Origin of the sequence: Marinobacter sp. DSM 26671, from assembly GCF_900112835.1 — a bacterium.
Taxonomy (GTDB): Bacteria; Pseudomonadota; Gammaproteobacteria; order Pseudomonadales; family Oleiphilaceae; genus Marinobacter; species Marinobacter flavimaris.
In genome coordinates, this window is record NZ_FONF01000022.1 from 1 (window position 1) to 57,111 (window position 57,111).

Here is a 57,111-nt window from a genome sequence, read left to right on the forward strand (position 1 = left end):
GCATCTGAAAAACACGCCCTTCGAACGTATGAGTGCCGGCACCTTGCGCTTGAAGCTGATCAAGGTTGGCGCAGTCATCATCCGCAACACCCGCCGAATACGGGTGTTGATGAGTGATAGCTATCCACACAAGAACGATCTCTCAGCACTGGTTCAGCGCTTGGTGCCCCAGTAGATAATCGGGCTCCCCCGGCCCGATACCAATGGGGGAAAGGGGGAGTTGTGCCTGAATGCCGGAAACTGGCTAAATAATCGCCAACTTCGACCATGACCACTCGGATCTGGCACTACCAGGCTTGGTCTGCGAAGGTTGTTGGAGCACTATGAGAAATCCGGGCTAATGCCAGCAATTGATCGACATTCAGGTCGCGGCCTTCGAGCCAGGGTGTCAGATACAGTCGCAATAGCGATCGGGAGAAATGATCAAAGCCGGACGCCACCGAGGTGTGCGTGGTAAACAGATTGGTCGCCCTGGTTGCGGTTCGAGCCGTCTGGAAATCACTTTCATGGCAATCCTGCCAGCTGAAAGCCCTCTCTATCAGCGCCAGGGCGCAGTGGCCCTCATTCAGATGGCAGAGTGACGGCGATCTCCCCAGTTGTTCCAGCAGACGCCAGCCACCGATGCCCAATACCATTTCCTGTTGCAGGCGCTTTTCCGGGTCACCGGTATAGAGTTCGCTGGTGATACCCCGGTCGCCCGGTTCGTTTCGGGGGTCGTTGCTATCGAGCAGCAACAGCTCGCAGCGGCCCACCTGGGCCTTCCAGGCCCGAAGGCGCACGTGTCGTCCCGGAAAAGGCACAATCACCCTCACCCACTGGTCGTCAGCGTCCCGCAGGGGCGAGACGGGCAGCATGGTGGGGTCGTTGTAAGGATAGAACTCCAGCTGTTCGCCATCGGTGCTGATGGCCTGGCGAAAGTAGCCCTGCTGGTACAGCAGACCCACCGCCATGACTGGTGCACCCAGATCGCTGGACGCCTTCAGAAAATCGCCGGCCAGTACGCCCAGACCACCGCTGTACAGCGGCAGCGATTCGCTCAGACCATATTCCATGCAGAAATAGGCAACGCCCTCGCCCAGATCGCCAGGACAATCGGTCGAATACCAGGTGTCAGCCTCTGTAAAAGCATGGTGAGCATGTATCTGCTCACGGTAGTGTTGCTGAAAGTCGGGGTCTGCGGCCAGCTCTTCCAGCCGCTCCCCGGACACGCTGTTCAACACCAGCCACGCGTTCCGGGTGGTGTCCCAGATGTCCGAATCAAGAGCGCGCCAGAGCTCATCGGTACCGTGATGCCAGGTCCACCGAAGGTCCAGCGCCAACTGGAACAATCCGTTCAGGGATTCCGGCAAGGACCGCGGGGTATAGGCTGCCAGGGTCAAATTTGAACTCCGCTCAGGTTGGTCGGGACATCATCGAGCGGTATAACCGCCATCAATCACCAGTTCACTCCCGGTCACAAACTTGGATTCGTCGGAGGCGAGATAGACAGCGCCCCAGGCAATATCATCCGGCTCGCCCATGTGACCGACAGGATGCATTGCCGCTGTGGCCTTTTTAGCTTCCTCCGGGTCCTGCCCAGTCGTTTTGAGGTGGGCCTCAACCAGCGGAGTCCAGATAAACCCGGGGTGAATGGAATTGCAGCGAATGTTTTCAGTGGCATACAACAGGGCGTCGGTTTTGGACATCAAACGCACGGCGCCCTTGGAGGCATGATAAGGCGGAATATCCGGCGCACTCACCAGCCCATAAATGGATGACAGGTTGATAATGCTGCCAACGCCCGCTTTTTTCATATGGGGAATGGCGTGCTTGGTGCAGAAAAACACGCCCTTGACGTTCACATCCTGAACATGGTCCCACTCTTCTTCCGTGAGTTCATGGGTCGGCTTGTTCGCCCCGGCAATGCCGGCGTTGTTCACCAGTACAGTCGGACTACCGAAGGTATTGGCAACGGCGTCCAGAACCTGTTTGACCTCTTGTTCCTTGCTTACGTCACAGTGCCAGTAACCCGCCTTCAGACCGCGGCCTTCAAGTTGTTTAGCCAGGGCCTCTCCCTCGGAATCCTGGCAGTCGAGAATGGCGACAGCAGCGCCCTCCTCTGCCATTCGGAGCGCTGTTGCGGCTCCGATGCCAACGGAGCCACCGGTGATCACGGCCACTTTACCTTTAAGTCGTTCCATGAACAGATCCTCTCCCTTGGGTGTTCTTCAGGCTTGTTTCCTGCGGGCAGGAAAATAATTGACTGGCATGTGGTGGTTTTTAAGCCAGTTGATCAGTGAAGAAATTGTAAAACTGTCGTTCTCGACGCCTTCAAAATCGACACCAAGGCCGCGGTCTGACTTCCGCACAACATGGGCCTTCAGCCGACGGAACCGCTTTTCCTGGGTATCCGGAAAACGGAACTCCAGTTCCACAGTCTGGTTTAACTGAACGTCAGTGTAGTCCGTGGCAATGAACAGACCACGTTTGGAGGCGTCGCGAATCTGACCGGTCGCAACCGGCATCCCGCGCTTGTATACCAACAGCCCAAGCTTTCCCTGTACGCGTTTACTGAGTCTGTGTTCCATGTTCCCCCCTCGTGACTCATCTTGAACGCCAATTGTTGATACTGCTTGTGTGTTATATCGAAGGTTGGGGCCCGCCTCTTTGATACTGATCAAAAAATGCTCAGACCGGAGGGAGGCGCCCATGTCGTTTTACCGATTCAGCGATTATTTTCGACAAGTCTTTCTCGGGAAAATTCCAGTCCAGTTGCCATGTCCAGTTATTTGTAATGGTGCCCGGCGTATTGAACCTTGCCTCGGTTCCAAGACCGAGGAAATCCTGCATAGGCACCACGGCCACTGAGCAGACCGAACGGAACGCCGCTTCAATTACCGGCCATGGCATCCCATCACCACTGGTGGCCAGATAATCGTTCACATAGTGCCGGGTACGGTCATCCAGGCTGCGGTACCACCCCAGTGTTGTATCGTTATCGTGGGTGCCGGTGTAGACAAGATCCCGGGGCTGGTGGTTGTGAAGCAGATGCGGATTGTTTGGGCTGCCGTCGAAGCCAAATTGCATCACCGTCATCCCTGGCAGTCGGAAGCGATGACGAAGTTCTTCCACATCGTCGCTGATGATGCCGAGATTTTCGGCCACCAGGGGTAAATCCGGGAAGCGGTCGAAGCAGGCCTGTAGAAAATGGTCAGAGGGGCCGGGAACCCAATAGCCGTTTCGTGGTTGAGGGGCCTCAGCCGGGATCTCCCAATAGGCCTGAAGCCCCCGAAAATGGTCTATCCGGATCAGATCGAACAGATGGCGCTGGCTTTCGAGCCGTTGAAGCCACCACTGGTAGCCATCTTCCGCCATGATCTGCCAGTTGTAGAGTGGATTACCCCAGTGCTGACCTTCCTCGGAAAAATAGTCCGGCGGCACACCGGCAACCACAGTGGGTTCGCCCCGGGCGTCCAGTTTGAAGAACTGTCGGTTGGCCCAGACATCGGCGCTGTCTTGAGCGACAAAAATGGGGATATCACCAAACAGCAAAACATTGCGGCTTCGTGCATAGTCCCTGAGTGCCTGCCACTGGTGGTGGAACAGGAACTGCTCAAACCTGATGCGAGCCAGTCTGGCCTGGTTTTGGTCGACAAAGGCCTGCAAGGCAGCCGGCTCCCGATCCCTCAAGTGCTCTGGCCACTGGAGCCAGCCTGGCGACTCCTGAACCTCCCGGATTGCGCAGAACAGACAGAAATCATCCAGCCAGTAATCATTTCTTGCCCGGAAAGCTTCAAATCCGGCCAGATCAAGGCCCTTCCGGCCTGTGGCATGGCCCTCGTAAAACCGTTGGGCGGCGATGGCCAGCAGCTGCTGGCGGGATTCGGCGATAGGCTGGGCCAGTTCAGCGTCGGCCAGCAGTCCGGTCTGCAGCAGTTCAGCGAGGTCAATAAAATCCTGGTTGCCCGCGTGGGCACTCAGGGATTGGTACGGTGAAAGATCCTGGTGTGTCGGTCCAATAGGCAGTGTCTGCCAGATGGTGATTCCACTGTCGGCCAGAAATTCGACGAACCGGCGGGCGCCGGCGCCCAGAACACCCAGACTTCCGGGCAGACAGGTCGGGTGAAGCAGTACACCGGCCCGTCGAGCACTGAACAGATCCTTGTCGTTCGCTGAAGTCATGCAGGATGATCCGCCTCATGACCCGGCCGCATGGTACCGCCGCGAGCCGGTTCTCCACTGCCCTGGCTGAGCTTCTGGAACACGGATGGCGGCGCCGGGTAGCCGATCATTTCATAGAGATTGACTAGGTGGCGGCGATACAGATGCTCAAAGTCGCTGACGATCTGGGCTGGGTTATAGTCACCAAACCACCAGAACCAGTCGGACCCTTCGCAGATAGCCAGTTGCTGCATGGCGGCTGCTTTCTGCTCCGAATTGAGGCTGCCATTGTCCATCACCCGGTCGAAATGGGTTTTGGCTTCACAGAGCAGATCCCAGGCCCGGTTCTTGTCCGGGTCACCGATCCAGGTGGAGAACGTACCGTAAATCCAGCTGCCGGCTACAAGATGTGGCAAATGAACCGGTGCGGCTACCGGGTTCGCCACCAGATCGGCATAAGTGGTCAATCTGAGCCGGGGGTGGTTTGCCAGTACCCGATAAAGTTCGTCGAGGAAGTGAAAACCGTTCTCGGGGTAATACTCCCAGGCATTTTCGCCATCCATGATCACGGAAATCACCGGCTTCGTCTTGCCCTTGGCCTGCCCCGCAATGTTTTCCATGTGATGCACCAGGTCGCCAACGGCATCCCTGGCATGCCAGTCTGCGTAAGTAAAACCGATCAGATCCGACAGTCCGTCGTCACGGAAGAAGACGGCGGTATCCGATTCGCCGAACGTATACGGCTGGTGAATCCCGGCATCGGGCAAATCCGGGTTGTCCTGCCGGGCCAGATTGAGGCTGTTGTGCGCCACAGAATCTCCGCTGGCAGTCCATCGGAATTGATGTTGATCCAGCAGGCCCAGTGTGGCCTGGCTAAGGCCACCCTCGGAAGCCCAGCAGCCGGAGGGATCAACACCGAAGAAACGCTGAAAAACGGTCCTTGCCTGTTGGAGCTGCCATACGGCGCGCGCTTCACCCTCCGGATAATGGCTGTGTGCTGGCAAAGCGATATCCGGCATGGCCTCGCGGGCAGCACCCAGGTCGATCAACAGAGGGAGCATTGCATGGGTGTAGGGGCTGACAGACAGCTCCACCTGCCCTTTTTGCGCAAGATGCCGGTACCTTGGGCCGATGCCGGATAACACATCAAAAATCACGTCGAGAAGAGCCTTCCGGTCATCCATCGAAAAATTGTGGCCCTTCTCCTGAAGGCTCTGGATGCAATGGCTGCTTCTGCGGATGGTTTCTCCCATCCAGCCAAGGTGGTACCAAACCAGCAAGTCGGAAAGAAACCGACTTGAAATGTATCTCTGCAGCTCGGGCTTTTTGCGGTAAACCTCTGCAAGCTCCGCCAACTGCGCGTAGGCCGGATACCGATTGATGATCCGTTCCCGGTTGGCCCGCAGAGACTTTTCGATCAATCCCAGAAACGCAGGCGTTCCGGTTTCCGGCAACTGTTCCGCAACCAGAGCTGCGAGCAAAGGATCGCCGATCTCGCCAGCGCCATGGCGCCATTTTTCAATCTGGATAAGGTAGGTCTCGATCTGCTCAAGCAGAACCGGGGCAAAATTGACTACCGCCCTGGCGTCCGGATTCGCTTCCAGATGCGCCGCCATGTCGCTGTAATCCTTGATGGTATGAAGGTACACCCAGGGAAACAGGAACTGATCAGTGCGCATATCCTGATAAGACGGCTGGTGCATGTGCCAGCAGAGTACAACCGGTGTTTTGGTGTCAGAGACCATGGGGATAATCCTGCCCGAGCATCTCGGGCGTGATCAGCACAATACCTTTGGGCGATACATGAAACCGCTTCCGGTCATCGGCCTCGTCGAAACCTATCCTCGTCCCTTCGGGGATGCGGCAGCCACGATCAATCAAGGCATTGCGGATGTGGCAGTGACGGCCAATCTCGACATCCGGGTAGATGACCGAATCCGAGATTTCACTATAAGAATGAATCTTAACTTGCGAAAACAACAAGGAATGCCTCACCAGAGCGCCAGAGACAATACAGCCGCCGGCCACCATGGAGTCCACAGCCATGCCCCGTCGATTGTCATCATCAAAAACAAACTTTGCCGGTGGCAGCTGTTCCTGATAGGTCCATATCGGCCAGTGGGAATCATAGAGATTGAGCTCCGGGCTGATTCCGATCAGCTCCAGGTTTGCCTGCCAGAGTGCGTCAACGGTGCCCACATCGCGCCAATAGGCCGGCTTGTTCTCAACCGGATTACGAAACGGGAAGGCGACCACCCGCAGACGCTTGATGACGGAGGGAATAATGTCCTTGCCGAAATCGTGGGATGATTCGCCATCCATTTGCTGGTCGCGCATGAGTTCGTCGAAGAGCACCTGGGTACTGAACACATAGATGCCCATGGATGCCAGCGCCTTTCCGGGCTGGCCCGGCATTGGCTTGGGCTGTTCGGGCTTCTCGACGAACTCGGTGACCCTCAACTCGTCATCTACCGACATCACCCCGAATGCCGAGGCTTCATCGAGAGGTACTTCGATACAGCCCACGGTAATATCGGCATCATTCTCCACGTGATGGGCCAGCATGGTACCGTAGTCCATCTTGTACACGTGATCACCCGCAAGAATCAGCACATACTCTGGCTGGTGGCTGCGAATGATGTCGAGGTTCTGAAGCACAGCGTCTGCCGTTCCCTCATACCAGGAGGTCTCGATCCGCTGTTGTGCAGGTAAAAGCTCTACGAACTCATCCAGTTCTCCCCGGAGAAACCCCCAACCCCGCTGGATATGGCGGATCAGGGAATGGGATTTGTACTGGGTGATCACACCAACCTGCCCGATGCCGGAGTTGATGCAGTTCGAGAGTGGAAAATCGATAATCCGGAACTTGCCTCCAAAGGGCACCGCCGGTTTGGCCCGCCATTTGGTGAGATCGTGGAGGCGGGATCCCCGCCCTCCGGCAAGTACCAGAGCAAGAGTCTGACGAGTGAGACGACTGACGAAACGCTTGGCCGTTTGCATAGCTGCTTCCCTGAAGAAAACCTTCCCTGTAACCGGTCGTTTAACCGCAAGGGTTTGCCACGTTTTTGACGCCCTAAACTATAGTAGAACACTAGCACGGAATTATGACGTAAACTTGTTTTGGGTCATTTTTTAAACAGGCCCTTTCGCGTCCAATGAAGGGACGCTCAAAGCGCCTCATCTGGTCAGGAACAGCACGGTCTATGGACAGTCCAACGCTCAGCGAATTCGACCTCCACCTTTTTGCCGAGGGTCGCCACTGGCACATTTACAACGTGCTCGGTGCCCATGTCTGCAGGAACCGAGGTGTGGAAGGTGTCCGGTTTGCAGTCTGGGCGCCCCACGCCAGCGCCGTCAGTGTTGCCGGTGACTTTAACGAATGGAACGCGGGCATCCATCCCATGTCGTTGCATGAAGGCACGGGGGTTTGGTCCTGCTTTATCCCGGGCATCGGTAACGGCGCTCTCTATAAATTCGCCATCACGACGGACAAAGGCCGGCAGATCCTGAAAACCGATCCCTACGGACAGGCTTTCGAGCTCAGGCCCTCCACCGCTGCTGTAGTCACCGAGCGCGGCCACTTTGGCTGGGGCGATGGCGACTGGCTGGCCCGGCGGGGTCGCTGGAGCTGGCAGGATTCGCCCATCTCCATCTACGAGGTTCATGCCGCCTCCTGGCGCCACCACGGTTCGGGTCGATGGCTGACCTATCGGGAACTGGCCGACCAACTCATTCCCTATGTGCTCGAACTGGGCTTCACCCACATTGAACTGTTGCCGGTCACCGAACACCCCCTGGATGAATCCTGGGGATACCAGACCACCGGCTACTACGCGCCCACCAGTCGGTTCGGCACGCCGGACGATCTTCGTTATCTGGTGGACCAATGCCACCGGCACAACATCGGCGTGATTCTGGACTGGGTACCGGGACATTTCCCGACCGATGAACACGCCCTTGCCCGCTTTGATGGCAGCGCGCTTTACGAACATGAAGATCCGCGCAAAGGGCGCCATCAGGACTGGGGCACACTCATCTACAACTATGGCCGGCATGAGGTGCGGAACTTCCTGATCGGCAGTGCCTTGTTCTGGCTGGACGCCTTTCATATCGACGGGCTCAGGGTGGATGCGGTGGCTTCCATGCTGTACCTCAACTACTCCCGCAAGGAAGGCGAATGGGAGCCCAACGTGCATGGAGGCCATGAAAACCTCGAAGCCATTGAGTTCCTGCGGGAATTGAACCAGGTCTGCCAGAGCCGCTTCCCCGGAACGCTGGTCTGTGCGGAAGAATCGACCTCCTGGCCGCGTGTAACCCGGCCACCGGAAATTGGCGGACTCGGGTTCAACCTGAAATGGAACATGGGCTGGATGCACGACACCCTGGACTATCTGGCGCAGGACCCGGTGTATCGTCAGTATCATCACGACAAGCTGACCTTTGGGCTGCTCTATGCCTTCTCGGAGAATTTCCTGCTGCCGCTTTCCCACGACGAAGTGGTTCATGGCAAAGGTAGCCTGATCAACAAAATGACGGGCGACGAATGGCAACAGAGGGCTACCTTGAGGGTGCTTTTTACCTACATGTTCAGTTACCCGGGCGCCAAACTTCTTTTCATGGGCGGTGAATTCGGGCAGCGACGCGAATGGAGTGAATCCCGGGAACTGGACTGGTCTCTACTGGCCTACCCGGAGCATCAGGGAATTAAAAAGCTGGTTCAGGACCTGAACGGTATCTACCGGCGGGAGGTGTCGTTACATGGCGCCTGCTTCAAGCCGGATGGTTTCGAGTGGATCGACTGCCATGATTCCCCCCAGTCAGTGATCAGTTTCCTGCGCACCGCCAAGGGCGAAACCTCGGTGATTGTCGTTAATTTCACACCCATGCCCAGACACCACTATCGGATCGGCCTGCCTGAAGGTGGCAATTGGCGGGAAATTTTTAATTCCGATTCAGAGTATTACGGTGGCAGTAATCTGGGAAATCCCTACCCCATGCCTGCGGATGCCCAGCCCTGGATGAACCGTGAGTGGTCCGTGGAACTAACCCTGCCACCACTGGGCGCGATCATTCTGAGGCCGGCTTTATGATCCGGGTGCTGTTTTCAACCAGTGAGGTTTATCCCTTGATGAAAACCGGCGGTCTTGCCGACGTTTCAGCAAGTTTGCCGGAAGCGCTCTGCCGCCTGGAATACGACGTACAGATACTTTTACCGGGCTATCCCGATGCTTTGAAAGCGGCAAGAAAAGCAGGCTCCCGAAGGAAGGCGCGGTTTCAGCTGGGGCAATACAATGTGAGCCTCTGGCAGACCCGACTGCCCGGCACCGCTGTCACGCTATGGCTGGTGGACTGTCCGCCATTGTTTGATCGCCCCGGCAACCCCTACAAGAACGAGGAAGGCAAAGACTGGTGGGACAATGCCCATCGCTTTGAGCTGTTCGGAAAGGTTGGCGCCATGATCGCCATGGGAGAGGCTGGCCTGTCCTGGAGACCGGATCTGGTGCACTGCAACGACTGGCAAACCGGGCTGATACCGGTATTTCTCGAGGCCTACCACGACAGGCCCGGCACTGTGTTTACCATCCATAACCTCGCCTACCAGGGACTCTTCTCCCACGAGACTTTCCGTGCCCTGGGTCTGCCTGATTCGCTCTGGAACCTCGAGCAGCTTGAATTCTACGGGCAGCTTTCGTTCATCAAGGGCGGCCTCGTTTTCAGTGACCGAATCACCACCGTCAGCCCGACCTATGCGCTCGAGATCCAGACCCCGGAATTCGGTAATGGACTTGATGGTTTGCTTCGACACCGCCAGGACGCGCTCACCGGCATTCTCAACGGCATCGATAACCGGGTCTGGAATCCCGAGGAGGACCCTGAACTGTCCTTTCACTATGGCCGGGATCACTTGAAGAACAAGACACAGTGCCAGGCCGGCCTGCAGCAAGAGCTCGGGCTGGAGGTAAACGGCGGTCCACTACTGGGCTTCATCGGGCGACTGGTTGAACAGAAAGGCGTGGACTGGCTGGTTTCGGTGATGCCGCACTTGCTGGAACAGGGTTGCCAGTTTGTCGTTCTTGGCTCCGGTGAAGCCAGTTACGAGGAGCCCCTGAAACGCCTTGCCCGGCAATGGCCGGGGCAAATGTCTCTCACGTTGGGCTACAACGAGGGGCTTTCCCATCGCATCACGGCCGGATGTGACCTGTTCCTGATGCCATCGAGATTCGAGCCCTGTGGGCTCAACCAGATGTACAGCCTCAGGTACGGCACGATTCCGGTGGTGCACGGTGTTGGCGGACTGGCAGATACCGTCCAGGACCCTCAGGAAGTTGGCATCGACAAGGCCACCGGATTCGTTTTTACCGGCGCCAATGCCGATTCGTTACTGGCTGCCGTAAACCGCGCGCTACAGTTTTTTGAAAAACGTAAGCAATGGCGGCGATTGCAGGACAATGGCATGGCGATCGACTATTCCTGGAAGCAGCGGGCTCGCACCTATGGCGATCTGTATCAACGTATTCTCAAAGAACGTGACCAACAACAGCTGGATTAGTGCGAGCGCTTGCCCGCCTGGAGGCAACCAACATGCATAAAGCAACGGAATTCCGACTTGAAGCTCATCCCCTGCTTCCCGAACCCCTGGAACGACTGGAAGAGCTTGCCAATGACCTGTTCTACAGCTGGGACCACGGCGTTCGAAGCCTTTTTGTCCGTATTGACCTACCGCTATGGCAGAAAGTCGAGCACAACCCGAAGCTTTTCCTGCGGCGGGTTGCCCAGGATCGACTCGATGAAGCCTCTGAAGACCGGGCGTTTCTGGCCGAGTATCGTCGGGTCCTGAGCAGCTACGATGCCTATCTCGAGGCTGGCCCCGGCCCGGAAGTGACGGAGAAGCTCGATCCGGAACAGGCACTGGTGGCTTACTTCTGTGCCGAATTCGGCTTCCACGAAAGTTTTCCGATCTATTCCGGTGGCCTGGGCATCCTTGCCGGCGACCATTGCAAGGCCGCCAGTGACCTGGCCCTGCCCTTTGTCGCTGTGGGTCTGTTGTATCGGCAGGGTTACTTTATCCAGAGTATCGACGCCCACGGTCAGCAGATTGCGCGCTACCAGTCCCATTCCAGCGATGAATTGCCTATTTCACCGGTGGAGATAGACGGCAAGTGGCTCAAGGTCTCCGTCCCCTTCCCCGGGCGTGATGTTGTGGCGCGTGTGTGGGAAGCCCGCGTAGGCCATATCCGCTTATACCTGCTGGACAGCAATACCGAAGAAAACGGCCCGGAAGACCGGGATCTGACGCTCCAGCTTTACGGTGGCGACGAGTCCACGCGGATCAGCCAGGAAATGCTGCTTGGCATTGGTGGAACCCGGGTTGTGGAGTCGCTGAACCTCAAGCCGACGGTCTGGCATATCAACGAGGGCCATGCCGCATTCCAGATTCTGGAACGCTGCAGGCACACCATGGTCTCCGGGTTGAGTTTCGAGGCCGCGCTTGAAGCCGTTGCCGGTGCAACGCTGTTCACAACGCATACACCGGTACCGGCCGGCCACGACATCTTCCCCCGCTCCCTCGTTCATCATGCCCTGGGGCGATATATCGAGGAATCTGCCCTGGATTTTGATCAGGTGTTTGCCCTCGGCTCGAAGGACGGTGGGGACAGTTTCAACATGACCAGTCTGGGCCTGCGCGGCTCTCGTTTCCACAACGGGGTGAGCCGGATTCACGGTGGTGTCGCCTCGTTGATGGAGGGCGATATCTGGCCCCAGGTGCCGCCTGCAGAAAACCCTATCGGGTACATTACCAACGGTGTGCACGTACCGACGTTTCTGGCGCCGGAATGGTCCAGCCTGTTCGATATACAGGCTCCCACGTGGAAAAGTGAACTCCGGAACCCGGATTTCTGGAAGTTCATCGACCAGATCCCGGACTATCACTACTGGAGCGTTCACAAGGCCCTGAAACAGCAAATGGGCGAATACATTGTCCAGCGGCTCAAGCGCCAGCATAAACGCAACGGCACCGGCCATTCCGTCACTGACAGGATGACCCGGCAGCTTGTTTCCTCGGAAAAAGACACGCTGGTTATCGGGTTTGCAAGGCGGTTCGCCACCTACAAACGCGCGACGCTGATCTTCTCGGACCTGGAACGCCTCGAAAGCATCCTGACCGATCCGGACCGCCCGGTGGTGCTGGTATTTGCCGGCAAGGCCCATCCCAAGGACAAACCCGGTCAGCAACTGATCAAGGTAATCCACGACCTTTCCATGCACCCTTCGTTGATGGGGCACCTGATTCTCCTGGAGGACTATGACCAGGCCATGGCCCGCAGGCTGCTCAGTGGCGTCGATGTGTGGCTGAACACACCGGAATACCCGAAAGAGGCCAGTGGCACCTCCGGAGAGAAAGCAGCCCTCAATGGCGCTCTTAATCTCAGCGTGCTCGACGGCTGGTGGGGCGAAGGCTATGACGGCAAAAATGGCTGGGGCATCCCTCCCAGGGATACCGAACTGGACCCTGAATTCCGGAATGAGGAAGAGGCCCGGGACCTGATCGATCTGCTCGAATTCGAAGTGGTTCCCCTCTACTACGAGCGCGCCTCCCAGGGCTTTTCGAAAGGCTGGGTCCAGCGATCCAAGGCTTCGATGAAGTCGATCACACCAAGGTTTAACGCCCGGCGTATGGTGATGGATTACGTCTATAACTATTACCAGCCGGCGTCAACCCAGGGTGCTTTGCTGATGGCCGACAACGGCGAGGTTGCCAAAGAACTGGCAGACTGGAAGGCAAGGGTCAGGCATGCCTGGCCGGGAGTGGAATTAAACGTGGTTGGCTGCGTCGAAGCTGCCTGCCCCCATGATGGCGGCGTAGAACTCAGAGTCGAGGCAAGGCTCAATGGCCTGTCAGCGGAGGATGTGCGGGTGGAGTGCCTGGTCAGCCCAGAATGCACCGGCACCCATAACAGCCCGGGGCCCGACAGTTTCTTGCTGGATAAGGAAAGCGAAGCGGAGGGGCGAACCGTGTTCTCTACACGCGTGCACCCCCCCTATCCCGGCTTGCAGACTCTCAGGCTCAGGATGTACCCCTATCACGAATCACTGACGCATCCGTTGGAGATGGGCGCCATGCTCTGGGTCTGACCCAGGGCATGGCGGTGCCTCAAAGCAGGTGCCGGCGAATGAATCGGCCGATGTCCTGTATTTCTTCAAGGCACACACTGTGTTCCATGGGGAATGTCTGATACGAAGGGTCGTAGCCCATCTCCTTCAGGGTTTCGACACTGCGCACACCCAGTGATTCCGGTACCATCGGATCGAAGGTTCCGTGATACACGCTGATCGGCACATCAGCATTGGCCTCAGAGCGCTCAACCGTGTCCGCGGTGGCGAAGTAAGTTGAAAGCGCCAGAACACCGCCAAAACGTTCCGGGTAGCTGAGCCCCAGTTCATAGGCAACGGCGCCTCCCTGGGAGAATCCGGCGATGATAATACGCTCCGGCGGGATGCCTTTGTGTTTTTGCTGCTCGACCAGTTTGGCGACCGCATCGGCAGACGCCCGCAACTGTTCCGTATCCACCACACGGTCGATATCCATGGCCTTGATGTCATACCAGGCAGGCATGGACATGCCACCGTTGATGGTGACAGGCAGATTGGGCGCATGGGGAAAGATGAAGCGTACCGCTGTATCTTCCGGCAGGCCCAGTTCCGGCACTACGGGCTCGAAATCGTGGCCGCTCGCACCAAGGCCATGAAGCCAGATGACGGCTGCGGTCGGGTTTTCCCCGGTTTCAATCTCAATGTACTGAAGATCCTGCACGGTTTACCTCATGTCTGAAAATTATGTACCGGTTTATTCGGAATGGCCGGATTTCTCGGCATTGGCTTCGAGCGCGGTAACCACTGGATTAGCATACATATCCAGCAGATAAGGCCGGATGGCCGGATCGCAGGCTTCCAGTCTCCGCTCCATCTCGGCTTCAGCAGCTTCCATTTCCGCCGGTGACCAGGTTTCGGCAGTGACCACTGAATCGCTGACGGTATCCGGCGTATCGTGGGCCTGGGGATGAAGACCACGCTGCTGATAAGCCACCAGGTTGGAGGCATGCAGGTGATAGTTTGCATGCATCTCCCGATCTATACGGGCGGCCAGATCTTTCGGGTTATCCGGTGAATCATGGATGGGCGCACCAAAGTGCACATGCACGTGCCCTTTGAAACCGGTCAGTCCCTTCATGATCTGTTCGGTATCTTCACCCTCTCGCTTGATGTACTGGCCGGTCCGGGCCCGGGTTTCCAGCTCCTGGGCTTTGTCGGCATCGCACGGATCGTACTCGTAGGCAATGGAAACTGGCACCACATGCAGCCGATTCATGGCTTCGTCAAAACCGAGCCCGCTTTTCTTACGGCTCATATAGAACATCTTGATGATGGCGGGATCGGTAAAGTCCAGCCCGTCCTTCGCCCGGCCCTCGCGTTGGGCAATCCATATGCTGTGATTGGTATCGATGCTGTGGTTGATAAAGCCGGAGAGTGTGATGTAGGCATCACGCATCTCGCGGGGGCTTGTCATGCTGCGTCGCACTACAAAGCTCTTGTTCAGTCGCATCATTTCAGCGAACACCCGGTTGGCAAGCAGGTTGTCGCCAATGGCAATCCGGGTGGTGTGGAAACCATTCTGGAACAGCTGGTAGTTCACCACCATGGGGTCGAAAACAATGTCCCGATGGTTTGAAATAAACAGATAGGCGCCGCGTTTGTCGAGGTTCTCCAGCCCGCTGGTCGTTACTCGTGTGGTTGTGCTCTCAACCAGCTCACCCACGTAGCTGGAAAGCCCGGCCTGGAGATCATCGACTCGTGTGTAGTGACCAAAATGGCTGTTTAACCAGCGACGGGTAAATACACGCAACATGGCCGGCGCCCAGCGGGCCAGAGTCGGTGACTTGAAGCGACCGACCATATCCAGAAATTCCTGATCGTTGACCAAGCGGTTGATAGCAGCGCCGGTTTCTTCGTCCGAATAGGGACGGATGGCATCAAATTCCTGCATGGAAGCCCTGTTGTTATCAGTGTCTGTCACAGTATGGCGTGAAACGGTGGTTCAAAAACGCGGTATTGTAGCGTTTCTTAGATTAGTTTGCCTCCACCCGGCCCGTGGGTTTGCTGGCCAATCCTCAGGGTTAATCTGGTATCATTCGCCATTGCGCCGAACCCGGCACTCCACCCGAATCAATACAGCGGCTCCAGGCCGAGCAACCGGTTATTCTATGTATCTTGATCAGGATTTCGAACAGCTTTCCACCGAGCGCCCAACCACCTCGGGCCGTGATCCGGAACAGGTGCTGCACGAAGTCTTTGGTTATGAATCCTTCCGTCCGCTTCAGGGTGACATCATCCGGGAAGTATCGGAAGGCCGCGATGCGCTTGTGCTCATGCCGACAGGGGGCGGTAAATCTCTTTGCTACCAGGTACCGGCGCTGGTTCGCTCGGGCACTGCGATCGTAATTTCACCTCTGATTGCCTTGATGCAGGACCAGGTTGCGGCCTTGAAAGAGTTAGGGGTCCGGGCTGCGTTCCTGAATTCAACCATGGATTTCGAGCAGGCCCGGGCGACCGAATACGCGCTCATGACCGGTGAGCTTGACCTTCTGTACTGCGCCCCTGAACGACTGATACAGCCGCGCACCATCGAATTGCTTCATGACGCCTCCATCTCGCTGTTCGCTATCGACGAGGCCCATTGTGTGTCCCAATGGGGTCACGATTTCCGATCCGATTACCTTCAGCTCAGCATGCTGGCAGAACAGTTTCCAGGCGTACCCCGCATCGCGTTGACCGCAACCGCGGATGAGCGAACCAGAAAGGAGATTGCGGAACGACTGTCACTGACAGAGGCAAGACACTTCGTCAGTGGCTTCGATCGCCCCAACATTCAGTACCGTATAGCGCCAAAAATAAACGCGAACAAACAGTTACTGGATTTTATTAAAGCGGAACATGAGGGCGATTGTGGCATCGTTTACTGCCTGTCCCGGAACAAGGTCGACGCCACCGCGAAAACCCTGGCCCAGAAAGGCTATACCGCTCTGCCCTATCATGCAGGCCTGTCCGCGGAACAGCGTGCCCATCACCAGGAGCGGTTCCTGCGTGAAGACGGGGTGATTATTGTTGCCACCATCGCCTTCGGCATGGGTATCGATAAACCGGACGTACGCTTTGTCGCCCATCTGGATCTGCCGAAGAGCCTTGAAGCCTACTACCAGGAAACCGGTCGGGCCGGGCGGGACGGCAAGCCATCTACGGCCTGGATGGTTTATGGCCTGCAGGATGTCATCAAACTGCGCCAGATGCTGGAAAGCTCACAGGGTAACGATCATTTCAAGCGCGTGGAACGGCAGAAGCTGGATGCGATGCTGGGTCTTTGTGAGGTCACCAGTTGCCGGCGTCAGGTGCTGCTGCGTTATTTCGGGGACGAGCTTGAGCAACCCTGCGGCAATTGCGACACCTGCCTGAATCCACCGGACACCTGGGATGGAACTGTCGCCGTCCAGAAAGCCCTTTCCTGCGTTTTCCGCACGGGCCAGCGTTTCGGCGTTACCTATCTGATTGATGTTCTGCGAGGCTCGGAAAACGAGCGGATTCTCCAATCCGGGCACCACCAGGTGTCAACCTACGGCATTGGAAACGAACTGAGTGCCAACGAGTGGAAATCGGTCTACCGGCAACTGGTGGCCAATGGTTACCTCCGTGCAGATCCGGAGGGCTATGGTGCGCTCCAGTTGACCGAGCAGTGTCGGCCACTGCTGAAAGGAAGGCAGACCATTGAGCTGCGCAAGGATCCGGAAATCAAGAAGACAACCGGCCGGGCAAACGGCGGCCGGTCGGGTTCGCCGGTCTCAGAACAGATTACCGACAAGGCCGGCTGGGAGGCGCTTCGAGCCTGCCGCAAGGAGCTGGCTGACAAACAGGGCGTGCCGCCCTACGTCATTTTCCATGACACTACCCTGTTTGGAATGCTGGAACGCAAACCGCGCACCCTGGATGAGCTGGCGGAAGTCAGCGGCGTGGGCGCCGCCAAGCTTGAGAAATACGGCGAGATTTTCCTGCAAACCATCGCTGGCCTCGAACAGGCCTGAATTATTCAGGCCTCTGCTTTAAACCCTTTCTTCCGCACGCGGTAATGGGCGATGGAGGTTGCTACATGGTTGCCCTCTTCGTCCACCAGTTTGCCTTCCAGGGAGAATTTCGCCCGCCCGGTCTCGTCAGCGTCAGCAAGAATTGCTGCCACGGTTTCGGGATCCAGGGTGAATTCTACAGTGACATCGCTGTTGGCTGGCTGGAGAAACTGCAACGTCATTTCCTTGAGAATCGGCGTGTACGAAGGCCCCAGATCAAATAGGGTCAGCACGCCACCGGGAATTTCGGCTACCAGGAAGTACGCGCCCGCATAAAGGCTGCCGAAGTGGTTTTTGTTGCCTTTCAAGCGGATTTTCGCTCTTACATATCCTGGCCTGACCTCCTCAACGCTGAAGTTGTTCCGTGGTGCAAAAGGAATCGACAGACCGATGATCTTGTTCACCGCTGCGTACCCGCCCGTTTTCTTCAGCCAGGCCAGAGGGCTGGCCAGTGTAGCCTTGGGGTCGGTACTGGCCACCCATTGACCGGTCGCTCCGATGAGATTATCGATAATTGCCATTGCCAAGCTCCGAAATTGATTGGGAACTGATGATTACAACGGACTTCAGTGCTCGCAAGAAGGTTTTACAATTTTTTTGGATGTTGTCTGATTTATTTTTGAGTTTCTGTTCTAAAGTGAGGATGCGTGCCTGAATCATGACTGCTTGATAGCCGGTTTTTCCAGTAGTAAGAAAGGATCTCTGATTTGGAATATTCTCTGCCCGCTTCCCTGGTCTTCCACCGGTTTCGAAAACTGGTTCTTTGCCTGATGCCATTGGCTTTCTGCCTTGCGGCAGGACCACTCTCAGCCACAACGTCATCGACCACTGCGTCGCAGGCAGCCGCCGTGCGCGGTTACGTACTCTGGTACCGGAATTACGACAGCCCTGCCATCCGGGCCCTGGTGGAGCTTGCTTTGAAGAAGACGCCAGAGTACGGAGAATTTCAGATAATCAGAAGTGAAGAGCTGAGCCAGGGCCGCGTACTGAGGGAACTGACAGACGGCCAGTCACGATTAGTCGACATCGCCAATGTCGCTACCTCCGCAGAACGGGAGAAGTCCCTGACCGCCATACCGTTTCCGGTCGATGGCGGGTTGCTCGGTTTTCGGGTTTGCGTGGTCATGCCGGAATCCTTGCCCCGGTTTGCGGGAATCAAGACTCTGGATGACTTGAGAGACAGTCAGATTCGGATTGGCCAGGGCGCCCACTGGCCAGACACACCGGTACTTGAAGCCAACGGTATTCCGGTGGTCACTCACTCCCGATACGAAATACTGTTCGGAATGTTGCGTAATGAACGCTTCGAGTGTTTTGCCAGGGGCGTAAGCGAAGTGCTTTACGACCTGGAATTGGAGCAGGATCCTAATCTGGTAATTGAGCCTGATCTGTTGATCGCCTACCCGATGCCGTCCTATCTCTTTGTCGGTCCCGAAGACCAGGAAACCGCCCATCGCCTTCAGCTGGGAATCGAACGCGCCATCCACGATGGCAGCTTCAATGATTTCCTCAGGCACTACTACGCCCGCGCTGTGAAAGAGCTTGATCTCGACGAGCGTACGGTCCTTACCCTCGAAAACCCGTACCTGAGCGAAGAATCCCGTTACGTTGGTCGCAAAACCTTCGAGAACCTGCGCCGTCGGCTAGAAGTCCTAAGCCGCTAGCGGGCGCTCTGCGCTTACACCCGGAACCTCGACACGTTCTGGTTCAGTGCGGTGCCGATGCGTTCAATCTGCCCGCTGTAAACATCGTTTTCTGTGGCCGCGGCCGCCGCTTCCTGGCCCTGATCCGCAATCCGGGTAATCGACGAGTTCAACTCCTCGGTAACCGACGTCTGTTCTTCGGATGCTGTGGCAATCTGCGACGTCATCTGGCTGATGGACGTGATTGCCTCGGCGATCCGGTTGAGGGCATCCATGGCATCCTGCGCTTTTTCCATGCTGACATTGGATACCGCCGTTGAGGCATTCATGACATCGACCGCATCATTTGCGCCCTTCTGCAGACGCTCAATCATGTCGTTGATTTCCTCCGTGCTGGACTGGGTGCGCTGGGCAAGGTTACGTACCTCGTCTGCCACAACTGCGAAGCCCCGCCCTGCTTCACCGGCCCGAGCCGCTTCAATGGCGGCATTCAATGCCAGCAGGTTGGTTTGCTCTGCAATACCCTGAATCACTTCAAGCACTGTTGTGATTGACGTAACGTCCTTTCCAAGCGTGTGGATGACCTCTGCGGCCGCATTAATCTCCTTCGAGAGCTTCTGCACCGCGTCCCGGGAGGCAGCGACGGTCTCCAGCGAAGCACGGCTGTCTGCATCCGCAGTGTTGGCGGCGTCTGCGGTTTGCTGTGCGTTCTGGGCGATCTCGCCGGCAGCGGCCGACATCTCGTTGATCGCGGTCGCCACCATGTCGATCTCGGCCTGCTGGCTCTCCACGCTCGAACGACTGGTACTGGCGGTATCTCTCAGCGAGCTGACATTTTCCCCGAGTTCGGCGCTACCCTTCTGGACATCCCGAACAACCGTCTGGATATTCTCGACAAACTGGTTAAAGCTCCGGGCCAACTCACCGAATTCATCTTTTGCACTGTCGTCCAGGCGCTGGGTCAGGTCGGCATCGCCGCTGCCAATGTCCGCCATGGCCTTGTTCAAACGGCGAACCGGCGCCATCAGAACCTTGATGCCCAGGTGCAGAATCACCAGAGAAACGATCAGGCCGATCACGGCCATGATCAATCCAGTCATTCTGGCGCTCTGGACCGGTGCGTTAATCTTGTCCGCGTTGACAAAGGTTCCCAGATACCATTGCACGCCGCGCGCTTCACTGATCGGATGGAAGCTGGCCTCCCAGTTGCCGTCATCATTACTGTATTCGTGAGCATCCCCGCCAAGATCCGGCTTGCCGCCAATGAGCTCACTGATGTTCTTGCCGACAAGGTTTTGCCTTGGGTGGAACAGTATGGTGCCTCGCTCATTGATCAAAGCGGCGTAACCGGTGTCCGCAAGGGTGACTGTGCTCAGGGTTTTTGCTATCGCGCCCAGGCCGATATCAGCACCGGCCACGCCTTCGTATTCACCGCGCTTCACGGGCGCAAGTGTGGAGATGATCATGTCGTTGGTGCTGGCATCCTGATACGGCTCGGTGAACGAGGCGCTTCCGAGGCTCATGGCCTTCTTGTACCAGGGGCGCTGGCGGGGATCGTAATCCGCTGGCAGCGTGGCATTCGCCTCCGGCGATTTCATCAGCATGTAGCCGTCGGTACGCCCGACATAGACATCCCGGAAGCCGCCGCCGGTGGTAATAGCCTGAAGAATGACCCGCGCCTCTTCGTCGTTCTCGGCATTCTCCAGGGCTTTGGCGGCGGCTTCAGTCATCACCAGCCGGGTATTGAGCCACTCTGCGATGCTCGACGTGCTCTGCTGCACGGTGTCGTCGATCAGCGCGTTCACATAGGTTTCGGTGGTGCTTTGTAATCGTAAATCGCCAGAGAGCGTAAAAGCCCCCATAACCAACAGCAACAGAATACCGAAAGCAGTCAGGAGCTTTTGCCCGAATGTCAGCTGCACGGTCGAATCCTCAGCAATAAAATTGATATTCGTTAATGTGTGTTTCGGCCCATGGTGCGAAGTCTTTAGCGGCTTCTGTTAAACTTTCCAATTATTGACGCAGACGCTGACATTGTCCTCATTCCATAACGAACGGGAGCCGAACTGAATGGCCCATGAAGAACTGCACCTCAACCTCCGGAACCTGAGGCTTGATGACTACGATCAGCTTCAGAAGCTTATGGATCGGGTATACGACGACATCGGAGGCTCCTGGCCGAAGGACACCATCAAGGCATTGGTGGAGCAGTTCCCCGACGGCCAGATCTGCATTGAGGAAAGTGGCCAGCTTATTGCGGTTGCACTGACGGTCTGCGTTAAGTACGAGCGTTTCAGCAACCCGCACACCTACGACGATCTGATCCTCCGTAACGAGAAGATCTGGCACAACGCCAATGGTGACTCCCTTTATGGGCTGGATGTCTTTATCCACCCCGACTATCGGGGCTACCGACTTGGTCGTCGACTCTACGAAGCGCGAAAAGAACTCTGCCGCTCCATGAACCTGCGTGCCATCCTGGCGGGCGGGCGCATACCGAGCTACTTTAAATACGCCGAACAGTATTCACCCGAAGAGTACATTCAGCGGGTCGATCGCAAGGAAATCTACGATCCGATTCTGAGTTTCCAGCTCTCGAACGATTTCCAGGTTACGCGGTTGATGCACAAATACCTGCCCGAGGATGAGAAATCCCAGGGCTACGCGACGTTGCTGGAATGGCGGAACATTCTCTATACCCCACCTTCCCCGGTTCTGAGCGTCAAGAAAACTCAGATAAGGCTGGGCGCCGTGCAGTGGCAGATGCGTGAATTCACCTCGGTTGAAGAGGTGCTCGAGCAGGTCGAGTACTTCGTGGATGCCTTATCTGATTACAAAAGTGACTTCGCCATCTTCCCGGAGTTTTTCAACGCGCCGCTAATGGGACTGACCGATCAGATGGACCAGACCCGGGCCATCCGTTTCCTCGCCGGATTTACCCAGCAGTTCCGGGAAGAGATGTCTGAAATGGCGGTGAGCTACAACATCAACATTATCACCGGCTCCATGCCACTGATCGAAAACGATCGGGTGTATAACGTGTCCTATCTCTGCCACCGGGACGGTCGTGTTGATGAGCAACGCAAGATTCACATCACGCCCCATGAACGCCGCGACTGGGTGATCGAGGGCGGCAACCAGTTTGAGGTCTTCGAGACCGATGCCGGCCGGGTCGCCATCATGATCTGCTATGACATCGAATTCCCTGAACTGGGCCGTATTGCTGCCAGCCAGGAGGTTGATATCATCATGGTGCCGTTCTGGACCGACACCAAAAACGGCTACCTCAGGGTTCGTCAGTGCGCCCAGGCCCGCGCAATCGAAAACGAATGCTATGTGGTCGTCACTGGTAGCGTTGGCAACCTGCCGAAAGTCGAGAACCTGGACGTCCAGTACGCCCAGTCTGCCGTATTCTCACCCTCGGATTTTGCCTTCCCGCACGATGCAGTTATGGCGGAAACCACTCCGAATACGGAGATGATCATGTTCTCCGATATGGACCTGGAAAAGCTGAAACTGGTGCGTAACGAGGGGTCTGTCACTAACCTGAAAGATCGTCGCGTTGATATGTATGAATTGAAGACCAAGTAAACTGGCCCGATCAGCCAGGTGAAATTGTTAAATAACTGCGTTAGCGGTCGATCGTATGGCACTGATGGCGTTGCAAAACTAGAATTCAGTGTCTATTGTTTAACCAATATCCAGCCTGTCTCCCAATGAGACAGGTTGCTGTGGATACGGAAATCACCAGAGAACCCGATTCATGAACGAAGCATTGCCGGACCTTGTCGCACGATTCCGAGTCAGACAAGGCCTTTTTCGGAAGGAACTTGTCGAAGCCGCCCTTTATGAGCTGGACGGCTACGGTTGTGTTATGAAAACCGACAAAGTGTTCAACCCCGGTGATACCGTGGTGCTCGATCTCGTTATGGACATGCCGTTCGACAAGATCCGCGCAGAAGGACTCGCCGGCCTGGTGACCGAACGCAGAAAACACTGCAGCAATTTCTTCTATTCAATCGATTTTGTAGAGCTCGACTCCAACGGCAGCTCATCGCTGGCGGAAAAGCTCCGCAGAATCCGGGAAGTGCTATCCAAGAAACAGTCGCTCAAATCACGTCGTTCCCCAGGCTCCATGTCCGGTTTCCGGCAGATGGCCTGATATTGATTTTCGTTGAAACCTGCCCGTAAGGAGACATTCCATGGCGAAGAAAGCCAAACAGAACGTTGATAAAATCGTGAAAAAGGTCAACAAGGAGTTCGAAAAGACTTCTTCCCAGATCGAAGGCCTGGTGAACGATGCGCTGAAGCAGTTCGACAGCCTGCAGAACCAGGTTCAGGAGCCTGTTCGCAAGCTACTCAAGGAAATCGACGAGCTTCGCGACCGCGAGATGAAGCGTTTCCACGAAGAGTTTGAGCGCCGCCTGGAAGAGTTCCATGAACTGCAAAGCAGCATTCTCGAGCGGCTTGGCGTGGCTTCCAAGGAAGCAGGTGAAGAGGTCAAGAAGCTCACAGATGAAGTGAGTAAAGAGGCCAGCACGGCAGCCAAGAAATCAGCGCCTAAGAAAACCGCCAAAACAGCTTCCAAAGCCAAAGGCGCGACCAGCAAGCCTGCGGCGAAAAAGCCGGCTGCGAAGAAGCCTTCAGCCAAGAAAGCACCAGCTGCCAAGGCTGCAAAGCCGGTCGACAAGAGTGACCTGACACTGGTTAAAGGTATCGGCCCGGCCACCGCGAAGAAGATGAAGGATGCTGGCATTACCTCCATCGACCAGATCGCCAATCCGTCTGCCGAAGATCAGGAAAAGCTGAAGGCCTTCTCAAACGTCAAGGGATACAGCCAATTCAGCGCTGAAGCCAAGAAAATCAGCTGATGCGAACGCCTGACCAGCCTGTTTTACGGGACATTGTCCTGATTGGCGGCGGGCACAGCCACGTCGGGGTACTCAAGCGGTTCGCCATGAACCCTGTCCCCGGCGTGCGCCTGACCCTGATCTGCCGCGACACCCACACCCCCTATTCCGGCATGCTGCCTGGCTACGTGGCCGGCCACTATAGCTACGACGATGTCCACATCGATCTGAGCCGCCTGGCGGAGTACGCCGGTGCGCGCTTTTACCGGGCCGAAGCCATGGGCATCGACCGGGATCAGAAGCGGGTTATCTGCCGCGGTCGCCCGGATGTGCCCTACGACATACTGTCCATCAATATTGGCTCGTCTCCGCGGGTCAATGAAGTGGAAGGCGCTTCCGACCACGCGGTTCCGGTTAAGCCGATCACCGGCTTCAACAACCGCTGGCTTGCACTGCTTTCCCGTATCGAGAATCACGACGGGCCGCTGGCGGTTGCGGTGGTTGGCGCCGGAGCCGGTGGCGTTGAGCTGACCCTCGCCATGCAGTTTCGACTGAAGAATGAACTGAAACAGCGTGGTAAAGATCCCGATCAGCTGCATTTCCACCTCTTCGACGCCGCCGACCAAATTCTAACGACCCACAACCCCAAGGTGCGTGAGGTTTTCCGAAAAACCTTGTCGAATCGTGGTGTGAAGGTCCATCTGGGATCGCCAGTCAGCAAGGTTCAGGAAGGGTTATTGATTACCGAATCCGGCGAAACCCTGCAAACGGACGAAGTGCTCTGGGTAACCCGGGCTGGTGGCCCGGAATGGCTCAAGGAAACAGGCCTGGCGCTGGACGATGGTCTGTTCCTGAGAGTACGCGATACCCTGCAAGTGGAGAATGACGACAGCATTTTTGCTGCTGGCGATATTGCCAACGTCTTGAATCACCCCCGAGAAAAAGCGGGGGTATTTGCGGTAAGACAGGGACCTCCCCTCGCCGACAACCTCAAGCGGCTTGCAACCGGCAAGGATCCGAAGGATTTTCATCCTCAGAAGAAGTGGTTAGCGCTAATCAGCACCGGGGACAAGTACGCTGTGGCCTCCCGGGGAGATTTGCAGTTCGACGGCGCCTGGGTCTGGCGCTGGAAAGACTGGATCGATCGCCGCTTCATGAAGAAGTTCAATGATCTGCCTCCAATGGAGGAAGAATCCAAACTGCCGGATACGGCTGCCGCACAGAATGCCGAGGAAGCCTCCCAGGCCATTTCGGCGGTTGCCATGCGTTGTGGTGGTTGTGGCGCCAAGGTGGGCAGCACCGTTCTTTCGCGTGCCCTGGGAGAGCTGAAACCCATCGAGCGGGACGATATCCTGATCGGCCTTCACGCCCCGGACGACGCCGCCGTTTTGACGGTGCCGCCCGGCAAAGCCGTGGTTCACACCGTGGATTTCTTCCGTGCGTTCATTGACGACCCCTACATCTTTGGCAAGGTGGCGGCCAATCATAGCCTCGGTGACGTCTTTGCCATGGGCGCCGAAGCCCAGAGTGCCACGGCCGTTGCCACGGTGCCTTACGGCATCGAGTCCAAGGTTGAGGATGTCGTCTATCAGATGATGTCTGGTGCTGTTGAAGTGCTGAACGAGGCAGGATGCGCGCTGGTTGGCGGGCACACCGGCGAGGGCAAGGAACTGGCCCTGGGCTTTGCAGTCAACGGCCTGATCGACCCGGAAGAAGTCATGAGCAAAGGTGGCCTGAAAGCCGGCGATGCCCTGATTCTCACCAAGCCCATCGGCACAGGCACCCTGTTTGCCGCACACGCGAAGCTGGCGGCTAAAGGTCGATGGATTGATTCTGCACTCGCCTCCATGGTTCAGTCCAATAAGGCGGCAGCAGACTGTCTCCGGAAGTTCGGTTCCAAAGCCTGTACAGACGTTACTGGCTTCGGCCTCCTCGGGCATCTGGTTGAAATGACCAAGCCCTCGGGTGTGGATGCCGAACTGGATCTTTCTGCCATCCCGATACTTCCGGGCGCGGAGGAAACAGCGGCAGCAGGGATCCTTAGTTCCCTGCAACCAGCAAACATCCGCTTGCGCCGGGGTATCCGGGATCAGGAAAAATGGGTAAATCATGCTCGATATCCCCTGATTTTTGACCCTCAAACGGCGGGTGGTCTGCTGGCAAGCGTTGCGGCGGACAAGGCAGAGGAGTGTGTAAGGGAACTGAAAGCCCTGGGCTATCCGCACACAGCCATCATCGGCCGGATTACCGCCCAGGATGAATCGGGGCCCATCGAACCTATTTCCTTGCGGGATTAACGTCCCTCTGAGCAGCGCTGCATTGCAAGGTGTAGCGCCTGCTCCAGGGATGCCTGTTCTTTTTCGGACAGGAAACGCTCGGCCAGATTACCAAACTGCGCTTTTAGGCTTTCGAGAAACGCAGGTTCGGTCTCTGCGTGTTGGAGCAATCCGGCCAGCGCCTGTTCGTCGCCAACGGGAAAATATCCGGCATAATCACGCCCCAGCAAACCAACATTGCCCGGAATGTCGGATGCCAACACCGGCAAGCCAGCCCGGCAGGCCTCGGAGACCACGTTTGCGCCACCCTCCATTACCGAGCTGATCACCATTAACTGGCTGTTCGCCATCAACTGCCGGGTGCAGGTTTTATCCAGCTCGCCGAGCCAGTGGAAGCGTGGGTTTTCAGCCATTTCCCGCTCTGCTTTGTTGTGCCACGCGTCGTTGTGGGCCTTGCCGGCACAAAAAACCTGTACCTTCGAGTCCTTCGGAAGCAATCGCGCGGCATAAGCCGCCCGCAGAGAATCCTTTTCGTCCCGAAGATGACCAATCACACAAACGCCAAAACTCTCCTTCGTGAGATCCGCTTGCGCCGCCGGAAAGGCCTCCGGCCCCTCAGCCGATTGGTATAGCGTGACCAGTTTGCTGGCAAAGCCGGCGGGTATGTCTTGGGCTACCAGGTCGTGCAGACCAATAAGCGCATCGGCCGCGGCCATGGAATACCGGGTGTCTTCCGGGTATTCGTGCTGGTGGTGATAGATATCCGTGCCGGTGAGAGCCACGATGAGCGGCTTCTCAGGCCAGGTTTCGCGGAAATGTCGTATGGCATCGACACTACGCCAGGCATGCAGGGCTATGAACGCATCGCAGGGTTCCCCGTGGTATTCAGTAACCACATCGACCGAGTGCCCGGCATTTTCCAGCAAGGTCTCCCACCGTTCCGCCGTTGCCCGGTTTCCTGCTTTCGAACCCGGCTGCGCCGGCGTGATCATTATGAGATGCATTGTCTTTGATTGAACCCAGCTTACTGAAAAATGAAGTGTTCGGCCCTGAGCCAATTAAACCCGCAAACCGTATAGCTGTTCAGAGTTAACCCAAATCAAGGTATCCTTCTGAAGCAGGAGTCGTTCGCTTTATCTCTGCACTGTAAATATCCATTCCAAAAAGGAAAAACCATGGCCCACAATCTTATACGGAAATTGCTGATTATTGGTCTCTGTTCTCTTTTCTCAGCCGCCGCGACCGCGCAGACATTCATTTTTACGGCAATACCGGACGAAGATGAAACCAAGCTCGTCGAGCGTTTTCGCGGCATTGCGGACTACCTTTCCGAGGAACTGGATGCCGATGTGAAGTACATCCCCGTGAAATCCTATGCGGCTGCCGTTTCCGCCTTCCGGAATAACCAGGTGCAGCTGGCGTGGTTCGGCGGCCTGTCGGGTGTTCAGGCGAGATCACTTGTACCCGGTTCGCAGGCAATCGCACAGGGCACTGAAGACCAGGCCTTCTACGTCTACTTTATTGCTCATGAGAGCACCGGCCTGGATCGTCAGGATAGCCTGCCAGAAGACGTACGTGGTAAGACCTTTACCTTCGGATCAAAGGGCTCAACGTCGGGACGATTGATTCCGGAGTACCACATCCGCGAAACGTTTGGCGAAGCACCTGAAGATGTCTTTTCTCGGGTCGGCTACAGCGGCAACCACACTCGCACCCTCCGTCTGGTCGAGTCCGGCACCTACGAAGTGGGCGCGATGAACTTCGCGGTCTGGGAAAAAGAACTGGAAAACGGAAACATTGATACCGACGCCGTGAAGGTCATCTGGAAAACACCCGGGTTCCCGAATTACCAATGGAGCATCCGTGGCGACGTGGATGAAAACTACGGCGAAGGCTTTACCGATCGCGTTCGCGAAGCCCTGCTCTCGCTTGATGATCCCGAGCTGCTTGAGAGCTTCCCGCGTTCTGATTTTATTCCCGCTTCAAACGACGATTATGAGCCGATTCGCAAAGTAGCGAAAGAAATCGGAATCATTGATTGATGGCAGGCTTTGATCTCTCAGGCCTGACGGCCTCTTTTGGGGGTGAGCGGGTAATCGGGCCCCTCGCCCTCAAGGTAAAAGAAGGAGATCAGGTTGCCCTGGTCGGCAAGAGTGGTGCAGGTAAATCCACTCTTATCCGGCTTATTCACCAGCAAGTGGATGGCCAGTCATCCCTTGTGCCTCAGGAGCTTGGTCTGGTAAACGCCCTTCCGGTGTTTCACAACGTTTTCATGGGCCAGCTCGACAAGCATGCCACCTGGTACAACACCGTTACCCTTGTGCGGCCATTCAAACAGGACAGAAAACAGGTCCTGGAGCTTCTGGACGCATTGAAAATGTCTGAAAAACTCTGGATTCCCACAGCTTCGCTCTCGGGCGGGCAGCGTCAAAGGGTGGCCATTGCCAGAGCCCTTTATCGCAACGCCCCGGTCTTATTGGCAGATGAACCCATCTCCGCACTGGACGGCCCCATGGCGCATCACGTTATGCAATTGCTGCGAGATCGCTTCAAAACCAGTGTTATCGCTCTTCACGATGTGGAAATGGCGATGAAGTACTGTAACCGCATTGTTGGCATACAGAATGGGCAGGTCGCCCTTGATGAGCCTACTGACCAATTGGCGGCCGCAGACATCATGTCGCTGTATTAGGATCTGTCGAGCGATGCTCTCCTACCCAACTGTTCGCACCAGCCTGATCTTTCTTGCTATTGCGCTTGTGGGGCTCTTGTTTGCCGATATTGCGATCACCGCAAACAATCCCTGGCGGGATCTGGGCAACTTTTTCCTGGGTGTACTCACTCCGAACTTTTTCAGCAGCGAAGGTCTTCTTACCGCCTTATTGCGAACAGTGGCCTTCGCCTTTGTTGGGGTGACCGTTGGCGGGGTTTGCGGATTTTTTCTGGCTCTGGTGTACCGATTCCTCCCGGTGCGGGTGTTTTGTGCTTTCATCAGGGCGATTCATGAGCTCTTTTGGGCTCTTATTTTTTTGCAGTTTTTCGGTTTCCACCCCCTGACGGGCGTGTTGGCGATTGCGATACCTTATTCCGGCATCTTCGCCAAGGTTTACTCCGAGATTCTCGAGGAAGCTGACCCGGAGCCGGGCAGGCTCTTGCCACCGGGAACAGGAACTATCGCGGCGTTTCTGTATACCAGGATTCCTGATTGCTGGGTCCAGTTGAGAACCTACACCGCCTATCGCCTTGAATGCGGGCTGCGTTCGAGTGCCATACTCGGATTTGTGGGCCTGCCAACTCTGGGGTTTTATTTGGAAACCTCTTTTTCCCAGGGGATGTACTCCGACGCCGGCGCAATGCTGATCCTGTTTTACGTGCTCATTGCCACCATTCCCCTCTGGGTAAAACCCAAGTTGTTGCCCGTGTACATCGTGGGTGCTCCGTTTTTCCTCGGAGATGGCCTGCCCATCGTCTGGGGTAATGTTGAGCGGTTTTTCACCGAGGATATTGTCCCCAGCCCACTGAGGGATGGAGAGGGCCTGGCCGGCCTTCTGCCGTGGCTGAATGAACTGATGATCGAACAGGCATTGCCTGGCATCTGGAATACCGTGATTCTCACCCAGATCGCGCTGGTGGCCACGGGTATTCTCACGCTGCTCGCGTTCCCGCTGATCTCCAATCACTTTGGCGGTCCGATACGTCGAACCTCCGGCCATATTTTCCTGGTGATTGCCCGATCCACCCCTGAGTACATCCTGGCCTACATACTCCTGCAGCTCTGGGGGCCCTCCATGCTCCCTGCCGTGGTTGCACTGGCGCTTCATAATGGCGGCATCATCGGCCACCTGATTGGCCGGCAAACCAACACCATCCGCCTGAGATCCGATGCCCCCAAGGGGCTTAATCGCTATGGTTGGGAACTCGTGCCCAGGATCTATCGATCGTTTCTGGCGTTTCTATTTTACCGCTGGGAAATCATCATGCGAGAAACCGCTATTCTGGGGATTCTGGGCATCTATACCCTTGGCTTTTACGTCGATAGCGCTATCCAGAGTATCCGGTTCGACCAGGCAATGGTTCTGATCCTGATAACGGCCATGCTGAATATCGGCGTGGACATTCTTGGTCGCTACATTCGCCGCAAGCTGGCCTTGCAGACCATGCCCACCTGCTAACCCGCGCTGCGATCCCCATCACAGTTCCGTCAGTTCGGCCAACGCTAAACCGGTAATTGGCGACCGGTTGGCGGTATTGTGTGGATACATTCCGTTACACTCTGATCACCTATTGCAACATTCAGAGTTCTGGTGATGATGGTTAACGGGTTGATTCTCTTCATTCAGGTCGGGCTGCTGGCGCTGCTTGTCCTGTTGGCTGTGCGAGTTATCTCGCTGGTGCGTTCCGAACCCATCGCAGTCGGTCGCCAGGAAATCTGGCCAGCAACGAGGGACACGGTGGCTACCGATCTGCCCTCCAACAGTTCCGAATGGCCGGTTGCCAGCAGAAGGCCGGTTACTGAGGCCGCTCCGGACCGGGCTGAGCTCATCACCCGATTGCACATTCTGGCGGGTCTCCAGGAACGGGATTGCCGTGTAAAGGGTCTGGTGCTAGCGACCGCACCCGATGCGGTCAAAGCCTATGCCACGGCTTGGCTGTACGGTGCCGGCTGCGCCCTGAGCGACAAAAGCAGTCGGCATTCCGAGGCACTGACCAGGATTGTTGCCCAGACCATCAATCGAAAAACGGGGATTCGTCAACCGGAGGCGATGCAGGCGATCAGCACATTAACAGACAGTGCGGTTTATCTGGCTTGTTTCCGGGCGGGTCTGGAAGGTGCGGAGTTCTGGCGATACAACCATTTCGTACCGCCCACGTCGAGTCTTTACGACGCCATTACTGCCAACGCGTTTATTTAGCAGCCTGTCTGTTTGCGGTTTCAAGTACCCAGTCGGTACCCAGGGCAACGGGTTCCGCATGATCCTGCTCGTCCACTCGCGTTCCGGTTATTTCAGGCCGGCTGAAGCCGCCATCATCCGTATTGGCCATGCTGTCCACATCCACGGAACGAACCACATAGGTTATGCCGCCGGCCAGCACTTTCGCGCGATGAGTCAGGCCGAAAACAAACCGGCAGTAATCCAGCTTTAGCTGAATCAAATCCTGTTCCGCTTTGCGGATTTTTCTGAGCAGAACCTTCTGAACGCTATCTCCGTAATCCATCACGTTGTCCCTGCAAATGGCGATGAGATGATTTTACACAATCCCGTACCGTTGTCAGCCGACCAGTTGCCGGTTCAGCTGTCCCGGTGCTATTCGGCCTGAAAAACCAGCTTAACCGGGATGTTTGCGATGGGTTCCTGGCCCTGTTGCAGATCAATGCGCCAGGTCATTTTGCCATCCACAGTGCAAAACGGGGCTGTGAAACGGGCGGAGTACTGGTTTTCCGACTGTTTGCCGAGTGGCACCGGGTACTCGCCCATGTACATGGACTCGCCCCGGAGAACAGCCAGAAAGCGTTCGGGACGTTCCGGTGTGGCAACGGTTAGCTGGTATTCGGTGCCCTGAGCGCCCACGCCCATGGTGTTGAGGGCAACCTGCCAATCTCCGGAACCATTTGACCATTGGCACGGACCGCTTTCCAGCAGATCACACTGAACGGTCTGACTTTCTCCACCGGACGTTTCGCCAGTGTCTCCGAGCAGGCGCCAACCGAACACACCGGCAACAACCATGGCCAGAATCAATCCTGTAACAGCAATCGCGCGTAACATAACCGCTTCCCGAACAAACCTGGCCGGCATTATGGGGTTTTCTCCGGCCGAGGCAAAGGTTTCTAAACTGGCGCTACTCATGAGAAAATACTGCGCCTTCAATTCGACCCATTCTGACCACAGGACACGCCCGTGCAGCCGGATATTTCCGTTAAGCACCTGAGCAAGGTATATGGCGACGGTTTTCAGGCCCTGAAAGACATTAACCTGGACATCCGCCGTGGCGAGATCTTCGCCCTCCTCGGCCCCAATGGCGCTGGCAAGACCACGCTCATCAGTATCATCTGCGGTATCGTCAATGCCTCCTCCGGACAGGTAACGGCCGCCGGTTACGATATTGTCAAAGACTACCGCAAGGCCCGCGAGACCATCGGCCTGGTGCCACAGGAACTCAACACCGATTCATTCGAAACTGTCTGGAATGCCGTTTCCTTCAGTCGTGGGCTATTCGGCAAGGCGCCGAAACCTGCGCACATCGAGAAAGTCCTGAAAGATCTTTCTCTCTGGGACAAGCGCAACAACCGGATCATGTCTCTCTCCGGTGGCATGAAGCGCCGCCTGATGATTGCCAAGGCGCTCTCCCATGAGCCCCAGATACTGTTCCTGGATGAGCCCACGGCGGGCGTCGACGTTGAACTGCGCCGGGACATGTGGGAAATGGTGCGCAAACTTCGGGAACATGGCGTGACCATCATCCTCACCACCCACTACATCGAAGAAGCCGAGGAAATGGCGGATCGCATTGGCGTCATTCGCGGTGGCGAGATCATTCTGGTCGAGGACAAGGCCCAGTTGATGACCAAGCTGGGCAAGAAAGAGTTGCGACTGCAGCTGCAGCACAAACTGGACAAGGTGCCCGGTGAACTCACTCTGGAGCCGATAGAGCTGTCAGAGGATGGTTACGAGCTGATATACACCTTCGACTCCCAGCGAGAGCAGGCAGGGGTAACCCGATTGCTCCGCACGCTTGGCGATCTCGGTATCGAATACCGAGACCTTCAAACCCGGGAAAGCTCCCTTGAAGAGATTTTTGTCGGCCTGGTGCACGAGTAAAACGGCCGGCTATTCTGGAGAAATGCATGAACCTGTACGGTATCCGCGCAATCTACAATTTTGAAATGGCCCGCATGAAGCGCACTGTGATGCAAAGTGTGCTCTCGCCGGTTATCTCCACCTGCCTGTATTTCGTGGTGTTTGGCTCAGCGATTGGCTCGCGGATGGGCGACATCGACAACATCGCCTACGGCGCTTACATCATCCCCGGCCTGGTGATGCTGTCGCTGCTGATGCAAAGTATTTCGAACGCCTCCTTCGGCATCTACATGCCCAAGTTCTCGGGCACGATTTATGAAGTGCTTTCTGCCCCGGTTTCCTATGTGGAGGTGGTGCTGGGCTATGTCGGTGCTGCTGCCACCAAGTCCATCATTCTGGGGCTGATCATCCTGGCGACCGCCAAGTTCTTCGTGGACTACGACGTACTGCACCCCTTCTGGATGCTCTCCTTCCTGGTGCTTACCTCGGTGACCTTCAGCCTATTCGGTTTCATTATCGGCATCTGGGCCGATGGATTCGAAAAACTGCAGATCGTGCCGATGATGATTGTCACACCGCTGGTTTTCCTTGGCGGTACTTTCTATTCAATCGACATGCTGCCAGAGGTCTGGCAAACGGTGAGCCTGTTCAATCCGGTGGTTTACCTGATCAGCGGTTTCCGTTGGGCGTTTTACGGCGTGTCTGACGTTCATATTGCCATCAGTGTGGGAATGACCCTCGTATTCCTCACGGCCTGCATGGTCGGCATCTGGTGGATTTTCAAGACCGGCTACCGGTTGCGCTCGTGACCTGCGCATCAAGCCCGGTTCGGGGGGCGGAAGTCTGGGCCCTCCTTGCAGCCAGCTTATTGCTCTACGGCTGCTCCTCGGGCATTGCAGCGCCTCAGGACGGCCTGCCGGTTGTCGAGGCCTGCTTTGTGTCTGCGTCGGGCGTGGTGCCAGTGCAACTCGAGATTGCCAGCACTTCCGAGCAACGCCAGAAAGGACTGATGGGCCGTACGTCCATGGCTCCCGATGCCGGGATGCTGTTTAAATACCGCGAGCCGAGATCAGCCAGCCACGGATTCTGGATGTACAAGACCCTGATTCCCCTCGACATCGCCTACCTGAACGAGGATGGCAAGATTGGCAGCATTCGCAAGATGGTGCCCTGCCCCTCGGCCAGCGGCTCCGGTTGCCCCACCTACCCGGCCGGTGTGCCATTCATCGAGGCCGTGGAGATGAACGCCGGCTTTTTCCTGGAACATGGAATCGGAACGGGCGACCGGCTTGCCATCGGAAAGGACAATTGCCCGGCAAATTAGGCCGGGCAATGTCTCAGCAACCGGTTCAGCTGTCCTGCCACTCTGGCTTGCGCTTCTCCAGAAATGCGCAGATACCTTCCTGGGCATCGTTCGCCATCATGTTGTCTGCCATCACCTTTGAGGTGTACTCATAAGCGTCCTCCAGCGGCATTTCCAGTTGCCGGTAGAAGGCTTCCTTACCAATCTTCAGGGTATGGCCGGACTTGTCTGCGATGGTACGCGCCAGCTTGTAAACCATTTCGTCCAGGTGCTGCTCATCAACAATCTGATTTACCAGTCCGATGCGTTCAGCTTTTACGGCACCAATCATCTCACCGGTCAGCAGCATTTCCATGGCGTGCTTGCGTGACACATTCCGGGACAGCGCCACCATCGGCGTGGAACAGAACAGCCCGATATTGACGCCAGGCGTCGCAAACCGGGCGGTATCGGCCGCCACGGCCAGGTCGCAGCTGGCCACCAGCTGGCAGCCGGCGGCGGTCGCAACACCCGCCACCCGCGCAATGACTGGCCGGGGCAGGTTCACGATCTGCTGCATCACCTTGCTGCACTGGTTAAACAGGGCCAGCTGGAATTCATGGCTATCAAACTGCTCACGCACTTCCCGGAGGTCATGACCGGCACAAAACACGTTGCCATGAGCCGCAAGCACGACAACCCGCGTTTCCGAATCGGAGGCGATGATCTCCAGCTCTTTAGACAAGGCCTCGAGCATAGCCATGGAAAGGCTGTTTTTCTTCTCCGGCTGGTTCAGTGTAAGCGTGGTAATGCCATTTTCGCTGTACTTGTGCACCAGCTCTTGTGTTTGTTCAGTCATGTGGACACTCCATTTGAATCGTTGCTGCACCGGGCATTCTGGAATCTTACCCAGAGTATTGCTGACTGCGTCTATACTGTCGAAGCGACTTTTGTAGGATGCTCAGTTTTCAATGCGTTGCGGTTGTTATAGACCTCTGCTGCCCATAGGGTGTTGGTAGAAGCCAAAACTGCAGAGAGGAATAACACATGTCAAAATCGATGATCCTCAAAGCGATCTTCGCCATCGCGGTTATCGGCGGAGCAGTCTTCATAATCGTAAAAGACGAGCCAGCAACACCAACCGGCGACATCAACAGCATCCAGCCGCTGCCGGAACAGGACAACCCATAAATTAACCGAACCACCACACCGGAACAGGCGAAGCCACGTTGCAGACGACCAGAATCAAAGGACTGACCATCGCAGCTCTGGGCGTGCTGTTTATCGTGCCCGATGCATTGCTGGTGAAAATCACCTCCGTGGATCCTGTGGTCTTTTTGTTCTGGCGCGGCCTGTTACTGGCGATCAGTTTTTTTGTGATCAGCTGGGCGCGATACCGTTCCCGGCTGGTGCCTGAAATTCGAAAATGCGGCCGTAAAGGCCTGTTCTGTGCCGGTGCCTTTGCCATCAGTACCCTCGGGTTCGTGGTTGGCATGAAGAACACAGCCGCTGGCAATGTGCTGGTCATCCTGAACACCGCGCCGGTCATAGCGGCCGTGATTGCCTGGGCGGTCTGGAAAGAAACGCTGCCTCTTCGCACCTGGGTAGTTATTCTGGTGTGCGTCACCGGCGCCACCTTCATGGCCGTGGGCGAATTCGGCAAGGGCGACCCTCTGGGCCTGCTGATGGCCGTGGTTGCCGCCACTGCCCTGGCCTCCAACCTCAACGTCGCGCGCTCCAAGCCCGACAGCGATATGAGCGTGATGCTCATGTTCGGCGCGCTGGTGTTGGCAGGTGTTGCGGCATTGCTTGGTGGTGCGCAGATGCCCTCGGCCCGTGATTTTTTCTTTATCGCCCTGCTCTGTCTGGTGTTCCTGCCCACTGCGTGCATCCTGATCCAGATTGGCCCCCGCTATATCCCGGCGGCGGAAGTCAGTCTGATGCTGCTTCTGGAAACCGTGTTCGGGTCTTTCCTTGTTTGGCTATTCCTCGACGAAGTACCGCCAAAGCTCAGCCTGGTAGGCGGTGTTATCGTATTCTCCACCCTGGCGGTGCATGGCTGGACGGAAGTAAGCCGGTACCGAAAAGCGCGGGTGGCAGTTGATTAACCCGGTTCCCGCGCGCGAAGATACGCGCTGATCAAAAACAAGGAACCGCAACAATGACCACCGTACCCAAGCTCACCGATGCCCTGTTGACCCTCGAGAACCGTGTCGCCACGCTTACTCTGAACCGTCACGACCTGCGCAATGCGCTGACCGGCTCAAACCTGATCGACGACATCGTGACCACCGCGGAATGGGTTAACCAGTGCGAAGACGTGTCGGTACTGGTGATTACCGGAGCGGGCTCTGCGTTCAGCGCCGGCGGCAACATCCGGGACATGGCCAACCGCAGCGGCGATTTTGCCGGTGACGTGGCCGAATGCGCCGACCGTTACCGCAAAGGCATCCAGCGCATTCCCCTGGCCCTGCAGAATGTAGAAGTGCCCATCATCGCCGCGGTCAACGGTCCCGCCATCGGCGCCGGCTTCGATTTGGCCAACATGGCCGATATCCGCATTGCCTCGGACAACGCAAAGTTCGGCGAAACCTTTCTTAACCTGGGAATCATTCCGGGTGACGGCGGCGCCTGGTTCATGCAGCGCCTGATCGGCTACCAGCGCGCCTTCGAGCTAACACTCACCGGGCGGGTGATCGATGCTACAGAGGCAAAGGAGCTGGGCGTTGTTCTGGAGGTGGTGCCAGCGGACGAACTGATGAACGCTGCTCATACCATGGCAAGCCGCATGGCCAGCCAGCCACCGAAAGCCACTCGCCTCACCAAACGCCTGATGAAAATGGCACCGAGGATGGAGCTGAAGGATTTTCTGGATGTGTGCGCCAATTTCCAGGGCATGTGCCACAACGAGCCGGAGCACCTGGAAGCGGTGAATAAAATGCTGGAGGCGATGTCCAAGAAATAACGGCGGCGCCATTGGCCGCCTATCTGAAAGGTGGGGCTATTGCTGGGTGAAAACCTTCAGGTCGAGTTCTTTCTCCACCTGCCTTGCAATGGCCTCGTCAGAAAGACTGAAGGCCACGTGATAGCCCTTCTCCGCCTCGATACCGCCATCATTAATGATGGCAACCACCTGAGCCGGGTCGGTCAACTCACTCACATCCTCGACCAGCGCAATCTGATCATCATCGGAGAGCAGGGTGTTTGCCGCTTCAATTGCCGACGAAGCACCCTGGCCAGGTGATGGCGTACAGACCACCATCCTGGCCTGCCCAACAGGCGTTACGATCAGCCGCTTGGCTTTTTCGATGGGATCGTTCACATAATCTGCGATTTGCTTACCGATAGCTTCAACTTCGGCCATGGCGTTCTGTCTCCTTATTCGGAAAGCATTGAGTTATTGCTTACGCCGGGACAGGGAACGTCGATCACAAAGCATTTGCCCTGAGCACTCATGGGAACGCCTGAAACGCAAAGAAAAAGCAGTGCGACCGGCTATGTCGCGAAACACATATCTAAGTCCATTGATGGTTACGTATTGGCGAGGACTCATATGGCAATGATGCGGTCGAGTCAGCTGCCCGAATCCGGGCCTGGGCACGCATCTGGGGTATCCGTCAGTTTGAATTCATGGGATCGCCCAGTGTAACCGTCTATCGCAAGCTTCGCGGTAATCCACCCGAAAAACAGCGGTGATCAAAAGTAGAATTTTCCGTAAGCTACACGCAGGGAGATTCTGCATGAAGAAGTCACGTTTTTCCGACAGCCAGATACTGTCGATCCTGAAACAAGCCGAGAACGGCGTGCCGGTTCCGGAGCTATGCCGTGAGCACGGCATGAGCAGTGCGTCGTTTTACAAATGGCGAGCGAAATTCGGTGGCATGGATGCGTCCATGATGGCCCGCCTGAAAGAGCTGGAGGATGAAAACCGTCGGCTCAAGAAGATGTACGCCGAGGAGCGGCTCAAGTCGGACATCCTCAAGGAAGCCATTGAAAAAAAGTGGTAAAGCCGTCTCGTCGACGTGAGATGGCGCAAAAAGCCGTCAGTGAAAGGCGCGTCAGCATTCGCCTGGCCTGCTGGATGTTCAGCATCAGTGAGACCTGCTACCGCTATCAGCCCAAGTTGAGCAGCGAGAATGCTGAAATCGCGGACTGGTTGGTGCGGTTGACTCACAACCAGCGGAACTGGGGTTTTGGCCTGTGCTTTTTGCACCTTCGAAACGTCAAAGGGTTTCGCTGGAATCACAAGCGAGTCTACCGGATCTATCGGGAACTGGAGCTGAACCTGCGCATCAAGCCCAAGAAACGCCTGGTTCGTGAAAAGCCAGAGCCCTTGGCGGTGCCGGAAACGATCAACGACAGTTGGTCGATGGACTTCATGCATGACCAGTTAAACGATGGTCGCGGTTACAGGCTGCTGAATGTGATTGATGACTTCAACCGAGAAGGCCTTGGCATCGAGGTGGACTTCTCACTTCCGGCAGAGCGTGTTATCCGATCACTTGAGCAGATCATTGAGTGGCGAGGGAAACCACGCTCCATTCGCTGTGACAACGGCCCCGAGTACATCAGCGGTAAGCTGGCGACCTGGGCAGAGAAGCAAGGTATTGCACTGGCGTTTATCCAGCCCGGCAAACCCCAGCAGAATGCCTATATCGAACGTTACAACCGAACGGTCCGCTACGATTGGCTGGCACAGTATCTGTTCGACAGCACCGAAGAAGTCCAGGATTATGCCACTCGCTGGCTCTGGCACTACAATCACGAACGACCCAATATGGGACTCGGAGGGATTACTCCTCAACAGAAGTTGGCCATGATGGCCTAAGGTCTACTTTTGAACCCCGTTAAAAATGGGGGGATTACCTCGCCGCCTCCGAAACATTGAGGTACCACGAGAGGGATTAATCAAAGAACCAGAGCAAGCAGCGGATGCTGGAGACTCGAGGAAATACGTCGAACTCATGGGTGGCAACTGCCTTCGACTCAAAGACCGACCGTTACGCGCTTTGATGGCCCCGAAGCCTACTGAGAACAAATATCACGAGACCGTAGAACAACTGAAGGGCTTGAAGGGTCCGCCGGACGAGTCGTTACCAGGATTTTCGAGTGGACGATCGGACGAACCAGGCCAGCTGAGGATGACTTTCTAACTGCTGATTCGACAGAGGTTGCAGTAAGAGGCGCGAACGCGCCTCCTTGGAGTTCTGTCAATAACTGTACGAACGGAGCAAGAGCTCAAAATATTACAACTTAAAGAAGGAATCATCTATCCCATATTTACTCTTTAAGCGTTCCCAAAATTCCGGCTCAATATGTCTGGCATGTGAGGCTAACCCTTTCAGGCTTTCGACCTCTGGCTTTGATAGCTCGCCATGCAAGTATTTAAAAATGAGTGTTCGAATTTCTCTTTTCTTTGATCTACCAAGAGAAACGCGCCCGTCGTTAGTAAGCACAAGTCCTGTGACATGCCTGTTGTGTTTCTTTGACGAGAAAACGGTCTTTTCCTCGTTAACTCTAATTGTTCTATAACCAGAATCAACCAATACCTTTTTGACCAATGCAGGAACTTCAAAAAGAGCGCCTTTTTTTCTTGTAGAAAAAGTGAGGTCATCCGCGTAACGGGTATATGATATTCCTTTATCAACGAGCAATTTACTCAAAATATCATCAAAGACATACATGTAAGCATTACTGATAAATGGTGAGCTAGGGGCGCCTATACTTACAATGAACCTATCGGATCCTCGCGGCTTTCTACAAAGAATTGATAACAGATACAGAGTGTCGCTTTTCTCTGCAACAGGACACTGCGACATTATGAGACCAAGGACCGTCGCCGGATCTATAGATGGGAAAAAATCCTTAAAGTCCATTTTCAATAAATAATCGTTGTCCTTGTGCTTGCTCGCATTGTCAAATATTGAGACGCCCTCTCGATACGCCATTGCACACTCGTGGACCAGAATATAATCTTCCAAAATCGAAACAAGCTCCCGCTGCAAAGCCTTTACCGGCGCTGAGGGCTGGGCGATTACTCGGAAACCCTTACCATTCCTTTTTGGAATCGAATACACTTTATACCGTACCGGGCAAGTCTTCGCATACTTCTGAATCGAATCCAGAGGAAGATTTGTCCGTTTTGAGAGCTGCTCAATCAGTGACATTTTCTTCCTCTCCTTTTGGATAGACACTGTCTATTGCGTGCTGTCTGAGTCGCTCACTTCTGTTCTCATAGTAATAAACTGAAGCAGCAATTCGGGTTCCTTCGTAGTCAAATGGCTGACCTTTACTTTTCGATGTGAGAGAAACCTTTTTCTCATCCCTTAAAGCATAATAAAATGTATCCTTACCAAAAGTTTTTATACCCACCAAATCAGAAATTCTCAGAAGGTATATAAGATTTTTTATTCGTCTATCGCTTAGATTAATATCGTGAATAGCGATTAGCTTTTGAATTTCGCCAATTCTCAGAGCTCGGTACAGACGAATACATTCATATATTAAAAATGCTTGATGCCCTGGGTTCGAAATAAGAAACTTTTCCGACTTGGGGATTCGAGAAATAGTTTCCAAGATATCTCCGAATATAATATCCATTATTTCGTCGCCCAAACTCCCAGGATTATGCATATCCCAAGGGTATACAAAAACACTGCTATCGTTATCCTGCTTAAGGCTTTCTAGGGGGCCATGCCTTATGAACGAGTCTTGTTCATAATGATATTCATTGACAAAGACCAAAAGCTTTTCTCGCAGACCCTCACCATTACAGAAAAGGCCGAGTTCGACGATAGCTCCTGCACTTTCTAAGAAAATAATTAGCAAAGAGGCAAAGTGGGCTAGATCATTCTCAAACTCTGAGAGATCCTTATATCTACCGTCATCCTTATAGTCCTTGAAGGTCTCTGCTCTAATGCAGTAATGATGAAATTCGTCATGACCAAGCTTTGACATGGACTCAAAAAACAAATCCCGAACCGATTTTATGTCAGCACTTGTAACATCCACCAGCCCGCCACACACGAATATGGTTGGCGAGTCTCTGGAAACCCTTGCTTTCGCAAGGTCGATGTGTGCAAAAGAAGAAAAGGGGTGATTGTCTTTGAAAAGGTCCATCTTCACCAATCATGTTGGTCCTTTACCTTAAAGGGGCGCTGGAGGCGCTACAGGCTCCGCATAGGAGACTGTAGCGCCTCCAGCGCACCTAAATGCCTCCAATAATTCAGGGTCCGGCTATCCACCAGACACAACTCGCTTGTACGAGCACGCGTAAAGGATGGGGAGATCGTAAAACTTTTGAAGCCCGACATCAACGACATGATCGTTGATTTGTCTACATGACGTCTACATGAGATAAAGGAGCGGACTTTGAGCATAGCCATTAAATCATAAAACTATGATTTTATTGGTGCTCCGGGCCGGAATCGAACCGGCACGACCTAACGGTCGAGAGATTTTAAGTCTCTTGTGTCTACCAATTTCACCACCGGAGCATTCGGGGGAGGTTTTGACGGGCAGAATTGTATAAGTCTGCGTGGGGTAACGCAATTCGGATTCTGCCCGCACTATCAGGCTGCCGGGCTGGTCTCTAGCGGGTTGATCGCCCTGCCCTTGTAGATGTATCCCGCGATTTTCGGTGCCTTGGGGATGTAGAGGTTTTCCAGTTCCTGGATTTCAAAGCCGGCGTGACGGATCAGGTCTGCGATGTGTCGGTTCAGGTGGCAGCCGCCGGCCAGCTTTTTCCAGCCCGGGGTAATGCGGTTTTGCCATTTCCTCGTGTCATCGTGGGGCGATTCGCCGTGTTCGAGGAACAGGAGTTCACCGCCGGGTTTGAGCACTCGGCGCATCTGTTGAAGGGCGGCGTTCCAGTCGGGGATCGTGCACAGAGTGAAGGTCAGCAGAACGGTGTCCACGGAGTTGTCGTCCAGAGGGATTTTCTCCCCGGGCAGATCCAGCCATTCAACCTTTATTGGGGTTTTGGCGAGGTTGGGCTGGGCCTTTCTACGCATGCCTTCTGAGGGCTCCAGGCCGTACACCATATCGACGTTATTGGCGTTGTAGAACTCCATATTGATGGCCGAGCCCATACCCACTTCCAGAACCACACCTTTGGCATGGGGAACCACCTGGCTACGAAGTTTCATCACCTGGCCCATTGAGCAAGCCCGGTCTATGATGTGAGGCAGTATTCTGTCTTCGTAAAAGCTCATCGGCATCACCATAATTGTTTTAAATCAAGGGTGCGACAATCGGCCCTATCGAAACTGCTAGCTTATTTAGTAGCATAGTAACCATCTGCCGGTAATAACAGTATAACAATCAGAGCTAAGGCAGCGGCTGAACGGGTTCGCTGGGCCCGTTTGTTATGATGTGATCGTTACCGGAGGGTTCCCATGGAACTTGATCCTCTTATCCTATCGCGAATCCAGTTCGCGTTTGTGGTGTCATTTCACGCCATTTTTCCGGTGTTTACCATCGGCCTTGCTTCCTACATCGCGGTACTCGAAGGCCTGGCCTTCAAAACCGAAAACCCGTTGTGGGTGAAGCTCTCTGCCTTCTGGACCAAGGTGTTTGCCGTGGTATTCGGCATGGGGGTGGTGTCGGGCATCGTGATGTCGTTCCAGTTCGGCACCAACTGGAGTAACTTCGCCCAGGCCTCCGCCAACTTCCTTGGCCCTATCCTGAGTTATGAGGTGGTCACGGCGTTTTTCTTGGAGGCGGCTTTCCTCGGGGTGCTGCTGTTTGGTCGGGATAAGGTGCCGGCCGGTGTTCACCTGTTTGCCGCCATCATGGTCGCGCTCGGAACCTTTATCTCCTCCTTCTGGATTCTGTCGGCCAACAGCTGGATGCAGACTCCGGCCGGCACCGAGCTCCGTGACGGCGTCTTCTATGTGACTTCCTGGAGCGAGGCGATCTTTAACCCCTCCTTCCCCTATCGGTTCGCCCATATGGCACTGGCCTCCTTCCTGACCGGCGGCTTTGTGGTGGCCGGTGTAAGCGCCTGGTACCTGCTGCGGGGTCGCGAGGTTGAGGCCAACAAGAAAGCGCTGTCCATGTGCCTGTGGCTGCTGCTGTTTATTGCCCCTGCCCAGGCGGTACTGGGTGATTTCCATGGCCTGAACACTCTTGAGCACCAGCCGACCAAAGTCGCGGCCATGGAAGGTAACTGGGAAACCTCCCGTAACGTGCCGTTGCTGCTATTTGCCATTCCCGATCAGGAAAACCAGCGCAACCTGTTTGAGATTGGCATTCCCAGCCTGGCCAGTTTCATTCTCACCCACGAATGGGACGGTGAAGTGCCGGGTGTAAGCGCGGTTCCTGTTGACGAGCAACCACCCGTCGCAATCGTGTTCTGGTCGTTCCGTATCATGGTGGGCATTGGCCTTCTGATGATCGCCTTCGCAGTTACCGGCCTGGTTCTGCGTGCCGGCGGTCGTTACTGGCGCACCAACTGGTTCCTTCAGGGTATGCGCTTTATGAGCATTGCACCTTTCTTTGCAGTGCTGACCGGCTGGTTTGTGACCGAGGTGGGTCGCGCGCCCTGGCTGGTGTACGGCCAGATGACACAGGCACAGGCATTGACTCCCTCTCTGACGGGCGGCATGGCATTGTTCACACTCATCGGCTATATCGTTGTGTACGCTCTGGTGTTCTCTGCCGGCGTGTATTACCTGATGCGCGTGCTTTATGTGGGTCTCGAAGACCACGATGAAGACGAGCACGAGGCCGAACGGCCGAAGCGTCCGTTCTCCGCCGCACACGTGCCTTTCGAAATCGATCACGACTCCGGCGATACTGTTGGTACTGCCAAGCCCGTAAACCAGGGAGGTCACTGATTATGGAACTGTTTGATCTGCCTCTTATCTGGGCATTCATTATTGGCTTCGGCATCATCATGTATGTGCTGATGGACGGCTTCGATCTGGGCGTGGGGATACTCTTCCCCTTCGCCCCGAACGAGGAAGCCCGGGACACCATGATGAACTCGGTGGCGCCGGTGTGGGACGGTAACGAAACCTGGCTGGTGCTGGGTGGTGCCGGGCTCCTTGCCGCATTCCCGATGGTGTATTCCATCTTCCTGCCGGCACTGTACATCGGTGTATTCCTGCTGCTGGCCGGGCTGATCTTCCGGGGCGTGGCGTTTGAGTTCCGGTTCAAGGCCCGCACCTCCCGCTATCTGTGGAACTGGGCTTTCGCGGGCGGTTCAACCGTTGCGTCCTTCGCACAGGGTGCTGTCGTCGGCGCCTATATCCAGGGTTTCGAAACCGCCAACGGCGTTTATGTGGGCGGCGCGCTGGACTGGCTGACGCCATTCACCGTTCTCACGGGCCTCGGAATGCTGGCCGGCTACTCCCTGCTGGGTTCCACCTGGCTGATTATGAAAACCGAGGGTTACCTGCAGCAGTGGGCCTACAAGATCACCCTGCCTTTGCTGCTGGCGGTGTTGGTTGTCTTTGGCATCATTGGGGTCTGGACGCCGTTCGTGGACGAAATGGTCCGTGAGCGCTGGTTCTCTAACCTGAGTATCATCTGGGTTCTGCCAGTCCTGACCCTGCTTTGTGCTATTCAGATCTACCGTTCGGTACGTGATCGCCGGGACGGCATGCCGTTTGTGGCTACCATGGGGCTGTTCATCACCACCTATCTGGGTCTGGTGGTCAGCCGCTGGCCCTACGTGGTTCCCCCGGAATACACGCTCTGGGAAGCCGCGTCCGCCTACGAGTCCCAGCTGTTCCTGCTGTTGGGCCTGCTGTTCGTGATCCCGATCGTGCTGGTGTACACCGCCTGGACCTACTGGGTCTTCCGCGGCAAGGTGCGCGCCGGAGAGGGATACCACTGAGTGGCGGAGCCACTGGCCGATGATGGCGGGGGAGGTTCCCCCGCCACTGACCAGAAAGCCGTCAAAGGCTGGCTTGCGCAGCTTGCCCTCGGCAATCGCCTCTGGATCCGCAGTGCTGTCGCTGCGGGCACAGTGGCCGGCATAGCGACCATCATCCAGATGGTGTTGTTGGCCCGGATAATTCATCTGGGCGTGATTGACGAGGTCCCTATCGCGGACCTCACTCCACTCTTCCTTGGGCTCATTCTCGCACTGGTGGTTCGGGCACTTGGCCAGGGCTTTCAGACGCGTTTTGCTGCCCGTTGCAGCGAACAGGTACGGCGGGATGCCAGGCGTCAGCTACACAAACACTGGCAGGCCACCGGCCCGGTAGAGCTGGGCCAATCCTCCGCAGGCACCCTTGCCCGGGAATGGATTGACCACGTGGAAGCACTGCACGGTTATTTCGCCCGTTTTCTGCCGCAAATGACGCTCTCGATGATCGTGCCCCTGCTGATCCTCGTTCTCGTGTTCTGGCTGGACTGGCTGGCCGGTATTTTCCTGCTGTTGTCTTCCCCTCTGATTCCTCTGTTCATGGCGCTGGTGGGCATGGGCGCGGAAAAACTAAACCAACAGCACTTCGAGACCATCAGCCGGCTATCCGGACAGTTTCTGGACAAGGTGCGCGGGCTAACCACCCTCCAGTTGTTTGGCCAGACGACGGGTGCTGCAGAACTCATTCGCAAACGGTCCGATCACTATCGGCGCGTTACCATGAAAACGCTGCGGATCGCGTTTCTCTCGTCCGCGGTCCTGGAGTTCTTTGCCTCAGTGGCCATTGCCGTTATCGCCATTTACATCGGTTTTGGTTTGCTGGGCTACATCACCTATGGCCCGTCCGAAGATCTCACGCTGTTTTCCGGGCTTCTGATTCTGTTGCTGGCCCCGGAGTTCTTCCAGCCCTTACGGACGCTGTCACAGCATTATCATGATCGCGCAGCGGCTATGGGTGCGGGCACAGAAATTCTTGAACGGCTTGGTTCGCCAGCGCACTTCGACACGTCTACAGATGGCAACCCGGTAGCAGGTGCGGATGATCGCATTGAGTTGCGGTCCGTCAGTAAACGCTTTCGGTCGGATCAGCCCGTGATTCAGGATCTGTCGCTGACCATCCAAAAAGGCGAAGTAATTGCCCTCACCGGCCCCTCGGGTGGCGGCAAGTCCACCCTGCTGCATCTGCTGGCCGGTTTTATGGCACCGGATACCGGCGAGCTCCACCTGTTTGGCGAATCAGCGGGAAGTTTCCGGTTCGGCTGGCTGGGGCAGAAAGGCTTCCTGGTTCAGGGTACCTGGGCCGATAACCTCAGACTGACTACGCCAGATGCCTCCGATATTGCCATTGAAACCGCCCTGCGCAATGTCGGCCTTGGTTCCCTGCTGGACAGCCGGCAACAGGGCATCTACAGCCCGGTATCTGAGGAGGGCCAGGGCCTCTCCGGCGGACAGGCCCGGCGGCTGAGCCTGGCGCGTATTTTCCTGGCAGATTATGACCTGATTCTGCTGGATGAACCTACCGCGGGCCTCGACAGCGACAGTGAAGTGTTTGTGCTGGAGGCCCTGCACAAACTGGCGGTAGCCGGCAAGACCCTGATCTTCTCTACCCATCACCAGGCGTTGCTCACACTGGCAAACCGGGTTCTGCTGGTCTCCGGCGGGGAGGTTCGCGATGCGTGAGCTGAAACCGTGGCTGGAGCTGATCTTAAAGCGGCCCGGACGCCTGGTGGTAGGTGGTTTTCTGATTCTCGCTACCCTGCTCTCCGGCATTGCGCTGTTGGCTGTGTCTGGCTGGTTCCTTACCAAAACGGCGCTGGTGGGATTGCTCCTGGCTGCCGGGGTGGCGGCCACTATCAACCTTTACGTGCCCGGTGGCGCTATCCGGTTTTTCGCTGTTTCCCGAACAGTGTTCCGGTATCTGGAACGGGTGTATAACCACGATACGGTTCTGAGACTGCTTACAGACATCCGCGTGAACCTGTTCTCTCGGCTGTCCCGCGCCACGCGCGTCCGCCGTGGAGAGCTGAGTGGCGCCCAGTGGCTCTCGCGCCTGACCAGCGATGTCGATGCCCTTGATACCCTGTACCTTCGCTTGATCGCACCTACGGCTCTGGCTGGCCTGGTAACCGTCCTGGTGTTGGTGCTGGCAGCCATTCTGTTTGATGTTGGAACCGCTGTACTAGTGGGACTGCTGCTTGTGATTGCTCTGGCGGTCGCAACAGTTGGTGTTTACCTCAGGACCTGGCAACTCGCGGCCCGGCAAAGCGACCGGCAGGAAGAATTGCGAACGGCGGTCATCGAACATATTGAAGGTTTCTCGGAACTTACTGCTGCCGGTCGCACTGGCAAACATGCTGCCTGGCTTATGCGCCAGGCCCATCAGGTAACCTCAGAGCAGGCAAAAACGGACACCCGTGTGGGCTGGCACCTGGCGGGAACCCATCTGCTGGTAAATCTCTCTGCGGTCCTGGCGCTCTGGGCGGGCTTTGCCCTGTTCCAGGCGGGCACGCTATCCGGGCCTGTGCTGGTTTTACTGCCCATTGCTCTGCTCGGACTGGCTGAGGTCTATGCCATGCTGCCTGATGCCTTTGGCAAGCTCGGAGCCACCATCGCCTCCGCGGCTCGCCTGAACCGCGATTGCCGCGAAGAGGAACGGCAGGCTGTCAACGAAAAGCACGAATTACCGCCGGAAACCGCCCTTCTTGCAGACAATGTTACGGTGAAGCACGCCGGTTACGCGCCGCTTTTCACGCGCTTCAATCTTGAGATTGAGGATGGCAAGCGCATCGGTATTCTGGGCCACTCCGGCAGTGGAAAGTCTTCACTCGCCGATGTGCTCGCAGGCCTTTTGCCGGTTGCTCAGGGAAGCCTGGCGCGGAGGGATTGCGTTTACCTGACCCAGAAAACCGTGCTGTTTGAAGACACGTTGCGGGCCAACTTGTTACTGGGCTCTCCGGAGGCTTCGGAGACGGAACTCTGGAGCATGCTGGAGCAGATGGAACTGGCTGAGCGCTTCGCTACCGAACCTGATCAACTCGATACCTGGCTGGGCAGCGCCGGAAGCAGACTCTCAGGCGGCGAGGCAAGAAGAGTGGCACTGGCGCGGGTGTTACTGAATCCAGCTCCCCTGGTCATACTGGATGAGCCGTTCACTGGCCTGGATGCTGAGACCCGGTCGAGGATAGCAAAACGGATGGAATCGCTTCTGGAAGGGAAAACCGTGGTCAGTCTCGCCCACGGGTCGGATGCCCTTCCGGGCACCGACCGTGTGATCTACCTGAGTGGTTAGCGGGTTTCGAGAACCTCAAACGTCAGCCCCGCCTTGCTGGTAAGCCTGTCCATCAGCTTGCCATCCAGCAGAGAAGACGGTGTCCAGAACCCACCTGGCTGATCCGCCGGAATATCGAACGCCAGGCACATGCCCGCTTCGCCCAACATCTTGCCGGTGGAACCGTAGCCCGGATCCTGATCGCCGGTCACTTTGGTGATGATGGTCTTGCCGTCCTCGGTGCGACCAACAAAGCGCAGATCATAAAACCCCGCTTTCTGGGCTTCGGGGCTTGGGCCTTCGCCCGGCTGAGGGACAAACTTCTCCACCAGCCAGCGAGTCGGTTTGATCGCCGAGGCGGTAAAGAACGCCGCCAGGCCGCCGGTGATCGCATAAGCAGCCAGCCGGCCCTTGGTGCCACGACCGGTCATCATGGCTTCATCGTAGGTGAATTCCTTGCCGTACCGCGCGTTCTGCATGGCATTGGAGCGATGCACCACCCGTGTATTGATGGCACCCATCACGAAGGGAGCAAGCCAGGCGTTGAACGTCTTATCAAACTCGGCGCCCTTGAGGCTGGGCTGCCGGGTCTTGGAGCGATGTTCCGGCGGGCAGATGGAGAACGGATTGGCCATTTGTTTCCGAAGTTTTGGATCGGCCGACGCTTCCTTCACCGCGTTCATCAGGGAGGCAACGGTGCCGCCTGAGAATTCGCCTTTGGCGGTTTTAACCCGCATGCGGACATCCCGACATGGTTCGCCGAAGGTCTGCTCTGCCTGGTTCTGCAGGAACCAGACGCCCATATCAGACGGAATCGAGTCAAATCCACAGCAGTGAACAATGCGCGCACCGGACGCTTTCGCTTCCTCCTCGTAGCGCTGCACCATCTTGCCAATCCACTGTACTTCACCGGTCAGATCGCAGTAGTCGGTGCCGCTGCGCACGCAGGCCTGGATCAGCGGCTCGCCATAAAGGGCATAGGGGCCGACGGTGGAAATGATTACCCGGGTCTGCTCACACATGGATTTCAGCGCCGCTTCATCCGATGCGTCGGCCAGAATCACGGGCAGGTCTTTGCCGTTGTCGCCAAGCTCGCTCTTGAGCGCGTTGAGCTTACTCTCGGAGCGCCCGGCAATCGCCCATTTTACCGATTTGCCCACGCCATAGGTTTCGAGCAAGTAACGGGTAAGAATCTGGCCGACGAAACTGGTGGCACCGAACACCACCAGATCATGGGCCGTTTCAGCGGATTTGGTCATTGCTCTTCCTTAGTCAGCTGCATTGCAAACAAGTTGATAGAGAGTTGATTAGGTAATGGTTCGGAGTTTAGCGAACTCCGACAGGCGCTTTCGCACCCATCAGGCGCATGAATACAGCCACGCCCAAGCCCCAGAAACCGTTGAGAAGAAGTCCGCCTACCCAGGTCTGGGCAGAAACATCGAGCCCTTTCAGGGGAAAGACCACCAGCATGGCGACTGCCGTGGGACCTACTGCCCCTACAATGACATGCCCCAGCCAGAACTTCACCCCTGCCAGGCGGCCGAGAATCAGCCAGAGCAACATGCCCCACAGGCCACCGAAGAACGCCAGTGACACAACCTGGGGAACGCCGAACGGCGGTACCGGTGACAGGTTAAACGGTGCTGAGGGTACAATTCCGCCCAGCCAGAACAGTGCGAAAAGGCCCTGATGAAACACCAGGGTCGCGAGAAAACCACTTGCAAACGCCTTGAACCAGACCATGAACAATCCTCTGTTGATATAAATGTTGGCCTTAACTCGTTGATTCTGCGTAGCTCATTACACAACTGCAACCGATATTAACAGTTTTGAGCGCTCGTTCTACTTTCCTGGCCGCACCCGGGAATCCGTCGTCACGGCCAATCGTTTGTCATACATGATGGTGCACACTGCAAGGCAGTGCACAAAACGATTTCCGGAGGTTCGAATTGATCACCTTTTTGATGGCATTGAGCATCCTGCTTGTCCTGTTCAGTGGCTTTGTCTGCTGGCAGGTTTTTGAACAGCGTAAAGTGATCGCCCGAATGATGGAGAACGACGATATCGCAGACTCCGAGCAGGAACCGGAGCTGGTTATTACGCTACGGGTGCTGAATCCGATTGCCCTGGCGAAGCGGGAATCACGCTCTGCCCGGGTGCTGGCCGATAAACTCCCCGTCATGGTGCGCAAGATGGTGTATCAGGAAGTGATGAAAGAGCTCGAAGAAGAGATGTCGGAGCGGGAAATCGATGTGGACATGCAGATCGAGTATCGATGATCACCACGATTGAGATATTCAAGATGCTTGATGGAAGCGCATTATCATGATCACCAGCGTAATTGTAATCCTGTTACTGCTTCTGGCCTTCAGCGGGTTCTGCATTGCCTACTGGCAGCTGCTGCTCTGCCGCCGTGAAGCCCGGATTCTCAATTCCCATCGGGTGGCGGCACACAGCGCCATCCAGAAGAGCAGAATGGACCTTCTAGAGGTCCGGAACCGGGCCCGGCTGCTGGAGGACTCCGTTTCCGGCGGTGCCAGTGCGGTGGAGAAGCTGCACAAGGCGATCTCCAACACCACATTCGGGCTGATTGATCTGTTCTCGAAGGATGAAGAGTTCCGGCAGACGGCCCGTAAAGCGCGGGCCACCCATGACCAGACCAGTCAGCAGATCTATCGAACCGTGCGCACCACCAACAAGGCGCTCCACATCCTCGCGGACACCCTGATCATCGGCAAGGCCGAAAAACGGCTCGCTTCCCGCAAAGGACAAAAGCCCCCCGGCTCAGACGACGGTCAGTGAGTTCCCGGCTCAGAGCTTTTCGAAGCGTTTCAGAGTCGCGTCGACAGTCACCTCCAGTGACTCAAGGGCCGCGGCCCTCTCCAGGCCCTCGGCACTGGCGCGGTAAAGGTGTGGGGTCATGGCCAGCAGATCGGCAATGCTGGCCTGGTCCGGGAGGGTCAGCGGGAACCGTACCACGGTTGAATCCAGTTGCCGGAAGCCTTCCGGGGCCGCGCTCTCGAAATCTCCGGGTGGCTTCACTTCCGGGTAGATGACTTCTCGCAGCTCCCGCAGATGGTCCGCACCGGCATCCACCTGGATAACCTGGCCGCCGGGCTTGAGCACCCGGGCGAACTCGCTGTAAACCGGAAAACCAAACAGGCAAAGCACCAGATCCAGCGATTCCGGCAGTACTGGCAGGTTAGCGTTGCTGCCAACCACCCATCGAGTCTGCTTATCCTGTTTCGCCGCTGCCAGGACCGCCCATTTGGAAATATCAACGCCAATCAGGGCAAGGCCTGTGTCGCCGGCCACGGCCGAAAGGTGGCGAAGGTAATAGCCCTCTCCGGAACCGGCATCCAGTACTGAGCCAATCCCCCCACCCGGCAGCGCCTTCAGCGCAAGATCGCTCACGGCCTCGGCGATCTGTGTGTAGAAGCCTGCGTTCAGGAACCGTTGTCTGGCCGCGACCATTTCCTTGCTGTCGCCCGGGTCCAGGGTGCGTTTCTTCTGGACCGGCAGCAGATGCACGTAGCCCTGCCGGGCAACATCGAAGCTGTGGCCATTCTCGCACCGCCAGGTTTTTTCGCTGGGCGCGAGCGGGCAGCCGTCCAGTGGGCAGGCTAACGCGTCAAAAGGCATCGTGGTCATGGTTCGTGTATCCGCTTCAACAGTCGGGGCCGGGTATCATGGCAGGTATTTTGGTTTCACCCAAAAGAAAAAGGCACCCGAAGGTGCCTTTTTTCAAGCATGACAGAAAGTTACATAACTTTCTTCAGCTCTTCCTCAAGTTGCGGAACTGCTTCGAACAGGTCCGCTACCAGGCCGTAATCGGCAACCTGGAAGATCGGCGCTTCTTCGTCCTTGTTGATCGCAACGATCACCTTGGAGTCAGACATACCGGCTAGGTGCTGGATGGCACCGGAAATGCCCACGGCGATGTACAGCTGCGGAGCAACAATCTTACCGGTCTGGCCAACCTGCATGTCGTTCGGTACGAAACCGGCGTCAACAGCAGCACGGGATGCGCCAACAGCGGCACCCATCAGATCCGCTACCTGCTCCAGCATCTTGAAGTTGTCGCCGTTCTGCATGCCGCGACCACCGGAAACAACGATACCGGCGCTTGCCAGATCAGGACGATCGGATTTGGCCAGCTCTTCGTTTACGAACTGGGACAAACCGGCGTCTTTAACAACGTCCAGCTGTTCGACGGCAGCGGAGCCACCTTCACCAGCAACCGGATCAAAGGCCGTGGGACGAACCGTAACCACCTTGATGCTGTCACTGGATTTCACAGTGGCAATGGCGTTACCCGCGTAGATCGGGCGAACGAAGGTGTCTTCGGACTCAACACGCATAATGTCGGAAACCTGGGCAACGTCCAGCAGTGCAGCAACGCGCGGCATGAAGTCTTTGCCCACGGTGCCAGCGGCGGCCAGGATGTGGCTGTAGCCCTTGCCTACTTCGGCAACCAGCTCACCCAGGTTCTCGCCCAGGAAGTGACCATAAGCAGCGTTATCGGCAACCAGTACCTTGTTAACGCCTTCGGCCTTGGCAGCTGCTTCAGCAACGGCACCACAGTTCTCACCGGCAACCAGTACGTCGATGTCTCCGCCGATGGCCTTGGCAGCCGCTACAACATTCAGGGTAGCCTGTTTCAGGCTGCTGTTGTCATGTTCAGCAATTACAAGGATGCTCATTTAGATCACCTTCGCTTCGTTCTTCAGTTTATCGACCAGCTCGGCAACGTCGGCCACTTTCACACCCGCCTGACGGGAAGCAGGCGCTTCAACCTTCAGGGTGGAAAGGCGCGGAGCGATGTCGACACCCAGATCAGCCGGGCTCATGTTGTCCAGCGGCTTCTTCTTCGCCTTCATGATGTTCGGCAGAGAAGCGTAGCGCGGCTCGTTCAGACGCAGGTCGGTAGTGACAACCGCAGGCAGGTTCAGAGCAACGGTCATCAGACCACCGTCTACCTCGCGGGTTACGTTAACCTTGTCGCCCTCAACAACCACTTCGGAAGCGAAAGTACCCTGACCCATGCCGGTCAGCGCGGCCAGCATCTGGCCAGTCTGGTTGTTATCGGAATCGATGGACTGCTTGCCAAGAATGACCAGCTTCGGCTCTTCTTTCTCAACAACAGCCTTGAGCAGCTTGGCCGCTTCGAGAGACTGAACCTCCTCGTCCGTTTCGACGTGGATACCACGGTCAGCACCCAGCGCCAGCGCAGTACGAATCTGCTCCTGGGAGGCTTTCGGGCCAATGGATACCACCACGATTTCACTGGCAACACCCTTCTCTTTCAGGCGAACGGCTTCTTCTACCGCGATTTCGCAGAACGGGTTCATTGCCATCTTGACGTTGGCGAGGTCAACACCGGTGTTGTCCGGCTTGACGCGCACCTTTACGTTGTAGTCGATTACTCGTTTTACAGCGACCAGAACCTTCATAGATTCCTCGTTCTTCTACGATGGGTTTATGACTTGCAGTCCTCGCACAGAGCCTGCCGAAATTCAATGCGCACTAATAATGGAGGCAACACACGGCAGAATCAATAGCCTCAAACGACGCGCCAGGACTGAACTTTCAGCCAATTCCCCGGTATTGACCGGGGACGGCAATGAGACGATACTAGATTTCGACTCAAAACACACGATGTTTCAGTGTGCTCTTACAATGCCAAAGGACAGGGCGAATTTCAAACAAACGTTTGTTTGATTCTTCAAATACGGTATCCTTTTGGTTATGCAAGTCGGGACAAACGGCTTGGGGCAGTCGTCTATAGGCACTTTTACCGGTATGATGGCGGCCCAGAATAATTGGCCTGCGGGCACATAATATCCATTAAAGATGTTTGAGGAGACCAACGTGGAACGCGAATCGATGGAATTTGATGTTCTGATCGTCGGCGGCGGCCCGGCGGGCCTGTCGGCAGCGTGCCGTGTCATGCAACTGGCACAGGAAGCTGGCGAGGAACTCACCGTATGCGTTGTAGAGAAAGGTTCTGAGATCGGCGCCCACATTCTGGCCGGTACCGTATTCGAGCCCACTGCCCTCAACGAACTCTTCCCGGACTGGAAAGAGAAAGGCGCTCCGCTCAACACGCCCGTTACCCGGGACGACATTTTCCTGCTGAAGAACCAGGACAGCGCCACCAAGATCCCGAATGCGTTTGTGCCCAAGAACATGCACAACCATGGCAACTACATTATCAGCCTGGGTAACCTGTGCCGCTGGCTCGCCGAACAGGCCGAACAGCTTGGCGTTGAGGTGTATCCCGGCTTTGCCGCGTCCGAAACCATCATTGAAGACGGTCAGGTAAAAGGCATCATTACCGGCGATATGGGCGTGGCCCGCGACGGTTCCGAAAAAGACGGCTACATGCCCGGCATGGAACTGCGCGCGAAGTACACCCTGTTCACCGAGGGCTGCCGCGGTCACCTGGGCAAGCGCCTGATCAACGAGTTCAAGCTTGATGAAGGCAAAGACCCGCAGCACTACGGTATCGGTATCAAGGAACTGTGGGATATTGATCCGGCCAAACACGAGCCGGGCCTCGTAGTTCATACCACCGGCTGGCCCCTGAAAGAAACTGGCTCCACCGGTGGCTCTTTCCTGTATCACCTCGAGAATGGCCAGGTATATGTGGGCTTGATCACCGATCTGTCTTACAGCAACCCGCATCTGAGCCCGTTTGAGGAATTTCAGCGGCTGAAGCTGCATCCGGAAATCAAGAAACACCTGGAAGGCGGCAAGCGCGTTTCCTACGGCGCCCGTGCAATTACCAAGGGTGGCTACAACGCTCTGCCCAAGATGAGCTTCCCGGGTGGTCTCCTGCTGGGCTGTGACGCGGGCACGCTGAACGGTTCCAAGATCAAGGGCTCCCACACCGCCATGAAGTCCGGCATGTTGGGCGCCGAGGCAGTTTTCGAAGCGCTGAAGGACGGCAAGAGCGGCGAAGAGATCAGCAGCTTCCAGAAGAAATTTGAAGACAGCTGGCTGTTCAAGGAGCTATACGCAGAGCGTAACTTCGGCCCGGCGATGCACAAGTTCGGCAATATAGTCGGTGGCGCCATCGCCTACTTTGAGCAGAACATCCTGCGCGGCAGCCTGCCGATTACCTTCCACGATACCACTCCGGATTATGCCACCATGAAGCCGGCAGCCGAGTGCAAGAAGGTGACCTATCCCAAGCCGGATAACACCCTGACCTTCGATCGTCTGTCCTCGGTGTTCATTTCAAACACCAACCACGAGGAAGATCAGCCGGTTCACCTTAAACTGACCGATCCGGAACTTCCGATCCGCGACAACCTGCCTAAATACGATGAGCCTGCGCAGCGCTACTGCCCGGCTGGTGTTTATGAAGTTGTCGAGAAAGACGATGGCGGCGGAAAGCGCTTCCAGATCAACGCCCAGAACTGTGTTCACTGCAAGACCTGCGACATCAAGGATCCTGCACAGAACATTAACTGGGTAACTCCGGAAGGGGGCGGTGGCCCGAATTATCCGAACATGTAAGTCCGGATTCCGGTAGAAAACGGCCCCTCGCGGGCCGTTTTTTTTGGCATAAAAAAACGGCTCCCGAGGGAACCGTTTTTCGTTGCGCTTCAGAAAAGCTTAGTGAGCGTGGCCGTGCTCTTGCTCTTCGTCAGTCGCGTCGCGAGCTTCTACCACTTCTACGTCGAAGTGCAGAGTCTGGCCAGCGAGCGGATGGTTGGCGTCGATGGTGACGGTTTCGTCGCCAACTTCTACCACACGAACGACCTGGGGGCCGCCCGGGGTCTGCGCCTGGAACTGCATGCCCGGCTCGATGGTATCGACGCCTTCAAATGCAGAACGCGGAACCGGCTGGATCAGCTCTTCGTTAACTTCGCCGTAGCCTTCAGCAGGTTCTACAGAAACCTTAACCTGATCGCCTGCGTTCTTTTCGTTCAGTGCACTTTCCAGTCCACCGATAATGTTCTGTGCACCTTCCAGGTAAGACAGAGGCTCACGACCTTCTACACGGGAGGAATCAAGCTGCTCTCCCTGATCGTTGGTGAGCGTGTAATGGATGGTGACAACACGAGGTTGGGCCATGTGATCTCCTTGCGTGTCCGCAATGACTGTTTAATTGATTTAGGCAATCGAAAGTGATCGTGAACAGCCAGACTGAACAGAGGGACTAACGACCACCGGGCCTCGTTAGAGAGCCAGGCTCATAACAAGTATGAAAACACAGTTTAACAACTGAGCTAATGCGTTTTCTACCGTAATTCTGGGGCCGTGGTACGGGTTTTCAACCACCCTGCCCGATTTTGTAGAAAATTCCGTGGCTGAATACCCCAAGAACCGGGTGTCCGTCTTCATTCCGTTCCACAACATGCTCCGCCAGGTCGTAATAGGCTGCGGTTACCAGTCGCGCTTCGACCCCATGGCGAACCTTTACCACGGGTCTTGGCTCATCGGAGCCCGGATAGGTAGTCACTTCCAGTGGATGGTCCTGGCCAATCTCGAGGGTTTCGCCGACATTGGTGGTCAGGGAAATGACCTGACGGTCGCTCTCTCCAGTCACGGTCAGGGAATGGGCGAGCAACGGCGCATCCTCGACTTGGATGCGCCACTTTTCAACGGGCGTCACCAGGTAGTATTCGCCGTCGCTTTCCCGGCGGAGAATGGTGGAAAACAGACGTACAATCGCTTCTCGAGCCAGCGGCTCGCCTTTGAAGATCCACTGACCATCGCGGCTGATGCGAAGATCCATATCCCCGGAAAGCTCGGGGTCCCACTGATCAATGGGTGGATTCCCGACCTTCTTCACG

At 56.2% G+C, this 57,111-nt stretch carries 54 protein-coding genes and 1 tRNA gene (1 of these 55 only partly in view); 28 read left to right on the forward strand and 27 right to left on the reverse strand.

The window, feature by feature from the left end:
• Positions 1-175 (forward strand): transposase (locus BM035_RS18550; protein WP_175497420.1); only part of this gene is annotated, 175 nt, incomplete at its 5' end.
• Positions 176-287: 112 nt separating this feature from the next.
• Here BM035_RS18550 and glgP (BM035_RS18555) read toward each other — a convergent pair.
• The 6 genes from glgP (BM035_RS18555) to glgC all read right to left on the reverse strand — a co-directional run bounded on the left by glgP (BM035_RS18555) (position 288) and on the right by glgC (position 7,140).
• Positions 288-1,379: an alpha-glucan family phosphorylase gene (glgP, locus tag BM035_RS18555; protein WP_254775535.1), complete on the reverse strand. Its 1,092-nt coding sequence runs from the start codon at positions 1,377-1,379 to the stop codon at positions 288-290.
• A 30-nt stretch (positions 1,380-1,409) separates the two neighbouring features.
• Entirely contained in the window at positions 1,410-2,180 is a 771-nt protein-coding gene (locus BM035_RS18560) for an SDR family NAD(P)-dependent oxidoreductase (RefSeq protein WP_053115312.1), read from the reverse strand.
• 27 nt (positions 2,181-2,207) lie between these two features.
• Positions 2,208-2,567: a PilZ domain-containing protein gene (locus BM035_RS18565; protein ID WP_049784470.1), complete on the reverse strand. Its 360-nt coding sequence runs from the start codon at positions 2,565-2,567 to the stop codon at positions 2,208-2,210.
• A gap of 100 nt (positions 2,568-2,667) precedes the next feature.
• On the reverse strand, positions 2,668-4,161 hold the full coding sequence (malQ, locus tag BM035_RS18570) for a 4-alpha-glucanotransferase (protein ID WP_092033654.1): 1,494 nt from the start codon (positions 4,159-4,161) through the stop codon (positions 2,668-2,670).
• Positions 4,158-5,885, reverse strand: a complete 1,728-nt coding sequence (locus BM035_RS18575) for a glycoside hydrolase family 57 protein (protein WP_092033657.1) — start codon at positions 5,883-5,885, stop codon at positions 4,158-4,160. Before BM035_RS18575 ends, malQ begins: the two co-directional genes overlap by 4 nt.
• Positions 5,875-7,140: a glucose-1-phosphate adenylyltransferase gene (glgC, locus tag BM035_RS18580; protein WP_092033658.1), complete on the reverse strand. Its 1,266-nt coding sequence runs from the start codon at positions 7,138-7,140 to the stop codon at positions 5,875-5,877. Before glgC ends, BM035_RS18575 begins: the two co-directional genes overlap by 11 nt.
• A gap of 203 nt (positions 7,141-7,343) precedes the next feature.
• On the opposite strand from glgC, the gene glgB reads away from it, so the two are divergent.
• Genes glgB through glgP (BM035_RS18595) form a run of 3 tightly spaced genes read left to right on the forward strand, consistent with a single transcriptional unit; the run spans position 7,344 to position 13,275 of the window.
• Positions 7,344-9,230 (forward strand): 1,4-alpha-glucan branching protein GlgB, encoded by a 1,887-nt coding sequence (gene glgB / locus BM035_RS18585; RefSeq protein ID WP_092033661.1) that lies wholly within the window; start codon positions 7,344-7,346, stop codon positions 9,228-9,230.
• The gene (gene glgA / locus BM035_RS18590; protein ID WP_092033663.1) at positions 9,227-10,690 is read left to right on the forward strand and encodes a glycogen synthase GlgA; all 1,464 of its coding nucleotides are present in this window, start codon (positions 9,227-9,229) and stop codon (positions 10,688-10,690) included. Before glgB ends, glgA begins: the two co-directional genes overlap by 4 nt.
• A 32-nt stretch (positions 10,691-10,722) precedes the next feature.
• Positions 10,723-13,275, forward strand: a complete 2,553-nt coding sequence (gene glgP / locus BM035_RS18595) for an alpha-glucan family phosphorylase (RefSeq protein ID WP_175497421.1) — start codon at positions 10,723-10,725, stop codon at positions 13,273-13,275.
• A 19-nt stretch (positions 13,276-13,294) separates the two neighbouring features.
• On the opposite strand, the gene BM035_RS18600 is transcribed toward glgP (BM035_RS18595), so the two are convergent.
• Together BM035_RS18600 and BM035_RS18605 are read right to left on the reverse strand one after the other, a co-directional pair.
• Entirely contained in the window at positions 13,295-13,954 is a 660-nt protein-coding gene (locus BM035_RS18600) for an alpha/beta hydrolase (RefSeq protein ID WP_008169693.1), read from the reverse strand.
• A 33-nt stretch (positions 13,955-13,987) separates the two neighbouring features.
• On the reverse strand, positions 13,988-15,184 hold the full coding sequence (locus tag BM035_RS18605) for a lysophospholipid acyltransferase family protein (RefSeq protein ID WP_008169692.1): 1,197 nt from the start codon (positions 15,182-15,184) through the stop codon (positions 13,988-13,990).
• Positions 15,185-15,401: 217 nt separating this feature from the next.
• Here BM035_RS18605 and recQ point away from each other — a divergent pair, with 217 nt between their 5' ends.
• On the forward strand, positions 15,402-17,270 hold the full coding sequence (recQ, locus tag BM035_RS18610; protein ID WP_092033667.1) for a DNA helicase RecQ: 1,869 nt from the start codon (positions 15,402-15,404) through the stop codon (positions 17,268-17,270).
• Between the two features lie 5 nt (positions 17,271-17,275).
• Here the strand turns inward: recQ and BM035_RS18615 are convergent, their stop codons facing one another.
• Together BM035_RS18615 and BM035_RS22680 are read right to left on the reverse strand one after the other, a co-directional pair.
• On the reverse strand, positions 17,276-17,830 hold the full coding sequence (locus BM035_RS18615; RefSeq protein ID WP_041645218.1) for a YiiD C-terminal domain-containing protein: 555 nt from the start codon (positions 17,828-17,830) through the stop codon (positions 17,276-17,278).
• Entirely contained in the window at positions 17,814-18,086 is a 273-nt protein-coding gene (locus tag BM035_RS22680) for a hypothetical protein (RefSeq protein ID WP_175497419.1), read from the reverse strand. Before BM035_RS22680 ends, BM035_RS18615 begins: the two co-directional genes overlap by 17 nt.
• On the opposite strand from BM035_RS22680, the gene BM035_RS18620 reads away from it, so the two are divergent.
• Positions 18,017-18,973 (forward strand): hypothetical protein, encoded by a 957-nt coding sequence (locus tag BM035_RS18620; RefSeq protein WP_092033669.1) that lies wholly within the window; start codon positions 18,017-18,019, stop codon positions 18,971-18,973. The two genes, BM035_RS22680 and BM035_RS18620, sit on opposite strands and share 70 nt — an antisense overlap.
• Before the next feature lie 14 nt (positions 18,974-18,987).
• Here the strand turns inward: BM035_RS18620 and BM035_RS18625 are convergent, their stop codons facing one another.
• Positions 18,988-20,874 (reverse strand): methyl-accepting chemotaxis protein, encoded by a 1,887-nt coding sequence (locus BM035_RS18625; protein ID WP_092033670.1) that lies wholly within the window; start codon positions 20,872-20,874, stop codon positions 18,988-18,990.
• Positions 20,875-21,022: 148 nt separating this feature from the next.
• Between BM035_RS18625 and BM035_RS18630 the strand changes: the two genes are divergently transcribed.
• The 4 genes from BM035_RS18630 to selD all read left to right on the forward strand — a co-directional run bounded on the left by BM035_RS18630 (position 21,023) and on the right by selD (position 26,099).
• On the forward strand, positions 21,023-22,543 hold the full coding sequence (locus tag BM035_RS18630) for a carbon-nitrogen hydrolase family protein (RefSeq protein WP_008171577.1): 1,521 nt from the start codon (positions 21,023-21,025) through the stop codon (positions 22,541-22,543).
• A gap of 172 nt (positions 22,544-22,715) precedes the next feature.
• Positions 22,716-23,114 (forward strand): hypothetical protein, encoded by a 399-nt coding sequence (locus BM035_RS18635; protein ID WP_008171578.1) that lies wholly within the window; start codon positions 22,716-22,718, stop codon positions 23,112-23,114.
• 40 nt (positions 23,115-23,154) lie between these two features.
• Positions 23,155-23,823, forward strand: coding sequence for a helix-hairpin-helix domain-containing protein (locus tag BM035_RS18640; protein WP_053115323.1), 669 nt, complete (start codon positions 23,155-23,157; stop codon positions 23,821-23,823).
• On the forward strand, positions 23,823-26,099 hold the full coding sequence (gene selD / locus BM035_RS18645; RefSeq protein ID WP_092033672.1) for a selenide, water dikinase SelD: 2,277 nt from the start codon (positions 23,823-23,825) through the stop codon (positions 26,097-26,099). The genes BM035_RS18640 and selD overlap by 1 nt, the downstream gene beginning before the upstream one ends.
• Here selD and senB read toward each other — a convergent pair.
• A complete protein-coding gene (gene senB, locus BM035_RS18650; RefSeq protein ID WP_254775536.1) occupies positions 26,096-27,070 on the reverse strand; it encodes a selenoneine biosynthesis selenosugar synthase SenB in 975 nt (324 codons plus the stop codon). The genes selD and senB overlap by 4 nt on opposite strands.
• Before the next feature lie 183 nt (positions 27,071-27,253).
• Between senB and BM035_RS18655 the strand changes: the two genes are divergently transcribed.
• The 4 genes from BM035_RS18655 to BM035_RS18670 all read left to right on the forward strand — a co-directional run bounded on the left by BM035_RS18655 (position 27,254) and on the right by BM035_RS18670 (position 30,991).
• Positions 27,254-28,120 (forward strand): putative selenate ABC transporter substrate-binding protein, encoded by an 867-nt coding sequence (locus BM035_RS18655; protein ID WP_092033676.1) that lies wholly within the window; start codon positions 27,254-27,256, stop codon positions 28,118-28,120.
• Positions 28,120-28,770 (forward strand): ATP-binding cassette domain-containing protein, encoded by a 651-nt coding sequence (locus BM035_RS18660; protein WP_092033678.1) that lies wholly within the window; start codon positions 28,120-28,122, stop codon positions 28,768-28,770. The genes BM035_RS18655 and BM035_RS18660 overlap by 1 nt, the downstream gene beginning before the upstream one ends.
• A gap of 13 nt (positions 28,771-28,783) precedes the next feature.
• Positions 28,784-30,250, forward strand: coding sequence for a PhnE/PtxC family ABC transporter permease (locus tag BM035_RS18665; RefSeq protein ID WP_092033680.1), 1,467 nt, complete (start codon positions 28,784-28,786; stop codon positions 30,248-30,250).
• A 135-nt stretch (positions 30,251-30,385) separates the two neighbouring features.
• A complete protein-coding gene (locus BM035_RS18670; RefSeq protein WP_092033681.1) occupies positions 30,386-30,991 on the forward strand; it encodes a hypothetical protein in 606 nt (201 codons plus the stop codon).
• Here the strand turns inward: BM035_RS18670 and BM035_RS18675 are convergent.
• Both BM035_RS18675 and BM035_RS18680 read right to left on the reverse strand, forming a co-directional pair.
• A complete protein-coding gene (locus BM035_RS18675; protein WP_092033683.1) occupies positions 30,984-31,295 on the reverse strand; it encodes a hypothetical protein in 312 nt (103 codons plus the stop codon). The genes BM035_RS18670 and BM035_RS18675 overlap by 8 nt on opposite strands.
• Positions 31,296-31,384: 89 nt before the next feature.
• Positions 31,385-31,846, reverse strand: a complete 462-nt coding sequence (locus tag BM035_RS18680; RefSeq protein ID WP_254775537.1) for a hypothetical protein — start codon at positions 31,844-31,846, stop codon at positions 31,385-31,387.
• Positions 31,847-31,978: 132 nt separating this feature from the next.
• Here BM035_RS18680 and BM035_RS18685 point away from each other — a divergent pair, with 132 nt between their 5' ends.
• From BM035_RS18685 to BM035_RS18695, 3 genes are read left to right on the forward strand one after another with little or no spacing between them, the layout of a single operon-like run.
• Positions 31,979-32,899 carry an ABC transporter ATP-binding protein gene (locus BM035_RS18685; RefSeq protein ID WP_008171591.1) on the forward strand — a complete coding sequence of 307 codons (921 nt, stop codon included), beginning with the start codon at positions 31,979-31,981 and terminating at the stop codon, positions 32,897-32,899.
• 26 nt (positions 32,900-32,925) lie between these two features.
• Positions 32,926-33,687, forward strand: a complete 762-nt coding sequence (locus BM035_RS18690) for an ABC transporter permease (protein WP_008171593.1) — start codon at positions 32,926-32,928, stop codon at positions 33,685-33,687.
• Positions 33,651-34,202, forward strand: a complete 552-nt coding sequence (locus BM035_RS18695) for a DUF192 domain-containing protein (RefSeq protein WP_227507779.1) — start codon at positions 33,651-33,653, stop codon at positions 34,200-34,202. Before BM035_RS18690 ends, BM035_RS18695 begins: the two co-directional genes overlap by 37 nt.
• 25 nt (positions 34,203-34,227) lie before the next feature.
• On the opposite strand, the gene BM035_RS18700 is transcribed toward BM035_RS18695, so the two are convergent.
• A complete protein-coding gene (locus BM035_RS18700) occupies positions 34,228-35,019 on the reverse strand; it encodes an enoyl-CoA hydratase (RefSeq protein WP_092033686.1) in 792 nt (263 codons plus the stop codon).
• A gap of 188 nt (positions 35,020-35,207) precedes the next feature.
• Between BM035_RS18700 and BM035_RS22685 the strand changes: the two genes are divergently transcribed.
• The 3 genes from BM035_RS22685 to BM035_RS18710 are packed head-to-tail and all read left to right on the forward strand — an operon-like array spanning position 35,208 to position 37,125.
• Positions 35,208-35,351: a hypothetical protein gene (locus BM035_RS22685; RefSeq protein WP_167450411.1), complete on the forward strand. Its 144-nt coding sequence runs from the start codon at positions 35,208-35,210 to the stop codon at positions 35,349-35,351.
• Between the two features lie 38 nt (positions 35,352-35,389).
• A complete protein-coding gene (locus tag BM035_RS18705) occupies positions 35,390-36,268 on the forward strand; it encodes a DMT family transporter (RefSeq protein WP_092033688.1) in 879 nt (292 codons plus the stop codon).
• Positions 36,269-36,321: 53 nt separating this feature from the next.
• Complete coding sequence (locus BM035_RS18710; RefSeq protein ID WP_092033691.1) at positions 36,322-37,125, forward strand: enoyl-CoA hydratase-related protein; 804 nt, start codon at positions 36,322-36,324, stop codon at positions 37,123-37,125.
• A 36-nt stretch (positions 37,126-37,161) separates the two neighbouring features.
• Here the strand turns inward: BM035_RS18710 and BM035_RS18715 are convergent, their stop codons facing one another.
• Positions 37,162-37,524, reverse strand: a complete 363-nt coding sequence (locus BM035_RS18715; protein ID WP_092033694.1) for a hypothetical protein — start codon at positions 37,522-37,524, stop codon at positions 37,162-37,164.
• Between the two features lie 376 nt (positions 37,525-37,900).
• Here BM035_RS18715 and BM035_RS18725 point away from each other — a divergent pair.
• Positions 37,901-38,988, forward strand: a protein-coding gene (locus BM035_RS18725; protein ID WP_092033697.1) for an IS3 family transposase whose coding sequence is annotated in 2 segments (ribosomal slippage) — positions 37,901-38,153 and positions 38,153-38,988 — 1,089 coding nt in all. Because the reading frame shifts where the segments join, the coding sequence is not laid out codon by codon here.
• 418 nt (positions 38,989-39,406) lie between these two features.
• Here BM035_RS18725 and BM035_RS18730 read toward each other — a convergent pair.
• The 4 genes from BM035_RS18730 to BM035_RS18745 form a co-directional block, all read right to left on the reverse strand.
• Positions 39,407-40,327, reverse strand: coding sequence for a retron St85 family RNA-directed DNA polymerase (locus BM035_RS18730; RefSeq protein ID WP_092033700.1), 921 nt, complete (start codon positions 40,325-40,327; stop codon positions 39,407-39,409).
• A complete protein-coding gene (locus BM035_RS18735) occupies positions 40,314-41,279 on the reverse strand; it encodes a retron St85 family effector protein (RefSeq protein ID WP_254775539.1) in 966 nt (321 codons plus the stop codon). Before BM035_RS18735 ends, BM035_RS18730 begins: the two co-directional genes overlap by 14 nt.
• Positions 41,280-41,569: 290 nt before the next feature.
• Positions 41,570-41,656: transfer RNA gene (locus BM035_RS18740), tRNA-Leu, on the reverse strand.
• Positions 41,657-41,731: 75 nt separating this feature from the next.
• Positions 41,732-42,373: a class I SAM-dependent methyltransferase gene (locus BM035_RS18745; RefSeq protein ID WP_062784547.1), complete on the reverse strand. Its 642-nt coding sequence runs from the start codon at positions 42,371-42,373 to the stop codon at positions 41,732-41,734.
• 183 nt (positions 42,374-42,556) lie between these two features.
• Here BM035_RS18745 and BM035_RS18750 point away from each other — a divergent pair, with 183 nt between their 5' ends.
• From BM035_RS18750 to cydC, 4 genes are read left to right on the forward strand one after another with little or no spacing between them, the layout of a single operon-like run.
• A complete protein-coding gene (locus BM035_RS18750) occupies positions 42,557-43,999 on the forward strand; it encodes a cytochrome ubiquinol oxidase subunit I (RefSeq protein ID WP_092033705.1) in 1,443 nt (480 codons plus the stop codon).
• Between the two features lie 2 nt (positions 44,000-44,001).
• Positions 44,002-45,003 carry a cytochrome d ubiquinol oxidase subunit II gene (gene cydB / locus BM035_RS18755; protein ID WP_014577124.1) on the forward strand — a complete coding sequence of 334 codons (1,002 nt, stop codon included), beginning with the start codon at positions 44,002-44,004 and terminating at the stop codon, positions 45,001-45,003.
• The gene (gene cydD, locus BM035_RS18760) at positions 45,004-46,716 is read left to right on the forward strand and encodes a thiol reductant ABC exporter subunit CydD (protein WP_092033708.1); all 1,713 of its coding nucleotides are present in this window, start codon (positions 45,004-45,006) and stop codon (positions 46,714-46,716) included.
• On the forward strand, positions 46,709-48,325 hold the full coding sequence (gene cydC, locus BM035_RS18765) for a thiol reductant ABC exporter subunit CydC (protein ID WP_092033711.1): 1,617 nt from the start codon (positions 46,709-46,711) through the stop codon (positions 48,323-48,325). The genes cydD and cydC overlap by 8 nt, the downstream gene beginning before the upstream one ends.
• On the opposite strand, the gene BM035_RS18770 is transcribed toward cydC, so the two are convergent.
• On the reverse strand, positions 48,322-49,563 hold the full coding sequence (locus tag BM035_RS18770; RefSeq protein WP_092033714.1) for a saccharopine dehydrogenase family protein: 1,242 nt from the start codon (positions 49,561-49,563) through the stop codon (positions 48,322-48,324). The genes cydC and BM035_RS18770 overlap by 4 nt on opposite strands.
• A 67-nt stretch (positions 49,564-49,630) precedes the next feature.
• A complete protein-coding gene (locus BM035_RS18775) occupies positions 49,631-50,047 on the reverse strand; it encodes a hypothetical protein (RefSeq protein ID WP_053115341.1) in 417 nt (138 codons plus the stop codon).
• 206 nt (positions 50,048-50,253) lie between these two features.
• Between BM035_RS18775 and BM035_RS18780 the strand changes: the two genes are divergently transcribed.
• Positions 50,254-50,583 (forward strand): hypothetical protein, encoded by a 330-nt coding sequence (locus BM035_RS18780; RefSeq protein WP_008171619.1) that lies wholly within the window; start codon positions 50,254-50,256, stop codon positions 50,581-50,583.
• Positions 50,584-50,629: 46 nt separating this feature from the next.
• Positions 50,630-51,106, forward strand: a complete 477-nt coding sequence (locus tag BM035_RS18785; protein ID WP_008171621.1) for a hypothetical protein — start codon at positions 50,630-50,632, stop codon at positions 51,104-51,106.
• Between the two features lie 9 nt (positions 51,107-51,115).
• Here BM035_RS18785 and BM035_RS18790 read toward each other — a convergent pair whose 3' ends face one another.
• The 3 genes from BM035_RS18790 to BM035_RS18800 all read right to left on the reverse strand — a co-directional run bounded on the left by BM035_RS18790 (position 51,116) and on the right by BM035_RS18800 (position 53,757).
• Positions 51,116-51,955 (reverse strand): putative RNA methyltransferase, encoded by an 840-nt coding sequence (locus BM035_RS18790; RefSeq protein ID WP_053115342.1) that lies wholly within the window; start codon positions 51,953-51,955, stop codon positions 51,116-51,118.
• A 110-nt stretch (positions 51,956-52,065) separates the two neighbouring features.
• Positions 52,066-53,007 carry an electron transfer flavoprotein subunit alpha/FixB family protein gene (locus BM035_RS18795; RefSeq protein WP_053115344.1) on the reverse strand — a complete coding sequence of 314 codons (942 nt, stop codon included), beginning with the start codon at positions 53,005-53,007 and terminating at the stop codon, positions 52,066-52,068.
• The gene (locus BM035_RS18800) at positions 53,008-53,757 is read right to left on the reverse strand and encodes an electron transfer flavoprotein subunit beta/FixA family protein (protein ID WP_008171627.1); all 750 of its coding nucleotides are present in this window, start codon (positions 53,755-53,757) and stop codon (positions 53,008-53,010) included.
• A 418-nt stretch (positions 53,758-54,175) separates the two neighbouring features.
• Here BM035_RS18800 and BM035_RS18805 point away from each other — a divergent pair, with 418 nt between their 5' ends.
• A complete protein-coding gene (locus BM035_RS18805; protein WP_092033721.1) occupies positions 54,176-55,828 on the forward strand; it encodes an electron transfer flavoprotein-ubiquinone oxidoreductase in 1,653 nt (550 codons plus the stop codon).
• A 99-nt stretch (positions 55,829-55,927) separates the two neighbouring features.
• On the opposite strand, the gene BM035_RS18810 is transcribed toward BM035_RS18805, so the two are convergent.
• Both BM035_RS18810 and BM035_RS18815 read right to left on the reverse strand, forming a co-directional pair.
• Positions 55,928-56,389, reverse strand: coding sequence for an FKBP-type peptidyl-prolyl cis-trans isomerase (locus BM035_RS18810; RefSeq protein ID WP_008171631.1), 462 nt, complete (start codon positions 56,387-56,389; stop codon positions 55,928-55,930).
• A 199-nt stretch (positions 56,390-56,588) separates the two neighbouring features.
• Positions 56,589-57,111, reverse strand: the 3' portion of a protein-coding gene (locus tag BM035_RS18815; RefSeq protein ID WP_008171634.1) for a DUF1285 domain-containing protein. 44 nt of this gene lie beyond the right edge of the window; only the last 523 of its 567 coding nucleotides appear in the window; its start codon lies beyond the right edge, outside the window — the gene reads right to left on this strand; its stop codon occupies positions 56,589-56,591.

What these genes read in the sequence shown, in the direction of transcription:
- selD (WP_092033672.1), top strand. Translation starts at nt 23,823, where the DNA reads ATGCGAACGCCTGACCAGCCTGTTTTACGGGACATTGTCCTGATTGGC.
- BM035_RS18745 (WP_062784547.1), bottom strand. Translation starts at nt 42,373, where the DNA reads ATGAGCTTTTACGAAGACAGAATACTGCCTCACATCATAGACCGGGCT.
- BM035_RS18615 (WP_041645218.1), bottom strand. Translation starts at nt 17,830, where the DNA reads ATGGCAATTATCGATAATCTCATCGGAGCGACCGGTCAATGGGTGGCC.
- BM035_RS18700 (WP_092033686.1), bottom strand. Translation starts at nt 35,019, where the DNA reads ATGACTGAACAAACACAAGAGCTGGTGCACAAGTACAGCGAAAATGGC.
- glgB (WP_092033661.1), top strand. Translation starts at nt 7,344, where the DNA reads ATGGACAGTCCAACGCTCAGCGAATTCGACCTCCACCTTTTTGCCGAG.
- BM035_RS18670 (WP_092033681.1), top strand. Translation starts at nt 30,386, where the DNA reads ATGATGGTTAACGGGTTGATTCTCTTCATTCAGGTCGGGCTGCTGGCG.
- BM035_RS22685 (WP_167450411.1), top strand. Translation starts at nt 35,208, where the DNA reads ATGTCAAAATCGATGATCCTCAAAGCGATCTTCGCCATCGCGGTTATC.
- BM035_RS18565 (WP_049784470.1), bottom strand. Translation starts at nt 2,567, where the DNA reads ATGGAACACAGACTCAGTAAACGCGTACAGGGAAAGCTTGGGCTGTTG.
- BM035_RS22680 (WP_175497419.1), bottom strand. Translation starts at nt 18,086, where the DNA reads ATGGCATCAGGCAAAGAACCAGTTTTCGAAACCGGTGGAAGACCAGGG.
- BM035_RS18750 (WP_092033705.1), top strand. Translation starts at nt 42,557, where the DNA reads ATGGAACTTGATCCTCTTATCCTATCGCGAATCCAGTTCGCGTTTGTG.
- recQ (WP_092033667.1), top strand. Translation starts at nt 15,402, where the DNA reads ATGTATCTTGATCAGGATTTCGAACAGCTTTCCACCGAGCGCCCAACC.
- BM035_RS18680 (WP_254775537.1), bottom strand. Translation starts at nt 31,846, where the DNA reads ATGTTACGCGCGATTGCTGTTACAGGATTGATTCTGGCCATGGTTGTT.
- BM035_RS18560 (WP_053115312.1), bottom strand. Translation starts at nt 2,180, where the DNA reads ATGGAACGACTTAAAGGTAAAGTGGCCGTGATCACCGGTGGCTCCGTT.
- BM035_RS18635 (WP_008171578.1), top strand. Translation starts at nt 22,716, where the DNA reads ATGAACGAAGCATTGCCGGACCTTGTCGCACGATTCCGAGTCAGACAA.
- BM035_RS18605 (WP_008169692.1), bottom strand. Translation starts at nt 15,184, where the DNA reads ATGCAGGAATTTGATGCCATCCGTCCCTATTCGGACGAAGAAACCGGC.
- BM035_RS18790 (WP_053115342.1), bottom strand. Translation starts at nt 51,955, where the DNA reads ATGACCACGATGCCTTTTGACGCGTTAGCCTGCCCACTGGACGGCTGC.
- BM035_RS18730 (WP_092033700.1), bottom strand. Translation starts at nt 40,327, where the DNA reads ATGTCACTGATTGAGCAGCTCTCAAAACGGACAAATCTTCCTCTGGAT.
- senB (WP_254775536.1), bottom strand. Translation starts at nt 27,070, where the DNA reads ATGATCACGCCGGCGCAGCCGGGTTCGAAAGCAGGAAACCGGGCAACG.
- BM035_RS18660 (WP_092033678.1), top strand. Translation starts at nt 28,120, where the DNA reads ATGGCAGGCTTTGATCTCTCAGGCCTGACGGCCTCTTTTGGGGGTGAG.
- cydC (WP_092033711.1), top strand. Translation starts at nt 46,709, where the DNA reads ATGCGTGAGCTGAAACCGTGGCTGGAGCTGATCTTAAAGCGGCCCGGA.
- glgC (WP_092033658.1), bottom strand. Translation starts at nt 7,140, where the DNA reads ATGCAAACGGCCAAGCGTTTCGTCAGTCGTCTCACTCGTCAGACTCTT.
- BM035_RS18715 (WP_092033694.1), bottom strand. Translation starts at nt 37,524, where the DNA reads ATGGCCGAAGTTGAAGCTATCGGTAAGCAAATCGCAGATTATGTGAAC.
- glgP (WP_175497421.1), top strand. Translation starts at nt 10,723, where the DNA reads ATGCATAAAGCAACGGAATTCCGACTTGAAGCTCATCCCCTGCTTCCC.
- BM035_RS18630 (WP_008171577.1), top strand. Translation starts at nt 21,023, where the DNA reads ATGGCCCATGAAGAACTGCACCTCAACCTCCGGAACCTGAGGCTTGAT.
- malQ (WP_092033654.1), bottom strand. Translation starts at nt 4,161, where the DNA reads ATGACTTCAGCGAACGACAAGGATCTGTTCAGTGCTCGACGGGCCGGT.
- BM035_RS18690 (WP_008171593.1), top strand. Translation starts at nt 32,926, where the DNA reads ATGAACCTGTACGGTATCCGCGCAATCTACAATTTTGAAATGGCCCGC.
- BM035_RS18710 (WP_092033691.1), top strand. Translation starts at nt 36,322, where the DNA reads ATGACCACCGTACCCAAGCTCACCGATGCCCTGTTGACCCTCGAGAAC.
- BM035_RS18795 (WP_053115344.1), bottom strand. Translation starts at nt 53,007, where the DNA reads ATGAGCATCCTTGTAATTGCTGAACATGACAACAGCAGCCTGAAACAG.
- BM035_RS18675 (WP_092033683.1), bottom strand. Translation starts at nt 31,295, where the DNA reads ATGGATTACGGAGATAGCGTTCAGAAGGTTCTGCTCAGAAAAATCCGC.
- BM035_RS18665 (WP_092033680.1), top strand. Translation starts at nt 28,784, where the DNA reads ATGCTCTCCTACCCAACTGTTCGCACCAGCCTGATCTTTCTTGCTATT.
- BM035_RS18785 (WP_008171621.1), top strand. Translation starts at nt 50,630, where the DNA reads ATGATCACCAGCGTAATTGTAATCCTGTTACTGCTTCTGGCCTTCAGC.
- glgA (WP_092033663.1), top strand. Translation starts at nt 9,227, where the DNA reads ATGATCCGGGTGCTGTTTTCAACCAGTGAGGTTTATCCCTTGATGAAA.
- BM035_RS18655 (WP_092033676.1), top strand. Translation starts at nt 27,254, where the DNA reads ATGGCCCACAATCTTATACGGAAATTGCTGATTATTGGTCTCTGTTCT.
- BM035_RS18735 (WP_254775539.1), bottom strand. Translation starts at nt 41,279, where the DNA reads ATGGACCTTTTCAAAGACAATCACCCCTTTTCTTCTTTTGCACACATC.
- BM035_RS18770 (WP_092033714.1), bottom strand. Translation starts at nt 49,563, where the DNA reads ATGACCAAATCCGCTGAAACGGCCCATGATCTGGTGGTGTTCGGTGCC.
- BM035_RS18810 (WP_008171631.1), bottom strand. Translation starts at nt 56,389, where the DNA reads ATGGCCCAACCTCGTGTTGTCACCATCCATTACACGCTCACCAACGAT.
- cydB (WP_014577124.1), top strand. Translation starts at nt 44,002, where the DNA reads ATGGAACTGTTTGATCTGCCTCTTATCTGGGCATTCATTATTGGCTTC.
- BM035_RS18775 (WP_053115341.1), bottom strand. Translation starts at nt 50,047, where the DNA reads ATGGTCTGGTTCAAGGCGTTTGCAAGTGGTTTTCTCGCGACCCTGGTG.
- BM035_RS18800 (WP_008171627.1), bottom strand. Translation starts at nt 53,757, where the DNA reads ATGAAGGTTCTGGTCGCTGTAAAACGAGTAATCGACTACAACGTAAAG.
- BM035_RS18640 (WP_053115323.1), top strand. Translation starts at nt 23,155, where the DNA reads ATGGCGAAGAAAGCCAAACAGAACGTTGATAAAATCGTGAAAAAGGTC.
- BM035_RS18575 (WP_092033657.1), bottom strand. Translation starts at nt 5,885, where the DNA reads ATGGTCTCTGACACCAAAACACCGGTTGTACTCTGCTGGCACATGCAC.